Source organism: Desulfamplus magnetovallimortis (assembly GCF_900170035.1).
In the GTDB taxonomy this organism is placed as follows: domain Bacteria; phylum Desulfobacterota; class Desulfobacteria; order Desulfobacterales; family Desulfobacteraceae; genus Desulfamplus; species Desulfamplus magnetovallimortis.
The window spans coordinates 169,214-226,884 of sequence record NZ_LT828543.1; the positions used below are offsets into that span (position 1 = coordinate 169,214).

A 57,671-nucleotide genomic window follows, 5' to 3' on the forward strand; every position below is an offset into this window, starting at 1 on the left:
ATTATTTATCCTGAGCATCCTTTTCATCCTGGTTATCCTGATTCAGACAAATTCAATAACTACCGAAAAAGCAATCAAGTGTCGATTTTGAGAATGTATCTTTAAGTCTTAAAAAATGCCGGCTTACAGCCTGAAAAGGAAATATTGGTATGAATACAATTCTGGTTATTGATGACGATGATCAACTGCGAATAAGCTTTTGCAAGCTGCTTAGGGAAGAGCAATATGATGTTATTGGTGCTGCATCCGGTGAAGCTGGAATTGAGATCGTGCAGCAGAAGGTAATTGATCTTGTGATTCTGGACATGCGTCTTCCAGGCATGAATGGCATGGAAACTTTCATTAAGATCAAGGAGATAGACTCAAGGCTTCCAGTAATTATAGTCACAGCCTTTGGAACCACGGAAATCGCCATTGAAGCAACCAAAATGGGGGCCTACGACTATGTACTTAAACCCTTTGATGTCCCTGAAATGCTCACTCTTATAAAACAGGCCATAGAGGCTGGCTACTGCATGAGGGCACCTGTGGCAGTTGATGCGGAACCCGGCCTTGAAGCAGATGTTTCAGGGGATGCCATTATAGGCCAGAGTCGCCTGATGCAAAATGTCTATAAAGCCATTGGAATGGTTTCCAAGACAGATGCAACGGTTTTAATAAGGGGAGAGTCAGGAACAGGAAAGGAGCTTGTGGCACGGGCAGTATATCAACACGGAATTCGGGCAAATAAAGCCTTTCTTATTATCAACTGCGTTGCCATTCCTGAAAATCTTCTGGAAAGTGAGCTTTTCGGATATGAAAAGGGAGCTTTTACAGGTGCGTCCCAGCGCCATATAGGAAAGATCGAACAGGCCAATGGAGGAACTGTCTTTCTGGATGAGATAGGGGATATGCCCCTGAACATTCAGGCAAAAATTTTAAGGCTTTTACAGGAAAAGAACATTGAGCGCCTTGGAGGAGAAGAGACCATCCCTGTTGATGTCCGAATAATTGCCGCCACCAACAAGCATCTTGAACAGGCCATTGAAGATGGAAGTTTTCGGGAAGATCTCTATTTCAGGCTTAAAGTTGTCACAATTGAACTACCTCCGCTGCGGGAACGCAAAGAGGATATTGAAAATCTTGTGAACCACTACATTTCAAAATTTTCAATGGATTTAAAAATTGATAATCCGGGGATTCAGAAACAGGCCATGTCTCTTTTGAGCCGATATGAGTGGCCTGGCAATATAAGGGAGCTATCCAATATGGTTCATAAGCTGCTCATTTTTAACAGAGGGGCGCCGGTTTCGGCCTTTGATGTTGAACAGATTGTTAACCGGAAGGAAGATATCAGAAGGGAAAAAAGAGTTGAAATGTCTCTTCTTAATGAATGGGTACGCCAGCTACTCTCTGATCCTTCAGAGCCATACCGCTTTGATGATTTTATGGACACCCTTGCCCGCATTGTCATTTCAGAGGCTCTTGAGCTTACCAACGGCAACCGTTCCCAGGCAGCCAAAATTTTGGGTATATCAAGACCTACGCTCCATGCAAGGATTGAAAAATATCAGATTCATTGCAGGGCGCAGGTTGTATCATGAATAAGGATTTACCATGAAAATGACTATCATTTTTATATTGGGGGTGATTGATACGCAACCATGCCCGTTTACCATGAAAATGACTATCATTTATCAGTGGTTAGAGCTGGAAAACAGCCTCAACTTCCAGCGCAGCTCCAAGAGGAAGAGCTGCCACCTGAAAGGCGCTTCTGGCAGGAAAAGGTTCCTTAAAATATAGAGCATAAATTTTGTTCACGGCCTGAAAATCGGTAATATCTGAAAGAAAAACTGTTGTCTTCACAGCATTGTCAAGAGTTGTTCCGGCAGCTTCGGCAATGGCAGCAATATTTTTAAAGACCTGATGCGCATGGTCTTCAATTGAGCCTTCAGGAATCTTGCCGGTTGCAGGATCAATTGGAATCTGGCCGGATGTAAAAAGAAGGTTGTCGGTAATGACTCCCTGGGAATATGGGCCTATTGCTGCTGGTGCATTTGGGGTTGATACGTTTTTTTTTGACATTGTTTTCTCCTTCTCCTTTAATTTTTTTCATATTAACATCTCTATAACATACATGGCAGACACATCTGCCACAACGAAGCATGAAAGTCCTGAGAAGCCTTTAATCACGGGGACTTTCTTATAACGGCCATGGCAGGACCTTCTGCCTCAACGAAGCATGAAAGCCCCGCGCAACCAAAAACGGCGGGGACTTTAATATAAAAATATTTGGCATCCTTCATATCATGCAGAAAGTACTTTACACTTTCCGGAACAGGCTACCAGAAAAACCGGCATTGTGTTCAGGAAAATGTTAACTGGCAAATGAAAGATGCCAAATATTTATATTTTAAAATAAATATTTTTACTCCTTCCATTGTGGCGGACATCCGCCATCTACGTCATATAGCTATTTCCATTTTATCTCCTGCAAAAGCAACTATTGCATTTGCAAATTTATACTTAAAAATAATAAATCTCAAGCAGATGTTATATTTGTTTAAGTCGTTGGTAATTAATTCTGGGCATCCTAATTCAGACAGTATTAACAAGGCTCAAAAGATCATAGGTATCGATTTTTAGAATATAGACAAATGGGGCGTGAATCTGGCAAGAGCCATGGTAAAAAATGATATTGTTTCAGGCATGGATAAAAAAGTATTGGACAACAGGCTGCTGATGGGTGCTATATTAATTCAGCAGTGAGGATGTACGAGCTTCGGCAACCCGTCTTTTGGGCCTGTCTGAAAACCTTACAGATCTTGTAGTGTTCTTTCAAGGTTTGATTGTCGGTTAAAAAAAACCTTGAACCTTTGAACTTTCTTAAAAATAACCCGACACTTTAAACTTGAAGAACCAGTAGGCAAATTCAGGATATGATTCAAAAAAGAAGCTCCTCAAAAAAAACTGACAGAGAGCCATTGCTTGCCAGATCACCTGCAAGTTCAATATCGAGACAGCTTGCAATCAGCCTTGGATTGACAGTTGTCTCGGTTTTGCTTGTTGTATTTCTTGTCGGCTCTATATTCAGCTATAAATATCATCTCAATCAGTTGAATGAGAGAGGTAATGAGCTCATCAGGGATTTAGCGGGAATTTTTAGAAATCCGATGTGGAATCTGGACTTTGCAACTATAAAGCAGACAGGTGACCTTGCTTTCAGAAATGATCTGGTGGATGAGATAGTTATTGTTTTTTTTGATGCAAAAAGAGAAAATGTTATTTTTTCAAAAGATAAAAGTGAATCTTCATCCTGGCTGAACCTGAGTCAGGATATCACATTCAATGACAAAGCCATAGGCAATGTAAAAATTGGTGTCACCACCAACGCAATACGCAAAAGCCTGTACTCGTTTTTGAGTTATTTCAGCGTTGTGCTTTTTCTTATTTTTATATCAATTCTTCTTGCCACCCGATTTTTTATAAAAAGATACCTCAATGCCCCCCTTGATCAGCTCAATACCGTTTTATATTCATATTCTCGGGGAAATTACACAATTCCCCACAGTCCATTTACCAACAGGGAGTTTCAGAGGGTCGGAGCTGTACTCTATCACATGGGAGAGACCATCAGGCAACAGATTGAGAAGTTGAGCCAGGCAGATCGTCTTTTCAACAATATAAAAGAGATGATTTTCCGTATGCGTATTCCTGAAGGTTACTGTGAATATGTCAATCCTGCTGTGGAAGATGTGCTTGGGTATTCGGTTGAAGCTGTCAAAAGCACTCCGGATATTCTTGTCAAAATAATTCATCCTGATTTCAGGGAAGAGCTTTCAAAGGTGTGGAAAAACATCCTGGAAAACAAACTTGCTCCAAGCTATGTATATAAAATTCTGGATTCTGAGGGAAAAACAAGGTGGATACATCAATCCAATATTGCCATAAGAGATGACAATGGAAAAATTGTTGCTATTGAGGGATGCTGTACCAACATCACAGAGCAGAAAATTGCCCGTATGGAAAAAGCAAAACTTGAGGCACAGTTACGTCAGTCACAAAAAATGGAAGCCATCGGGCAGCTTGCAGGGGGCATTGCCCATGATTTCAATAATATTCTTGGCATGATCATGGGAAATCTGACCCTTGCAAAGTCAGATATTACAGAAGATCATCCTGCATTCCCCAGACTTGATGCCATTGGAATTGCCTCAAAACGCGCAAAGGATGTGGTGGCACAGATATTGAGTTTTGGCCGCAAAAAGGAGTTTAAGCATAAACCTGTAAAAGTGGATACTGTTCTTAATGAAGCTCTTGTGCTTTTAAGGGCAACTATTTCACGCAATATAACTATTGATTTGTATATGGAGAATCAACTGCCATTTATAAAAGGTGATGCCACTCAACTTCATCAGGTATTTATAAACATTGCAACCAATGCGGTACATGCCATGGAGGAGAAGGGAGGAGGAACACTTACCATTGAAGCTTCAAGAGCAAAAAATTTTAACAGTCCATTTTCCTCCAAAGATGACTCTGAAACAGCATGGCTTCAAATTTATACTCCACCTCCCATAAATAATCTTCCCGATGATGGATATATTAAGGTGATATTTACAGATACAGGCTGTGGTATTGATCCTGCCATTCGGGAAAATATACTTGACCCCTATTTTACAACCAAAGCCCCTGACAAGGGAACTGGCCTTGGGCTTTCCGTTGTTCACGGTATTGTAAAAAATATGGACGGCCATATAATCATCGAAAGTGCTCCTGGAAAAGGGACGCGGATCGCCATTTTTTTTCCGTCACTGTCCGTTATTCACCATGAAGATGAAAGTGTTTTCAAATCCCCACAAAAAGAGATCTCAAAACCTGAGGAAGTTATGGTTCTTTTTGTGGATGATGAAGAGATGTTGCAGGAGATGTGCTCCCATGCCCTTGAGCATTTTGGATATAAGGTAAAATCCCATATCTGTCCGGCTGATGCTCTGAAGGAGTTCAGGCAGAACCCATCTCAATTTAATATTATGCTCACGGATATGAATATGCCCCTACTTTCCGGAGAGGAATTGATTACAGAAGTGCTGGCAATCCAGCCGGAATTGCCTGTAATTGCATGCAGCGGGGATTCGACATCTTTTGATCTTGATAAAATTAAGGCAAAGGGCACAGTGACTTTTTTGGAAAAGCCCTATGACATATATCAACTGTCAGATGTCATTCAGGAGACTTTGAGGATCTCTATTAAATCAAAAAAATGAACAAAAGGATCTTGTTAATCTTGGGTATCCTGATTCAGACAGTGTTGACAAGGCTCTAAAGATTCTGCCCATACAAAAATGGGCGACAACATAATCAAGCTCAAACATTATGAATTACAACTTTAGAATCTGAAATAATCAAATCAGGCATAAAAAAGCCGGTAGGCTTATGTTGTTTTTTGCAACAGAGACGTTCGTTTTTGCAACATCCCATTCCTGCCTTTAATTAATGGCTGTTTTAAGCAATTACTTCAATTATCCTTTTTAATCACTTCCAGATATTCGTTGCATTCTGAAACAACCCATTCTCACTCTATCACCACACATTTCTGTTTTGCTCATTTTTTCAACAATCATTTAAATCATTATGTTTATAAAAATCAAACAGTTAAGGTGGTATTTATAGACATAAAACTAAAGATCAGTCTTACAGAATTTCATGCGGTACACTATTTGTAATGCAGATGTGCCCAGGAGGTAATCTTGTATGAATTCTGATTTGCTGGTTATTTTTGAAAATGAGCAGGTATTCCCCGATGCCCTTACCTATGCAAGGGAGCTTGCCCTTCGCATTGACGCAAGGGTTACCCTTCTCATGCTGGTCTCCATGTCCTTTGCAGGTTCCGGTATTCTGGGAGCAAAACGAAGTGCCCTTAAAAAGATTGAATCAAGGGCAGGTGCACTTCTGGCAAAATTTTCAGAACCATTCATAAGAGAGAGGATTGAAATTGCCAGTGCCCTTAAAATAGGAGAGCCGGCACAGGAACTTATAAAGTATCTGGCAGACAGGCCACCATTTAAGGCCATTCTCTGGGGCAGCGGTCAGGAGTTGCCATTTGTGGCAAAGGGAGGCAGCGGACACTGGCTCAGAAAAGTTACAGCAAGTCTTGAATGCCCTCTTCTGACAATAACAAGAAGAACTCCGCCACAATAATATTATTACAAAAAAAATGGAGAAATTATGGAACAACTGACTTCAGAAATGATGATGGTACTCATGATGATAGGAATAGCTGTTTTTCTTTTCATCGTTGAATGGGTAAGGGTGGATGTGGTTGCCATCCTGATGATGGTAGCACTTCCCCTTCTTCATCTGGTAACCCCGAAAGAGGCGTTTGTGGGGTTGAGCAGTAATGCTGTTGTATCTATCATTGCAGTTATTATTATCGGTGCCGGCCTTGACAAGACCGGAATGATCAACAAACTTGTCAAACCAGTACTTGTAATTGCAGGTACAAGTACATCAAGGGTCATTGTTGCAATATCATGCACAGTGGCAATTATCTCCAGCTTTATGCAGAATATTGGAGCAGCAGCCCTTTTTCTTCCTGCAATCCAGAGGATAAGCAAAATGCAGAAGATCCCATTGAGCCGACTTCTTATGCCTGTGGGATTCAGTGCCATTCTTGGCGGGACAATTACACTTGTGGGCTGTTCACCACTTATTCTTTTAAACGATCTTCTCATTCCCTTTGACCTTGAGCCATTCGGACTTTTTGATGTAACCCCCATAGGTCTTGCACTGGTTGCAAGCGGTATTGCCTGCTTTATTCTTCTGGGGCGATTTATTCTTCCACAGGGTGAAACAGGCGAATCAGACAATGTGGCTGTATGCACACTTGAGAACGAAGAAATTGAGGGCGATACCCATATTGATAATGATGATGATCATAATGATGGAAATATAAGGCTTGAGTCTGCCGAAAAACATTCAAGGGAAGGTAATGAGCTCAACAAACGTTATGAGCTTACAACCTCTGAAGATTTCATGGATTACAGGGATCCTGTTTTTGTTGATGATCTGAGGCGCAGATATCTTGTGAATGTTCTTGCACTTACTGAACCCCCTGATTTTAAAACCCTTTCTCCACCTCCGGAAGCGGAAATACGTGCCGGTGTAGATCTTGTTGTATGCGGCAAAAGAAAAGATGTCCTGAGAATGGCGGCTGCCGAGGAGATGCAATTAAAGGCTTGCATTGAATGTTACGACAAAGAGTTTGATTCAGCCACATCTGGTATTGTGGAAGCTGTTGTCTCGCCAAGATCACATTTTGTCGGTCAGACAATTGCAGCAATCCGCTTCAATGACAGATTCCGAGTTACACCACTTGAAATTCATCGCCAGGGCGAAATCTACAGAGCAGAAATTGACAATATCATGCTCCAGACAGGTGATGTAATAAGTTTTTATGGAACATGGAAAAGGCTTGAGTCCCTCCATAGAGAAGGTGGTCTTCTTTTCAGCATGCCTTCTGATATTGAAGATATGCGGCCTGAAAAAGCACTTTGGGCAGCCGGATGGCTTATTCTGGCACTGACCATGATAATGTTTTTTAAAATTCAGCTTTCAGTCTCCCTTATGACAGGTGCTCTAGGGATGGTTATAACCAGGGTTTTGAGTATTGACGAAGCATATCAATCAGTTGACTGGAGGACGATTTTTCTTCTGGCAGGTCTTATACCACTTGGGATTGCAACGGAAAAGACAGGCACTGCTGCATGGATTGCCGGCACAATCCTTTCCATTATAGGAGATGTTCCCCCCATTGTGCTTCTAACTGTCATCGGCATACTTTCCACAGTATTTACTCTTGTTATTTCCAATGTTGGTGCAACGGTTCTTCTTGTTCCCCTTGTTGTTAACATGGCACTTGCTTCAGGAGCAGACCCAAGAATGGCGGCACTTGTTGTGGGGCTTGCCACAAGCAACTCATTTATGTTGCCAACCCATCAGGTAAATGCCCTTTACATGGGGCCAGGCAGATATCGCACAATTGATTTTATAAAGGCAGGAAGCCTTGTAAGCGTAATTTTTCTGGTGGTTATGATTGCAATGATCAGCCTGATTTACGGAATTTAAATTTTGAACCCGAACTTTATAAGGAATTTAATATAAAATGGCCATTATAACTATTTCACGTGGGTCACATTCCATGGGCAAGGCAGTTGCTGAAAGGGTGGCTGAAAAGCTCGGCTACAGAATTATAAGCCGGGATCTGCTTCTTAAGACAAGTGACAAATTTCAGGTTCCCCAGCATACACTGCTCCAGGCTATACATGACGCCCCTGGTATTTTTGAAAGATATAAACATACCAAACAGATTTACATGGCATATATACGTTCTGCACTTGTGGAGATGGTTGCAGAAGGTGAAGTTGTCTATCACGGACTTGCAGGGCATCTTCTTCTAAAGGGTCTTGATCATGTTCTCAAGATCAGGATAACAGCAAACTTAGAGGGGCGTATTGCCAGAAAGGTGAAAGAAGAGGGCCTTACAGAGCAAAAAGCAAGATCCATTATTATGGATGATGATGAACAGAGAAGAAAGTGGACACGAAAAATATATGAAACAGACCCATGGGACAGCTCCCTTTACGATATGGTGATATGCATAGATAAGCTCTCCATTGAAAATGCCGTTGATTTTATATCTTCTGCTGCCTTGACAGAGCCATTCAGGAAAACCGAGGCAACACTTAAAAAATCCCAGGATCTCCTTATTGCATGCAATGTCAAGGCCGCCTTGGTGGAAGATTTTTCAGATGCCAATGTCACATGTGAATATGGCAATGCTCTTGTATATTCAACTGAAAAGGATGCCCATAATATAAAATTTAAAAAAATTCTGGATCGTCTGAGAAAAGAGAACTCCAGAATTTATAATCTTGAAGTTCATACAGGGGTTACGGCTCCCATAAATGCCGTCTAATAAGGAGGATATCATGCCAGTTCTACTTTTTGCTTCAGAAAACCAGGAACTTGAAAACGACATAGCGCATCAGACCGCAAATCAGCTTGGCTACAAGACACTTAACAGAGGTTCTCTTGCAGAGATTGCAAACAGACACTCCCTTGAACTACCCAAGCTTGAGGATGCCCTTCAAAATACACCCTCCATACTAAGGCGAATGCCCTCCAAGCTTTGGCATTACTACATTTCCTGTGTGGAAATGGAAGTGCTTGACCGGCTGCTTGATGACAATGTTGTCTGCTGGGGCCTTGGAGCGCATCTTTATGTTCTTGTTGTATCCCATGTTCTTAAGGTAAGGCTGATAGGAGGATATGGTCAACAGACAGATCCTGATATCAAGAGAGAGAAACTGAGAAAAAAGTGGTCACTTGCAGCATACAAGCGTGAAGAGGCAGATCCCAAACTCTACGATATTGTTATCAACCTTGATCAGATCAAGCCTGAAGAGGCAGTGGGTACAATTACATCTACAATTGATTATCCCCGCTTCAGACCCATGACCTACTCCAGAAACAATCTTATGGATAGGGCACTTGCAGCCAGGGTTAAAAATGCTCTTCTTAAAACATTGACAGATATCCATGTTCATGCCCAGAACGGCACAGTGGTGGTTACAACCACATCCCTTAAAAGGGAAAAAGAGAAAAAAATTGCAGCTATCAAGGAGGTCGCAGGTCAAGTTGAAGGTATTGGATATCTTGAAGTCCACTGGAATGTTGATCCTGTGAACGAAGCTGCAGTCAGCTCCAGATAATTCCTCAAAATCGACATCTTATTGCTTTTTTAGAAGTTATTGCAGTTGTCTGAACCAGGATAACCAGGATGAGTAGGATGCTCAGGATAGATAATCCTGCCTTATCTTTGTTAATCTTGGGACTCCTGATTCAGACATTGTTGACAAGGCTTACAAGATCATAGGTGTCGATTTTGAGTAATTCTTATAAACAGGCATGATTGATTACGTATCAATCACCCCCAAATATAAAAATGATAGTCATTTTCACGGTAAATTTAATTGTGATATTATCGTAAAAAGCAAAACCCAATAAAACCTGTTGGAGTCAAGGAGGCTGTAATGTCAAATGAACTTAAGATTCTGTTGCTGGATGATGAACACATTGTAGGGAAACGTCTTAAACCTGCCTTAGAAAAGATCGGATGCAGTGTTGAGGTTTTTCAGGATCCCTTAGAAGCAATAAAGAGGATTGAAGAGAAAGAGTTTGATATTGTTGTGACAGATATCTATATGGAAGGCATGGATGGTATGCAGGTACTTGAAAAGGTTCATGCAAAATGTCCAAAAACAAAAATAATAATGATCACAGGTTACGCCATGATCTCCCTTGCAAGGGATGCCATGGAAAAAGGTGCATTTGACTTTATTGCAAAGCCCTTTAAGCCGGATGATCTGAGGAAAATAATTGCAAAAGCTGCTGAAGCCCTTGGTTCTCCCATTGATTTCAGTGCATCCGGTAATTAATCAGTGCCGGTCTAATGCAGGGTAAACCTGGTCATTTCTCAAAACCGAGCCTTAACCGACCAGGTTTTGTTTTATTTACCTCCCACCCTGATGGGGAGACAACCATAAATGGATGGATTGAGATGGAAACGGAAAATCAGCAACGGGAAGAGAAAGGCACTGATGTTAAAAATCCTAAAACAGATAAAGAGTCTTCTGATTTTACAATGAAAAATCTTTACGGGCACATGGAAGATATCCAGAAAGCCCAGCAGACACTGATGGCACGATACCATTTCAGTGTGAGAAGGCAGATCTATATTGGCAATGTTGTTGTTTTTCTGTTTGCCGCCCTTATTGCCGTCATTCTCATTCTTAACAACGAACAGGTACAGACGCGATTGGAGTTTCTTGAATTTGTAAATGACTTTTCATCAGAAATCCAGCAGGCCAGACGTTATGAAAAAAACTATTTTCTCTATGGAACAAATCTTGACGATGCCATTGAAAATATTCATCTTGCAAACCTTATATTCACAAAGGAGTCAGAAACTTTTTCCGAACTTCAGGACCAGGTGACTCGTCAGGAGATACTTAAAAAAATCAATGCCTATGAAGCTCTTCTTGGAGAGTTGCTGCAAAACCAGAAGGCAGATGTGCCGCTACCAATGAATACTCCACATGCATCAAAGGAAATTGAAACACGTCTTAGGGGATATGGTCAGGATATTCTTGCATCTGCCCAGTCAATGATGACAGTTGAAAAACGTGCTCTTGAACGAGCTTTGAAGCGTTCCAGGGATATACACATCTACTCCATTATCGTGCTGCTTGTCATTCTTGCTCTCAACTCATATCTTCTGGTGGGGAGAATCTACTCCACCCTCAACAGGTTTGCAAGCTATGCCCAGAGGATAGCTTCTGGGGACTTCAGACCAATTTTGCCAAAAAGAAAATTCAGGGACGAGTTTACAGATCTTGCTGTTGCCATAAACGAGATGATAAAGGAGATTGACACAAGGGAGGCTGTTCTTATACAGACCCACAAAATGAGGGCTGTGGGAACACTTACAGCAGGGGTTGCACATGAGCTTAACAACCCTTTAAATAACATTATGCTCACCGTCCACATGCTGATGGAAGATTATCATGACATGCCGGATGATGAGCGTATGGAGATGCTTGAGGATGTAATAAAAGAGACAGACAGATCAAGAAAAATCATAAGAAATCTTCTTGATTTTGCAAGGGAAAGCTCATCTGCAATGGAGTCTGTGGATCTTGAGGAGCTTCTTAAGGGTACTGTCCATCTTCTTGAGAACCAGATACGCCTTTCAGGAATATCAATCGAGATTCAGTTTACCGATGATCTTCCCAGGATACATGGCGATGCCCAGAAACTTCAGCAGGTGTTTGTAAATCTTCTGCTCAATGCCATTGATGCATCATCCAAAGGACAGAAAATACAGGTTATGGGATGTCTTGGCGAGAAAGGTGACTCTGTAAAGGTAAATGTTGTTGATTACGGACATGGTATCCCCAAGCACATTCTATCATCTGTTTTTGATCCTTTTTTCACAACAAAACCCAAAGGTAGAGGGACAGGGCTTGGCCTTAGCGTCTCACAGGGTATTGTTGCAAAGCATGGAGGGACGATAAAAGCCAAAAGCGATAAAGGAAGCGGGTCATGTTTTACTGTGATTCTTCCGGTCATTACATTTCCGGAGTTTGAATCCTTTCATCTTTAAGAATCATATTTGCTTATAATGAACAACTATGAGCTTCTGAGCATTTTCAATAGTGTCTGAATCAGGATTACCCTGAATTACTCAAAATCGACATCTTATTGCTTTTTCAGAAGTTATTGCAGTTGTCTGAACCAGGATAACCAGGATGGATAGGATGCTCAGGATAGATAATCCTGCCTTATCTTGTTAATCTTGGGAATCCTGATTCAGACAGTGTTGAGCCCTCTTTCAAACTACCTAATAAAATCAAATAGTTCGCTTAAACTCAATCTGTATAACGGCCATGGCATACATATTTGCAGCAACGAAGCATGAAAGTCCTTTAGAGCCTTAAAAGACGGGGACTTTCTTATAACGGCCATGGCAGACACACCTTCCACAACGAAGCATGAAAGTCCTTAGAACCTTAAAAGACGGGGACTTTCTTATAAAAATTATGACTATCTTACATATGGATGCCAGCTTGAATCCTCAAACCACTTTTTATATATACGGTCAAACCTTCCATCACTTTTTATTTTTTTCAGAAAATCATTGAGAAACTTCATGAATTCAGGATCATTTTTCCTGATTGCCCATGCAATTGGTTCTTCTGTAAAAGGTTTATCAAGAAAAACAAGCTTCTCTTTTCCGTACATGGTCATGAACACTGCATTGTATGGAAAGTCATATACAAATGCATCAACATCTCCTTCAAGCACTGCCCTTGCTCCTTCTTCTTCAGTGTCATAAGAGATGTATTTGCATTGCGGGATATATTTCATAACGCTCTGTTCACCAGTGGTGCCTGGTTTGGATGCCACTTTAAAGGATGCAGAATTTAGATCCTTATATGAAAGAATCTTGCCCCTGTGCTTGATGTTGAGTAATACAGTCTGTCCAATGGTCATGAAGGGATCTGCAAAATCGACCTCTTTCTTTCTCTCTTCTGTAACTGACATGCCGCCAAAAATGATGTCAAACCTTCCAAGTTTTAAGGCAGGTATAATGCTTGGCCAGAATGTATCCACAAAAACAGGTTTTACACCAAGCTCCTTTGCCATCTCAATGCCCATGTCAATGTCAAATCCGATTATGTTGACATTACGGGTGCTTCCTCTTCTAACGCCGCCGTGACTTATCTGTTTCTGGCGGATGCCGCTTCTTTTATCAACCATCTCAAAGGGCATGAAACCTGTTTCCATGCCTATTTCAATTTTGCCACGCCTGAGAATACCTTCAAGGGTTGAATCTTCGGAAAGTTCTATATCTGAACTCCAGGCAACCGAAGCAGACAAAAAAATGGCCAGCATAAAAATGAAAGCTTCGGCAAATCTTTTTTGGGTCAACCCCAATTTTTTTGGGGATGACACTCCTTGCATGGTTAATTCAGGAATTTTGTGAGACATCGGTCACCTCCTATTTACCCATTGCAGTTGCAGTATCATCTGCTGTTATTTTATTTTTGCTATTCATATCGGAATTACTTTCAGGATTACCATCTTTTACAACCTCTTTAACCATCTTCTCTCTCTCCTCTGAAAGATGAATGGTAATGTTGAACCAGCCAAACAGCATGGATACAACTGGTGAAAGCCAACAAAAAAAGTTAAATGGCAGATAGGCTATGGTTGGCACTCCAAGTGTTGCTGTCATATAAGCGCCACCTGTGTTCCAGGGGACAAGATTTGCGGTGACTGTTGCACTGTCCTCAAGTGCCCGGGAAAGATTTTTGGGATGAAGCCCCATATCTTTATAGGCCTGGGAGTACATTTTTCCTGTCATGACAATTGACATGTACTGATCACACAGAATCAGGTTGGAGCTTATGGATGTTAAAATAGTCGCAGTAATCAGGGATCTGGCAGAATTTGCCTTTAAAAGAACCTTTGCCACAACAACCCTGAGCTGGTTGGTCTTCTCCATTATACCACCAAACATCATGGCACATATGACAATTGATATGGTATAAAGCATTGATTCAAAACCACCCTTGGAAAGCAGATTGTCTATGGCTGCCATGCCGGTATTACTTGTATATCCACTCCAGGAGACAGAGAGAATATCTCCAAATGAATTGCCCTGAAAGATGACTCCAAGTATGGCGGCAGTGACAATACCTGCTGCAATGCCGGGAAGTGCTGCAATTCTTTTATACGCAAGAAACATCACAACTGCCGGAGGAATAATCATAACAGGATTAATTGCAAACTGATTTGCAAGTCCTTCTGTAATCTGGCTTACAGCTTCAAGATTTGCATCTCCGCCACCGTATATGTAGTTCAGTACACACTCAATAATAAGGGTCAACCCCATTGTGACACCTGTTGTATAGGTCATGTGTTTAATATGGGTATAAAGATCTGTACCTACCATTGCAGGAGCAAGGTTTGTGGTGTCGGAAAGAGGTGACATCTTGTCTCCGAAATATGCACCGGAAAGAACAGCACCAGCAACAACGGGAAGAGGGAAGTTGAGGCCCTGACCAATACCTATAAGGGCGATTCCGATTGTTCCTGCTGTTCCCCATGAGGTACCTGTTGCAAGGGATGTTATGGCACAAATTATCACAGTTGCCGGAAGAAATATCTTGGGGCTTAAAATTTTCAGACCATAATATAAAAGTGTAGGCACAACTCCGCTCTGAATCCAGACTCCAATTAAAATTCCAATTACACCAAGTATAACAATGGCCTGGAGGGAATTTGTTATACCATTGAGCATTCCTGACTCAATCTCTTCCCATGAAAATCCGGCTTTAATGCCCATAATGGCAGCCACCATCACCCCCAGCAGGATGGGAACCTGTGCATCTGACTCATATTTGACAATGGCAAGGCTTATAAACAAAACCAGACCTAAGATTGAAATCATTGCTTCCCATACATAAGGATCCCTCTTCAAACGCTTGTTCATTGCAATATCTCCTTTTTAATATTAAATTTATAGCTTTCCAGAAAATTATTTTATTTTTTGGTCAAAAAAATTAATCCAGATAACAGATAGTTAGACATTTCCATTATCAATTTAATTATCTGGAGTACTATAGGAATGAACATTCATTAACTACGGGATTTATAATCTAAATAGTACATAAATACTGAAGCTTCAGATAAAATTTCCGCAGTTATTAAATTCTCGTTCCATCTTACCCATTAGCTTTTTTTTGCCTGGGCAGTTATGATTATCATTACCAGAAATGGTATTAAACAGACATGATTGACTACGTATCAATCACCCCCAAATATAAAAATGTTAGTCATTTTCACGATAAAGTTATTTAACTCGGATCATCATCACAGGGCATTTTGCCATTTTTGCCACCTTGTCAGCCACAGAACCAAACAGATGTGTCTGTATATTTCTGCCGCTACCCATTATTATCAGATCAATATTGTTCTGCTCCACATATTCGATAATCTCCTTATAATGGGTTCCTGATAAAACGCTTGCCTTTGCATCAGGATGGGAGGCTGTATATTTTTCCCTGAAAAGCCCAAGCTGCTTTTCAGCCATTTCAATGCGATCCTGTTCAAAATTACTTGCATGACGTTTTATATCAGTTTCTGAAGGTTGACTGATAAATGCATCTGCATAGAAATTCATTTTCCTGACAACATGTATCATATGAATTTCTGCAGAGTACTTTTCCGCCATTGACAAAACATAAGGAACCACAACAGGCGACATCTCTGTAAGGCTTACGGGAAAAAGGATACGGGTAAATTGTTCCATTTCTTCTCCTTTTTAAGATAAATAGTTTTCGTTCAAGGTTTGATTGCTGGGTATAACGTAAACAGTTATGGAATCTTAAACTGAATGTTGGGTAAAAATCCGGAAGGTCAAAGTTGCTATTATAAATTTGGATAGTCGTATAAAACAACCTGTTCCATCTAATGTCAAACCATTTAAACTCATATATGCATGATAAAAACTCATGCATAGGTGTAAAAAATTTTACATAGAAAATTTTTTGACTTTCAGCTAATTTGCCAACTTTTCATCAAAAAACTTGTCAAATTACAATCAATAATATATTGGTTTTAGATAGTTATATCAAAAAAAGAGCCTGACTCTCTTATACTTAAAAAACATTATTGGTCAAGTTAAACAACCATTCCTATAATGAGCATAATGAGAGATATTTTCACGGTAAATTTTTGAAAATATATCGCCAGCCAAAAATTCCATCAATAACAGACATATATACACAAATTCTGGAGGTATCTTAATGGGGCTGAAGATTAAAACTAAACTTATTCTAAGTGCGCTGGTCATGGCTGTGATTCTGATGACATCGTCAGCAGCTATTGTTTCTGTAATTGTAGGCAACCAGACAAAAGCAAGCATTTACGACAATCTTGACAGAGCAGTCAATCTCATCAAAGAGGAGTTGACAGCTCAGATAAATGCCATGCAGGAGAGTTGCAGAAAGACAGTTTTAAGCAATGACACTGCAAATGAAGTCAAATTCCTTTATGACTTTCCAGATAAAGGTTCAATTGTCACAACAAAAAGCACATTCGTCAGTTGTTCTGTTACACTTTTCCAGGCAGCATCATCAAATAATTACAGCAGCATGGCAACATATGACATTGATGGCAATTTAAAAACCTTTGTGCAGGCACATGGGGATGGAAACTTCTATGCCGGCTTTCACATGATTGAATCTGACGGTTCTGGAAGTTTTATGGGTGCTGAACTTCACTCAGATGAACGTCTTACAGATGACCGTTTTCTGGAGAACGCATCGTCACCTGATCTTGAGACAAAAATTGACTTAAATGATCGGGATCTCTCCCTTGAAGAGTCATCCTTTTTCCTGCAAAACGGTAAAATGGCAATCAAAATATTTACACCGCTTATGGGAAAAAAATACAATCCAGAGACAGACAGTGTGGAGCCGACTCCAGTGGGCACTCTTATCTCTTATTATCCAATGGATGATCTGTTTGCAGAAAGAATCAAAAAAATGACCTCACTTGACATTAACATCTACGTTAATGGCCAATTGACCGGAGGTACCCTAAAATCATATAATGCCTGTAGTAATCCTGAAATAAAATCGTCATTTAAACCAGGCAGTGACCTTATTGCCCAGGAAAGTTATACACATGAATTTGAACTTGACGGGAAAAAACATATCAATACAATGCTTCCTGTTTATGAAAAGACAAACCTTGTAGGTTCCATAGCTGTCATTCAATCTGCGGAGCTTATTGCATCAAATATAAAAAACATGCTTTTTCGACTTGGCATTGTAAATGGAATCTGTATTCTTCTTATTCTGCCAATTGTTTATATCTTCTCCCTTACCATCTCAAATCCCCTTAAAAATGTTGTAAACAGACTCAGGGATATTGCAGAGGGCGAAGGTGATCTTACCATGCGCCTTGAAAAAAGAAGCAGCGATGAATTTGGCGATCTTGCCCACTGGTTTAACATTTTTATTGAAAAACTTCAGGCTATAATTCTGCAAATCGCCAATAATGCAGGTGAATTGAACAGATCTTCCGAAGAGATGGCAAATCTTTCAGGAAAGATGTCTTCAAATTCAGAAGATATGGTTTCCAATCTAAATGAAACCACTGTGGCAGTTGAGGGGGTAAACAACAGTTTTCTTTCAGTTGCAGCAGCCATGGAGCAATCAAGCACAAATTTAAACATGATTGTTTCATCATCCGAGGAGATGGCTGTAACAATAAATGAGATTTCCCGAAAAACGGAAAATGCAACTTCCATTTCAAGGGATGCTGTATCAAAGGCAAGCGGAATGTCAGATAAAATAAAACAGCTTGGTGACGCTGCCCAGGAGATCGGCAAGGTAACAGATATAATCAACGAAATCTCTGAGCAGACAAATCTGCTTTCCCTTAATGCCACCATTGAAGCTGCCAGGGCAGGAGAAGCAGGAAAAGGCTTTACTGTGGTTGCAGGGGAGATAAAGGAGCTTGCAAAACAGACAGCAAAGGCCACAAAGGGGATAAAAGACCAGATAGAAGGGATTCAGAAATCAGCAGAAACCACTGCAAGGGATGTTGAAGGAATACTTTCGGTGATTCATGAGGTAAATAAAACCATAGCCTCCATTGGTTCAGATATTGAGGAGCAATCTTCAACCACACAGGGTATTACAGAAAATGTAGCACATGCCTCCCAGGGCGTTTCAGAGGTTAGTCAAAATGTTGCAAACAACTCCACAGTGGTTGGAAAAATAAACGGAAGTATCTCCAACATTGACAACCTTGCACATGGCATTGCAGAGAGCAGTTCTGATGTTGCAAATGGAGCACGCTCCCTTTTTATGCTTTCCGAAACCCTTGATGAACTGGTAAGAAAATTTAAAATAAAATGAGGGGATCTTTCATTGGTTGATTTACACTTTTTTGAACCAAGAATTTCCTGAATAAACTTAAAGTTGACACATATAATCTTCTCAAATTCGACACCTATAACCTATTGAGCCTTGTCAATACTGTCTGAATCAGATGTTGTCAAGAACTCATCAAAGATTGGAGACGATCTTCAACTTTTTAAGAATCCTGTGCGCAATCCCATAGGCATCATTGGGAGTCTTTCCTGTTACAGGGCGAGCAATTTTAAGTTGTTTTATATTTTTATATCCCTTTTTCTCAAGGACAGTTTCAACAGATTCCATCATCTGACAGAGGAAATTATATGTCTGGGTTGGAGTAACTGTTCCCTTGGGAAAGGGGATGTGCTCTTCCGGCAGTTTATTCAGTAAAAGGAAGAGATGATAGTTTTCGATGGTGATTTTAAGAACATTAGCAGGTTTTTTGCCATCAAAAGACTCCACGGCAAACTCTGTTTTCATGGCAGCGAGCTCAGAAAATTCCCTTTCAATCCATGCATCAACAAGTTGCTCTATTATAATGAGCATATGATAGATATCATTGGGCGTTACAATACGTTCCTCTCCGAAGCGACTTACAATGAGATTGAAAAGTTCAGCAATGGACTCAATGTTTCTGCCGGCATTTCGGCTCTTTTCAATCTGTTCAAGAGTATTATAGCTATAACTTACAACTTCATCCATACGCCTTGTAATCTGTTCAGAGTTATCATTTGCTTCATTCATGTGGTCATTCATGGAGACCATCATTCGTGTCTGCTCTTCCATGAGATCATGGATGGAGAGGGTTATACTGTTCATTTCCCTGACAACAGATTCAACAGTTTCAATGGATGAAACAGACATGGGAATCTTCTGAAGTATCTGATCCACGATTTCAGTTATGGCTTCTGACATGGATGCTGTCTGTTTTGCAAGATTTCCAACCTCTTTGGCAATTACTGCAAAACCCTTACCTGCTTCACCTGCTCTGGCTGCCTCCACATTTGCATTAAGTGCAAGGATGTGTGTCTGTGCCATTATCTCCTGTATGGTCTGGGTTGTCTTGGAAATATTGCTTGCCATTTGGCTTAAATCCGTGATGAGCTTTCTTGTGGAACGGGACTCTGTCAAAGCTGTCTCACTGATCTTGCGGCTATTTTTTACATTTTCTGCAATAACAAGGTTTTTTGAGGAGCTAAGAGTAATTGCATCTCCAAGTTTTAAAATAAGATCTGTCACTTCCCTTGAAAAAGATGCAACATTCTGTGCCTGTTTTGAAGTATCCTGTGCAATTTCCTGAACTTTAACCGAAGATGCCATAAGTGCCCCTGAAGCCATGGTAAGCTCTCCGGAGGTATTTTCAATCTGCTCTTCCACAACCTTTTCCCAACGTTTCTGGTTTCGCTCTCGGGTTATAAGCTCCCATGTCACCAGTATTCTCCTGTCAAGCGGATTATTCTGGTAAAGGGGCACAGCATATGAAGAAATAATTTCACTGCCGATATCAAGGACTGAATTAACAGGAAAGGATGGATTGTTTAAAAACAGGGCTTTTTGTTTATCAGGATTCAGATAGAAATCAAAATAGTTATATGCGGTAATCTGCTCAATTTTTTTAATTGGAAGCCAGTTGCATATTTTATTGAATATTGATACAAAGTGGTTATTATAAAAGAGGATCTCCCCACTTGGATTAATAACAAAAATTCCGGTATTTATATTGTCAAGAGTTGAATATTCCCGCAGAGTTTTTTTTCCGCTGGAAACAAAGTAAAACAGTGCAAAAAGGAGCAAAGAGAGTATGAAAAGGATAACAATCCTTGACAAAAATGCATCCTTTAGAAATGAAAATGCCGGAATGACGGTGGTGACCTCAAAAATCATCACAGCAAAAAAAGAGAAGAGGAGTATGTAAAGCGTATTCTTTAAGGTCATTTTTTTATGCTTGCTCTTATGGTAATTGTCAGGAATCCACTTATAATAATGGTTACAGGATTATTAATCAAGGCATCATTTTGTTTGCCATGCCAGTTTTTATTTTTTATTTGCAACCCAGAACCGATCAAAACCAGTTTTTTTCTTATTTGCAACCCTGAACCGATCAAAACCAGTTTTTTTTCTTATTTGCAACCCAGAGCCGATCAAAACCAATTTTTTTCTTATTTGTAACTCAGAACCGATCAAAACCAATTTTTTTTCTTATTTGCAATCCTCAAACGATCAAAACCAGCTTTTATTTTTATTTGCAACCCTGAACCGCTGAAATCATTAACAACAACCTTGGTCTTCCCAGATTTTTTACGGGGCCATCAACTTTTACAGGTGGTAATACCATGAATCCAAGTGGATACAGCACAAACAGGAATAAAATCAAGGAAGAAAAAAACGTGGAAGATGTGGAAAGAGAAAATGTTCTTCAAAAAATCTTCCACAATATTATGGATACCCTCTCTTCTCACATTGCAGTTATAGACAGTAACTGCATGATTGTGGCTGTAAACAAGGCATGGAAAAAATTTGGAGATGAAAACGGACATATATGTCCAAGAGCCTGTGTTGGACAAAACTATCTTGAAGTGTGTGAGAATGCTCAAGGCAAAGGGAGCCAGGAAGCATCAGAAGTTGGAAATGGACTTAAGGAAATCATGGCTGGCAACCTTAACACTTTTTCCATTGAATATCCATGTCACTCAGATAGAGAAAACCGTTGGTTCAGGGTGACAATAAAGAAATTATCTGCTGCTGGAAAAATGTGGGCAGTTATTGAACACCACAACATCTCAGAAATGAAACTTGCTGAACTTAATTTTAAAAACAGTGAAAATAAACTTAACGGTATTATCAAATCAATTCCTGACGTCATGTGCATGATGGACAAGGATCTTAATCTAATCTGGACAAATGGTGTTGCAAGAAAAATTTTCGGTGAGAATATTGATGGACAAAAATGCTTTAATTCCTATGGTGGGAAAAATAATCAGTGTGAAAAATGCATTGTTCAAAAAACATTTTCAGATAATGCCACCCACTCAAGTGAATATACCCACATGGATATAAATGGCAGGGAGAGGACTTTTTTCTGCACATCCAGTGTGGTAAGCTATGACAATGCTGGCAATCCTTCCGAAGTCATGGAGATCATGCATGATATTACGGATAAAAAGGAATCAGAAAAGCAGATCAAAAAACTCTCACTTGCAGTGGAATACAGCCCTGCAAGTGTTGTTATAACAGACATTAATGGAACTATAGAGTATGTTAATGCAAAATTCACACAGGTTACAGGATACTCATTTGAAGAGGCAATTGGACAAAATCCAAGGATACTCAGCTCAGGTCGTCAGACAAAAGCGTACTATTCCCACCTCTGGAAAACAATTCTTGGCGGCAAGGAGTGGAAAGGAGAGTTTGCCAATCACAAAAAAAATGGCTCTCTCTACTGTGAAGCTGCATCTATCTCTCCCATATTCAGTGAAAACGGTAAAATAATCAACTTTGTTGCAATAAAGGAAGATATCACTGCAAGAAAAAAAATGATAAAAAAGCTTAAAGAAGCCAGAGATAAGGCCGAATCTGCAACAAGAGCAAAAAGTGACTTTCTTGCAACAATGTCCCATGAGATCCGTACCCCCATGAACGCAATTCTGGGCATGAGCCATCTGCTCATGGAGTCAAACCTTAATGACACCCAACACAACTATATCTCCATTATCCAGTCTTCTGCCGATGCACTGCTTTCAATTATCAATGATATTCTGGATATTTCAAAAATTGAGGCTGGAAAAATTGATCTGGAAAAAATTGAGTTTCAATTCTGTACTATTATTGACAAAATATTTAATGTACTGAAATTCACAGCAAAGGAGAAGGGGCTGGAGCTTATATATGATTTTGACCATCCCATTCCACTTCTACTGTCCGGTGACCCAACAAGGGTGAGCCAGGTTATCATGAATCTTGTGAGCAACGCCCTTAAATATACTGAAAAGGGACATGTTATTGTCTCATCCACCATACAACCCCACGACAACAGCCACATTCTCCTTAAAATTTCAGTGAAAGATAGTGGTATTGGCATAACAGCCGAACAGATCAAAATGCTCTTCAGACCATTTACACAGGTTGACAGCTCAACAACAAGAAAATATGGTGGCACAGGATTAGGGCTTGCCATTGTAAAGCGTTTTGCCAACCTTATGGACGGAGATGTCGAGGTGCAAAGTATCCCTGGAAAATGCTCCACATTTTCAGTAACTATGAAGCTGGAAAAAAGCCCATGTTCAAAAATTCCATCCCTGCCGATGGAAAACCTTGCCGGTTTAAGGGCATTGATAGTGGAATCTGGAATTAATTCAGGAAAATCACTTCAAAAATCACTTTATGCCCTTGGCATTGACAGCACGCTTGTATCATCTTATGAAGAAACTCTGAATCTTATCAAAAAAGAGAGAGCCTCCCATCCGTGGAACCTGATTCTGTTTGACTACAAATTGTCAGAAGTAGCTGGCAGGAATTTTTTAATGTCGATATCTGGAGATAACTTCCCTGACAAAAAACATGAAAGTGCTTTTTTGATAATGCACGATATAAATGATGGAGATAAGGCAACAAAAAATAATCCCCTGTTTTCAGGCATCACAAATAAACACATTGATTTTCTGGAACGTCCTGTTACGCCATTAAATCTTGTTAGAAAGCTTCTTAGGGCAGTTGAAAGTAGAATTAATATCCAAAATGAACCAAAGATGGACAAAACATCACGAGCTTTTTCTTCATCTTTTAATAGAGATTTTGGAGGTGTCAGTGTATTGATTGTTGATGATGATTCCATCAATCGGGAAATTGTCTCTGTTCTGCTTCAAAAAACAGGGATAACTGTTTATCATGCACTTGATGGAGAATCTGCTGTTGCCATGGTAACCGAACACTGTTTTGATTTGATACTAATGGATATTGAAATGCCGATCATGGATGGCATTGAGGCAACTCTGAAAATTCGATGCCTTGACGTACCCTGGGCTTCAAGGGTACCTATTGTGGCTTTAACAGGTCATGTCATGATGGATATCAAACAAAAATGTATTGAATCAGGCATGAATGACCATCTCGCAAAACCACTAAAACCCAAAAAACTCAAGGAGATGCTTCTAAAATGGCTCCCCTCTTCCGAGGCTCTACTTCAATCATCTCCAAATACAAATAGTGAAAAGAGTGTGAACAATTTTCATGATAAAGGGATAGATAAACTTTTTCATCATAAAGAGGCGGGTAAAGACTCTTATGATGAAGGAGTGGGTAAAGATTTTCATGATGAATGGCTGGGTAAAGACGTTCATGATGAAGAGTTGGATAAAGATTTTCATGGTGAGGGGACGGAGAATCGTCTTCATGAAGAAAAAATGGTAAAATCAACTGGTCAGGAAGATCTTATCGTATTTAAAGATGGCCTTCGTTATCTTAATAACAATATGACACTCTATCGAAAAATGCTTGGCGTATTTGTTGAAAGTTTTAGCACAATGGACAAAGAGCTTTTTGAGATGCTTGACAAAAAAGACATAGAGGGTGCAAGACAACTGATGCACAAGATAAAATCAAGCTCTGCAATGATAGGTGCACGGAAACTTTCCCATGTTTCAGGGGAGCTTGAACAGTTTTTTTTAAAGAATAAAACCATAAAATCACATAAATCTTCATGGTCTGATTCAACGAGTTCCCCAGATCATAAAAAGAGTGAAAGATATTCTCACAATGAAACTAAATGGACAAAATCAATTCCCACCCCCGACCATGAAAACCATGGGGAGTTTTTGCGCAGCAACATCAACAACATTGATTCTGAAAAAAATATAATAACAAAAATTAATTATTTCAATGAACTATTACATAAGGTACTCCAGGCATCCAGACAACTGAAAGATTCCATTGATGAGCAACATGATATTGACAAAAGCAGGAAAACAGACATCATAAAAGAGTGTGCTCCTCGGGAGATCAAAAATAGAATTGAAACCCTTCTTGATTTTGTCCGCAAACATCAGCCGGGAGAATCACGCTCCATCCTGGCGGAAATAAAAAACAGCAATGATGATTTCCTGTTTCAAAAGGAGCTTGAACAAATTGAGATTATTATAGGACAATATCGTTTCAAGGATGCAGAAAAACTGATCATGATTCTGCTTGAAAGATGCCGGGAACAATAAGATGACAGAGATGAAAAAACATAAAATTCTTGTGGTTGATGACAGTAAGCCCAACATTGATCTGATTGTTGAGGTTCTTAACAATGAATATACAGTAAGTGTTGCCATGAACGGTAAGGATGCTGTGCAGCTTGTTGCTGAGAATCCTCCTGATCTTGTTCTACTTGATGTGATGATGCCGGGCATGGATGGTTATGAAGTTTGCAAAATACTTAAATCCAACAAAAAAACCAGAGAGATACCTGTAATTTTTCTTACTGCCCTTGACGAGGAGGATGATGAGGCATTAGGCCTTGATATGGGTGCTGTTGACTATATTACAAAACCATTTCGTCCCCGACTTCTGGAGAGAAGGGTAAAAAACCAGATGATTCTCAAGGATCACCGCGATAACCTTGAGGAGATGGTGAAACAGCGTACACGGCTTTTGAATCTGACCCAGGATGTCACCATCGAAAGCCTTGGAAACCTTGCGGAGTACAGAGATCAGGAGACAGGAGGACATATTAAACGCACAAAAAACTATGTCAATTGCCTGGCAACCGAGATCCGGAAACAGGGCAAATATCCAAAAAGCAATATAACCGATGGCTACATTGAACTTCTTACAAAATCTGCTCCTTTGCATGACATCGGAAAGGTTGGCGTTCCGGACAGCATTCTCATGAAACCAGGTCGTCTCACAAGTGAAGAGTTTGAAGAGATGAAAAAGCATACAATCTATGGCAGGGATATTATAGCAGCATCGGAAAGAAGCCTTGGTGAGGACTCTTTTTTGAGTGTAGCAAGGGAGATAGCATATACCCATCACGAAAAGTGGGATGGGTCAGGATATCCTGAAGGCACAAAAGGAGAAAATATCCCCATTTCAGGACGCATGATGGCCATAGCTGATGTATATGATGCCTTGATATCCAAACGGGTATATAAAGATCCCTTTTCCCATGAAAAAGCCATGAAAATTATCATTGAAGGAAACGGCACACATTTTGATCCTGTTATGGTTGAAATTTTTATTATCTGCCAAACCCGCTTCCGTGAGATTGCAATAGAATATGCTGATTTTGATGAAGAGAGGCAGACTCTTTCGTCATGATTCCCTAACCTGGGGCAAGCCAGAACCAAAAAAAGCACGTTGATCTGGCCGGTGGTAAAGGTTCCAATGCCTATATCAGAATTAATACTCAGCGTGCCTTGCATCACACCGTCCAGAAATAGTTTCCTGTAATATCTGGAATCAATTCATTTTTTTACCGTGAAAATGGCTATCATTTTTATATTTGGGAGTCGATTGATACGTAATCAATCATGCCTGTTTATCTCTTCAATTGACAACCCTGTAAACTCAGAAATTTTATCAATGGATTCACCTTTTTTAAGCATTCGGCTTACAACGGTTTTCAAACCCTTTTCAATCCCTATCTTTTCGCCCTTTTCAATTCCTATCTTTTCACCCTCTTCAATACCATCCATTTTTGCCGTTGTGATCATATCTCGCTCACGAACAAGATTTACTACATAACGTTCATAATCAGCCTTTTCTGATCTGCTCATATGGATATAGGATAGCTTCTCTTTTGCTTTATCAATATTTTTAGACTTAAAATCATCCCTTACCTGTTCATTTTTTATCATATATATCCATTCATCAATATATCGCTTTATAATATCCTGAAACTTATAAATCTGAATAAAATAGTACTCGGGAAAGATATCTTTATCCACAAACTTATACTTTGATTCCAATCCATCCATTACCTCAACCCTCTCTTTTATCTTCAATGGATTGCCGGTATTCATGCCGAGGAATCGTGTTGTGCCTTTATAGAGATAGTCATCTCCGGTGCCGAAGTTGAAATAGAGGATACTTATGGAGATTACCTTGCTGATATTTTTAAAATCTTCACCCAGTTTCATATTTTCAACAATAACCTTTGATGTGCCAAAGAGGAGCCGCTCCAGATAGTCCCTTTCACGGGTGTTTTGAATCTCAATGATGATTTTGCGTTTATGGCTATCCTCAACCATTAAATCCACGCGGTTAAATTTATCATCCTCCTGTTTCTGGTTCCCTTCACTTTCAAGGAGATTTAATATTTTGATGTTTTCATCTTCGAGCAATGCACAAAGGAATCCTTCAAGAACATCAAAGTTGGCTTTATCACGTAAGAGGCTCTTTATTGCCCAGTCAAACCTGATTACACGATTGCGGTCTGAAAAATCTGTCATATCAATATCCTCTTTGGTCTGTTCTCAAAATCGACATCTTATTGCTTTTTCAGAAGTTATTGCATTTGTCTGAATCAGGATAACCAGGATGGATAGGATGTTCAGGATAGACAATCCTGCCTTATCCTGTTAATCCTGGGAATCCTGGGAATCCTGATTCAGACTGTGTTGACAAGGCTTACAATATCATAGGTGTCGATTTTGAGTCTGTTTTGTATTTTTTATATGAAAGTCTCCGTAACAGCCTGTTTTAAAAACGACTTTCATCCCTTCGATTGTGGCGGTAATCCGCCATGTACGTTATAAGAAAGTCCCCGTATTTCAAGGTTTTTTCAGGGCTTTCATGCTTCGTTGTGGCAAGATGGTTTTGCCATGGCCGTTATATAAAGTCTCAATAAATAGCTGTTTTTAAAACGACTTTCATTTCTTCGATTGTGGCGGGCATCCGCCATGTACGTTATACCCATCCTATGGCAACGACATTAAGCATAATACCATCTATTTGATCCTGCCCGGACAGCTTTAAAAGAACATCTTCATCTTCAAGTGGTACAAAAATGGTTAGAGTCGTGGATTTATAATTTAATTTTTTAGCATATTTTACAGCCTGTTTTTTTGAGTGTTGCATCTCTGCTTGATCTTTAAAGCTCTTTACCTCAATAATACCTTTCTTGTTTTTGCATTTAAGGTGTAGATCAACCCTGCCATTGCCGGTTGGAAATTCAGGGCTTACGGTACAAAGCCTGCCAACCGCATTTTGCAGCCAAAAATAGAGATGAAAATGCCCCACATATTCTGTATATTGAAGGTCAGATCGTCTTGGTTGATCCTTCCATGGATTTATTCCCTTTGCCTTGAACCGTTTTAAATAATCTTTATATCTTTGAAGCAGTGCCGGAATATTAATGTATGATGAATCACCTCCTTCTTCTTCCTCAAAAACATCAGAGAGGGTATCTAAGGGATCAAGGGGCAAAATGGGCAGGCGTTCGCCAAAGAGGTCACCTGTAAGGGCATTGTAGAGTCTCATTTGGATAAAGGGGCTGGAAAAACGGCAGATTTCATTTTTTTTTCCGTGTGTATCATTGATTGTTTCAAAATCAATAATTCCATTTAAATAGGCATAACTGCACCACTCTGAATCAATGGTGAATGGTTGATCTGAATTTGTGAAAAGCTCAACTATCTTATCTTTATATTTGCCCTTTGCTTTTTTGATAAGGTTTAACACTGTATTGTTCCACTCTCTGTATAAAGCTGCTCTGTAAACATCCTCCCAGGCAGAGATATCAATATTTTTTTGAGTTTCTGTGTTATATTTTTCAGTTAAAAGTTCTCCAAACCAACAGACAAGACCGGGTTGCCCCCGTGTGGTATCATATACGGTTTGAACAACTTCCGGATCAATGATCTGTCCGCTCTCATTCTGGTATTGTTCAAAGAGTTCAACAACTTCATCAATGGTAAAGTTGGGCACATGGAGAGATCGTTGAATATTAAAAGGAGAACCCCTTAGGCTGTCAACTCCAAGAACTGCCCTAACTCCAATGAGTGCAAGGCCATGGAGATTGAAGTTCTCTTTATCAAGATAGATGTCCCGAAACATTGTCACAAATTTATCTATAACAAGGGGTGGAAGTTTATCAAATTCATCAATAAAAAGGATCAAGGGTTTTTCAAAAATATCTGAAAAAATATCTGCAAACTCCTCCCATGTTCCGGGCTTCTCAATGTCAACCTTGAAAAATCTTCTGAAAAGCAGTGGAACACGGGAAAAAAAATCTTCAGGCGGATCACTCTCCTCTAAGGATATACCCTGCATTGACATCGTAACAATGGCAAATTGATCAGGGTATTTTTCTTCAATCTCTTTTTTAACTTGCCGCATGAGCCATGTTTTACCACACTGCCTTGGTGCCCATATGGTGAAGAAATGCCCTCTCTCTTCTGGAACACCTATAAGTTGATTACTACATTTCTCTATTAATTTTTTTCGAGGAACACAGAAATGATGCCTGCAATCCACAGGGCCGTATGAAAAAAAAGTTCTCATGGTTTTTACCTGTTTTTCTCTTATTGTGATTTAAAAAATGCCATCACTTTGCATGGCCCGGTAATGGGTCCAGTGGTGTATGTGGTTCCGGCAAGTGTTCCATTGCATCCAAGAACGTAGTTGATCATATATCCTGAATCCGGTGTCACTGTAAAAGTTGCAGAGCCGCCGTGGCTTACATCCACAGTGGCAGGGGAACTGGTTCCGTTGGTGTGGGAGACAGTTCCGTTGGCCGTGGCATGACCTGTCACTGTGTAGGTTTTTGGGGTAAAGGTGGCATTAAGTGTGCAGTCTCCCGTGATCACTCCGGAGGTATAGGTATTGCCAGACCATGCTCCGGAGGGACAGTTACCGGTGAAATTGTTAAACAGGTAACCCCAGTCAGGTATTATGGTGAAGGTTGTTGTGTCATTATAATTAACTGTTCGGCTGGCGGGGCTTATGGTGCCACCTGTGCCGGCAGAGGCTGTGACTGTGTAGCTGTTCAGGGTAAATGTTGCAGTTACGGTGCAGTCTTCTGTTATGTTGCCGGTGGTATAAAAAGTGGAAATAGCTATGGGACCGGTTATGGTGGTGCCGCCGCAACCTGTAATCGTTGAAATTCTTGATCCTATGCCTGGTGTAATTGTAAGTGTAGTTGTATTGCTTGCGACTACAGTATGTGTATCTGGTGATACTGTTCCACTTCCTGACCAGTAGCGTGCTGTGCCTGTTACCGTGTATAACAAAGGAACTGATGAAGAATAGATTAATTGAAGATATGGTCTGGTAGTTTCCGAGTAATATCCTGAAACGGCGGAACAATTGTGATTATACCCTGTAACCATCTTATAACCAGACTCATTGGAATAGGCAATGGAGTCAGAAGCACCTTGTGCATATCCAGTTCTGCAAGTTTGAATCAGTAAACTGTCAGTCCCATTCCATATAAATGGCGATGATGAAAAATCGGCAGTATGCCAACCTATATAAGTCCCTGAATATGACATATTTGGCCCCACAAGGGTCAAACCTGAACTATCTTCAAAAGTTGCATCACTGCTGAGCTGTGTTTTTGTAGTATGCCCCATGTAAAGATCAAACAATACCTCGTTTGGAGTATTATCTGAAGTAACATACCATTGAATTCCAGTTATGTCAGATCCAGAAGGTACGCCTACATTGCTTAATTCTGTTGCTGTTATCAGTATCTGAACTTTGGCATTGGTAAAAGTTGTTGGGATTAATGGAAAGGTTTCACTTGCATTTGACCCACTATTTGTGCCGATTGTAACGGTTTGGCTATAGCTCCACTTAGCATATAGCGTAATTGATACGTTATCTGTATAACTTCCACCTTCAGCATAATCTGTGCCTGATCCGTCAGCAGCAGTATTCCAGCCATCAAAAGTATATCCTGTTTTAGCAAGAGTACCTGTGTTGGTCGCAAGGTTAAGGGCAATATCATGAAGCTTAGTCTGCTGACCTGGCACAGCACCGCTGGTTGCACCATTGGAATCGTAGGATATTCCGTATATATCTTGAGTCCATGCTGTAATACCACCAATGGTTAGAGAGTTAGAACCTTTAGAATCAGTAACCGTACTCCCTGAACTTTGATTCATTGTGTAATGAGATACAAGATTAGCATAATTTGGGTGCCCAATTGTTACAATTTGATCTTTCCATGATGATATTGTTGCTTCATCTAAAGCGGTACTCCAGATACGTAAATCTTTTATTGCACCATGAAAAAATTGATTATAAGTTCCAGTAATTAAATCCCCAACTCGCAATTCAGAATTAGAAGGAATTGATAATGTAGGAGAAACTGTCCTGCTTTGTTGAAAAACACCGTTGACATAGAATGTCTCTGTTGTTCCATTGTATGTTCCGGCCAGATGAATCCATGAATGTTGAGGCATAAGGTATGGTGTCGTCCAATCGTTACTTGCTCCCCAATGGTTGATTACCAAATATCCAGAAGAGTTGAATCCTACTTGAACACTATTATCGTTTATCCCATCCACTCCCCAACTGAAAACTTTTCTGTCCTGTCCTGTAGTTGTGGCTGCATTTACCCACATCTCCCATGAGTAAGCAGAGTTTCCAGAAGGGATACCTGTGGAAGAATTTTTAACGCCATAACCTGATGCTCCATTTAAATACAGGACGTAATCAGGAACAACCGCAGTCCACACCGCATAAAGCGTCATGTTTGAGGCTCCCATGACAAAGCTGTCACCAGACTGATATGTCATCCCGCTTCCGTCGGACGCTGTATTCCAACCTGCAAAATCGTACCCCGTCTTCACAAGGGTTCCTGTATTACCCAGAACGGTGATACTGTCGCCCTGTGCATAGCTGTTTCCATCTGCGGGAGGGGTGCCGCTATCCGCACCGTTGCCTTCATAGGTTACTGAATAAAAGATATCAACCCCGCCGGTGAGTTCTATTTCAAAATTGTCAATACCTCCTGTCCTGCTTCCATCAGCAGAAAAAAAGACATACAGTGCACTGGCACCTGCAATGTCGCTATTTGTCAAGGTCGTCGTATGTTCCGTATGCAGTGTTCCAATGTTACCATTGTCGTCTGAATTTTTAATCCGAAATGTCAAATCAAAATCATTACCGGTTTTGGCTTCAACAATAAGCTCGAAAAAATACCAGGTGGCAGGGGAATATGTCATATCACCACCTGTCCAGCTCAGAGCTGACCCGAGGGCATTGTTGAGCCAGTTCCCACCCCCTCCATGAAAGGAAATCCCCAGAAAATTTCCGGAACCAGGCATTCCCACAGAACCTGAAGCCGAATTGATGGTCTCTGTTGAAAAACCCAATGCCCCATAACCTGAATTGGCTGCCATTTTAAAGTAGGCGGACAGTGTATATACACCCCCTTCAGTGACATTGTAAGACTCTTTTGCAGTCCATATCTGATCAGAAGATGATGTAGAGACTAAGATTCCGCCTCCCCCTCCCAAGCCTGCTGTGGCATCCCAGACAAAGGGATCGCCGGATCCGTTCGTGCCTTCGGTAAAATTGTCCGTAAGAGAATTCGATGTTGAAAATTCTTGAAGTTTGGTCACCGTTACCGGTGCCGGTTCCCGATAGGCAACATACAATCCCACCCCTGGAGACAGACCGGAGGTTTCATCGCTGTTGTAATAGCTGCTGACGTAACCCGATAAAGCGGTCACCCCTGTGCTTCCCGAAACACTCCCAGTATAAAGAAGGGCTGTGCCTCCAGGACCCACGGTGGCTGAGCCACCGCTTACAATTATGTTTCCACCTGTAGCTGTACCTGCTCCACTTGCCTTTCCTGCATTTAGCATTATTGCAGCAGGGGACGTTGATGTATCATCGGTTGACATTGCTCCAGTAAGAGTTAAATCACCTGTGTCAACAACACCTGATGCAATATCAATGGTTCCTGTGGCTGAAATTGCTCCAAGTGAAAGGGCATTTGTATCCAAAACTGAAACATTTCCCGAAGATACTGGTATGCTTAAAACTCCAGTGAAATCGTTAAGCTCATGTAGCAGAGAGATATTATCTGTTGAGGTTGCGGTTATTGTTGTATTGCCACCACAGATAATTTGTCCTCCATCAGAGGTTGTTGTTCCAGATTGCCCAGCTACATTGCCAGATATTGAAGTAATGTTAATGTTGCCTGACCCATTTGTTTTAACACTGCTTCCTGCGTTGATATTTATTGCATTACTGCCTGTCCCTTTTGTTCCTGTTATTGTTGTGGTTCCGTTTTCACTTCTTACCTTACCTGCACCTGATAAATAACCACCAGTATCAGTGAACCACGTATCTCCAACAGCAATACCATCTGATCCCCCTTTACCAATACCTTTAATGGTTACTGTACCTGCTCCAGTTGTAGTGATATTACCTGAAAGATTAACACCTCTTGCATGAGATACACCTCCTGCTGTGCTACCTTTTCCTATTAAAGAAATATTTCCTCCACCTGCTGCAATATCACCATTAATAGCTACTCCTCTCATTATGGAATTATTTTCATCTACAATTAAGTTTGTACCTATTGCATAATCACTTAAAGGATCGATTCCTCCTCCTATAGTTACACTACCCCCATTGGTGGTTATGGAGCTGCCACGGGGAAGCCAGACTGCTCCCGTTTCAGAATCTAAAGTTGCCAGATAACGAGAATTAAGCACCACATTTAAAGCATTGCTTAAAGATGTGATAATACCCGGTATTCTTATTAGTCTATCTGCAGCAGCTATTTTATCAGTAAAAACAATATTACGGGAAGCCTTTAGAGTCAGGGTTGCCGTATCTCCCGCTGTTTTGCTTATAGTTCCGCTTAAATTAATATCTCCAGGCTCTCCCGCACCGCTTCCAGTGGTTATTACAACCGATGTGCCAGCATTAAGTTTATCTTCTATCTCTGAAATTGAAACTGTTGCACCAGTGGCGTATGGAGTCCAAGTATCAGTACCACCGTCTGACGACCATAAGCCTCCGCTGCTCGACGTACTGATTGTGGTGTTGTAGGTAGCAGGAGTTGGCACAGCCGCACCCCATCTTGAAAAACCATCTTGACCTGTTACTGTTATAGTGTTGTTAGCAGTGTCGATGGTTCCGCCTGAGATGCTCCAATTAGTTCCACCGTCTGGTGATTTCCACAATTTTAAATCTGCTTCTGTCAATCCATTGAGTTCTGAATCATTATAATTAAAAACAAGAGTGGCATTTAATCCTGTGTTGGTTGTCGGATTAATATCGTAATATCTTAAAATGCTTGGATTACCGCTGATGGTTTGGGCTGTGTGTGCTCTTGTTATGGTTGTGCTTCCCATGTTTGCACTTGTGGTTAGAACAGTACCAAGACCTGCTACATTCTCATCGGTTATATTGCTTAAATCTCTTGTGGTGGTTATATTTCCTGAACCTGAAGCATTGAGGTTGTAGCTTCCCTCAACAAGGGTTCCAGAACTTCCAAGTGTGATGCTCCTGCTTTGCATATCAATATCTTTACCAAGCAGAAAATTTCCATTAACTGAAAAGTCAGAGCTTAAAGTCGGCGTTGCATTGCTTGAAAAAAAGAGACTGTTTACAGTTGGGGTGCCCGAAATAACAACTTCATTGGCAAGGGAGCTTAACTTGTAAAGCCCTACATTGTCTGTTGATGCTGGAGCTGAATTTCTGCTCCAGTTGCCAGCCGTTGCCCAAGCATTATCTTCAGAGCCAATCCAAGTGTTAAATGCAGTTGAATCTACCCAATCAGTAGCTTGATCCATATTGGTAAGAGTGCCGTTATTGGCATTTGCGGTCATATCATAAAGCGTTGTCCCGTCAGATTGATCCATACGATAATAGGCAACTAAATTTGCGTCACTGCCATTTAGGGTGTTCATCATGTTTTCGCGGATTTGATCATCAGTTCGGGCAACATTCCAGATACGGACTTCGTCGATCTCACCATTAAAATAACGCGTTCCTGATTCAGCAAGAAAATCTTTTCCAATAATTACTGGATCGCTGTTTGCCGCAACAGTATAAGGTATGCCACTTAATGTCTGCTCTACCCCGTTTAAATATACTTTTTTTGTTCCACCACTATTAATTGCTGCAATATGGTGCCATTGGTCAAGAGTAAGAATTCCATTTGCGGTTGACATGTCATCAAAACGGATTCCGCTATAAGGAGAATCAAAAGTTAAACGTAAGGTATATCCATAAGATTCTTGAGTATGATATTTTCCTACAATGCCTCCAAGCAAATTGAAACTTCGTGGCTTTATCCATGCTTCAATCGTGTAATTACTCTCATTAGTGAAACTTAATTGTGCATTATGTGGAATATTTACATAATCATTTGATCCATCAAAATCCAAAGCCTTTCTTGGTCCTGCAAATGCCCCTGATGCTTTCCAGGTTGCACCGTTGGTAATTGTGCCTGGGTTGCTGTTGTCGCTGTTGTCAGTTAAAGTTATTCCGCTGCCATCGCTCATTTTGTAGTAGGCTTTTAGATTTGCATTAGGAGTTGTGATCTCTTTATACATATTTGCTTTGATTTCTGCTTCTGTGCGTGCTGTATTCCAAACACGGACTTCGTCCATCATTCCGTCTATAAATCGATTATCACCGATTTTGTTGTTGCCAATAAAAAAAGAACTGTTGGACGTAACAGTTCCACTTAATAAATTACTTGTATCAAGCACCCCATTTATATATAGCTTCATACCAGATGAAGTGTCATAAACACCTGCAATATGATACCATTTATTTGCTTCCAATGCTAAAGTTCCATTCAGTATCTGTGGTGATCCACCTATATTAATGACAAATTGTGCTTGATTCAGAGGTAAAGGTACTCCTCCATCTCCAAGTCGCAAATAAGCAAAATTTCCATCCTGTTCTGTTCCAATCAAGCTGATAACCCCCTGTCCAGGGTTATCAAAATTATTTAATTTCACCCAACACTCTAGTGTAAGAGTTGATCCACTGAGATCTATAGAGCCACAATCTACATAGTCATCTGTCCCATCAAAGTTTAGGGCGTAGTTAGTAGCATGAGCTACGCTTGCGAGTGTCAGCAAGGCCATTGATATTATTAAAATTCGTTTTGTCATTTTAGATTCTTCCTATAATAATAGTTCGAGAAATTTTTTTGTAACATTAAAAAAGAATCGACAAGTATTCTCCAAAATTGGAAAACTGTGTTTTACACAACATTGCAGTCCAACAAAGGAGATATCTGTGAGAATAATAAACCGTATTTTCTCCCAAATGTCCAACATAAGCAAACTCAGCATAAATTTTTACTGACACTTTTTTCAACTATAATGCTACGACAAGGTCGAATGAACTTTCGCAACATGGGGTGCTATAGCAATTTGAACGAAAAAATTTATTCGAAAAATGCCACCCTTCATATGACCTCAAAAGTACTTTACACTTTTTTGTGAGAGGTTACCTAAAAATGGGGATCTGCTTCATGAAAGTGTAAACCAGAAAATGAAACATGCCCGAAAAATTTTAGAAAATCATTCTATTTTAAACTTTTCAATCTAAAAAATACCCTTCAATATGAGGAACTCATTAACTACGGTGCTATCAGCTCTTAAAACTGTCCGAAGCATTGAAAATTAAGAGTTGACAGTGTCGATCAAAGCCGGTGTTGTCTCCAACCTCTGATCTCCCAGCATTACCTCTCCAGCATCAATCACAAGACCAACAGGAGGCATATCGGAAAAAGAGACAGACTGTTGATCGGTCGTTGCCGGCAGGGAGATAAGTGTTCCGTCTGTTCCTTCAAATGTGACTGTAGCTCCTGACCGGAATACTGTAAAAATAGTTGAAGGTGCTTCAATCGTTATAGTATTTGCCCCGGGAAAATTCATAACTTTCGCCCTTCCACCGCTTTCAATTACCAGGTTGTTGGCCTGGGCATTTCCGTACACGAAATAAACGGTGTCCGACAAAACGGTGACGGTAGATGTGTCCGTAATAACAAAATACTCGTCCGGATATTCAAAGCCTTCCCCCACTGTGATGACAACGGCTCCTGTCTTTGATTGACCTTCTGAATCAACAACCGTGCAGGTGGCAGTGTATGTTCCTGGATTTTCAAAGGTGTGTGACGGATTCTCATCGTCATCGCCTGTGGTACCGTCTCCGAATAACCAGGCATATTCAAAGGGAGGAGATCCAGACACCACGGTACATGAAAGAGTAGTGGATAATGGTGCCCTTCCATATGCGGGTTCTGCCCCGATGGAGAGAATCAGATCCTCTGCAGCGGCCTCGTTGCTCCCGCCGGCACGGACGGAAAGCACATAGTATGCCTCATTCTTGTCCGCTCCTGAGACATCCTGGCCGTTGTGCATATAGATAGCCATGGCACTCCCGGTATCTGTAAGCGTGGTCGTGGATGTCCAGTAATAGCTGCCGCAGATATCCGGAAAAATGTCGGCATCCACAGGCGGTGGGGATGGCCTGCTGTAGTCCACGATGGCCCTGAGCTCCTCTATGATCGGAAGCCTCCAGTCCCCAAATCCGGCAAGGACAAGATCCTCACAGTAAACGAGGGCGTCCTCCCAGGTCAAGCGCTCCTCCGCGTGGTACTGCTGAAACATCAAGCCGGTTTTCCGGTCGGATACCGTGACATCTCCGTTATCGACAAACCTGACCAAAGGTTCCACACCCGGCATATCCGATCGAACGGCACGAACAAAAATTCCGGAATTCGATTTTTCTATGTTATTGCCGTAGGCTGCGGAAAAATAGACACATATTGCATCTTCCCCGTTCAGGGAGAAGGCATTGGTCGTGGAAGACCAGTACCAGTAGGATTGGGTGCCGGGAAAATAGTCCGTGTTGACGGCTGGATCATTGCGCCCCTTGTCCGTCAGGGATGTCAGCTCATGCAGGGTGGGCAGACGCCAGTCAGAGTATCCGCCGAAATTTTCGGCATTGAGCGCGGAGATATAATCCTGGGTATCGGTGCCTTCCCCGGGTGTTCCGGCATTACCGCCGTTGGTTTCCGGGTTTTCGTCATACCAGGAGTATTTATTTCCCCGGTCATGAACTGTGCCGTCTTCGGTCTTCACCTCCCAGATGAGGCCTGTAACGTTATCCCTGACCATGGCCCAGGATGAAGCGGCATCATTCAAGGGATTTCCATCCGCATCCAGTTTGGTGTAGGATCGTGGATTGATGGAATAATCTGAATCCTCGCCAAAGGTGTCCGTGAAGGACTGGTTCTGTCCCGAATCCGGCACCGGCGTGAATACTCCTTCGGAGAACACGAAATCATCGGCGACCCAGTTGCAGTCCATGTTGCAGCCTTCGGCGGGTTCAATGCGGTAAGCCTGGATACCTGTCAGATCGCTGAACGCAGAGGTATCAACAAATTCAAGGGGTTCGGCCAGGCCGGAGTGATTATCCGGCAATTGATGACAAACAGACCCAAGAACAGAACCAGAGGTATCAATTGCATAAACGGTGATCTCCTCAGATCCTCCTCCGTATCCATAATATTCATTCCGTCCCGCCCAGAATCCTAAAAGTATCTTCGGCGTTGTAATGGTCAGGCCGTCTGTATCGTCATGATTGGTTATTGCAAAACTTCCGGAATGGGGTATGCCGAAAATCGGGCAGTCATCACAGATTTTGTAATCCTCCCCGAAAACTCCAAAGCCCGTGTCCCACACTATATCCCTGTAAATCGGGTTGTCGTTATTAAGGGTGTAAAGCGAATGGTTGGATGCCGGAGACAAAAGGAAGTCGTCAAAGGTAACGACAATGACACCTTCAGCTCGGGTTATTGTTGAAAAAAAGGCTGTAAAAACAAGGATTAACAGGAATAATAAAATGTTGATCTTTTTCATTCTTTTTCCTCCTTAAAAAATTGATGTTCTTTTACAGGCTCATTATACTCTTTAATCAAATAGACATTTTTATTAAGTATTTGCAAGGGGTTTTGTTTTTTTTATATGAAAGTCTCCGTAACAGCCTGTTTTAAAAACGACTTTCATCCCTTCGATTGTGGCGGTAATCCGCCATGTACGTTTATATGAAACTGTAGGGGGTAGAAATGGATTGTGCCCCTACAGTTTCATATAAGAAAGATGCTGATTTATCTTGTAAGAGATTCCCTGCTTCTGTATATTTTCATTTATGAAAATTTTAAAACCATATTACAAAAATCCTTCATCCGATAAAGGCGGAAATTTTACATCTGTAGATACATCTGTCACATCATCTTGGGGCACAATACTTTCCAGATATTTTCCTGCCGTTATAAGCGGTACCCTTTTGACCCTCGCTTTTCCCGAGGCAAATTTCTCATGGCTTGCATGGGTGGCATTTATCCCGCTCATCGTATCCTTAAGGAAAATGGGTGGAAAGCATGCCTTTTATGCTGGATTTATAATGGGCTTTGTCCATTTTATATCTCTTTTATACTGGATTGTTCCCACCATCAGCACCTATGGAGAACTTCCCTTTTTTCTTTCTCTGCCCATTCTTATACTTTTAACTCTCTATCTTGCTTTATATCCTGCGATTTTTTCCTTTGGTGTCAGTTGTTTTAAAAATCACTTGATGCCCCTTGCCGCATCTTCAATCTGGGTTTCCCTTGAATTTTTGAGATCATGGCTTTTTACAGGATTTCCATGGGGATTGACAGGATCTTCCCAATATATGAATCTTGAATTGATACAAATTGCAGATATTACATCCGTGTATGGAGTATCGTTTGTAATACTTATGACCAATGGTGTTTTGGCAATGACTATAGAGAGTTTTTTCGCAAAAGATTCTGTTTTGGTAATGACTCTTAAGAGTATTTTTGCCAAAGATTCTGTTTTGGTAAAGGCTGTTGAAAATAATTTTGTAAAAGATTGTGTTCCTGAAATAACTCCGGAGAGTATTTCTTCAAGGGTATGGAAAAGATCCTGGATGCCGCATTTTTTGTGGTACATTCTTCTTGTTGCTGTTTTGATTGTTGTTTTTACCTATGGAAAAATGAGAATTTCACAGGTTCAAGAGATTGCTGACCATGGAGAACATGTTACTATTTCTCTGATACAGGGAAATATTGAACAGCTTTTTAAATGGGATAATGCATATAAAAACAAAACTATTGAAAAATATTGTGACCTTTCAATGAAGGCTGCCACTATGAATGGTGCGGGCAAAAAACCTGATCTCATAGTCTGGCCAGAAACAGCTCTTCCTTTCTATTATATATGGAACAGAGAGTTCTCTGAAAAGGTGGATGAGTGTATTCAAAGAGCTGACACAACTTTTCTGGTGGGCAGCCCTGCATTTGAGGCTTTGGCAGAAGATGGATATGAGCTTTTTAACCGCTCTTACATGGTAAATCCAGGAGGGTTTGTTACAGGTCACTATGATAAAATTCATCTTGTTCCGTTCGGAGAGTATGTCCCGTTTGGAAAATACCTTTCATTTTTGGGTAAAATCATTGCCCAGGCAGGCAACTTCTCTCCAGGCAAGCCCCCTGCACGTCCCCTTGCCTTTAACGGCTCAAGTGCCGGAGTTTTGATATGCTTTGAGATTATATTTCCGTCTCTTTCAAGAAATATGGTCAAAAACGGTGCAAAGGTGCTTGTAAATACCACCAATGATGCCTGGTTTGGATATACATCAGCACCAAAGCAGCATTTTTCCATGGCTGTTTTCAGGGCAATTGAGAACAGAAGGGCAGTTGCAAGGGCTGCAAATACCGGTATCAGCGGATTTATTCAACCAACAGGTGCTGTTGTAGATGCCTCGGGGCTTTATGTGGATGCTGTATTGACAAGATCTGTTCCATCCATGACTCTACAGACAATATATTGCAGGTGGGGAAATTTTTTTGTAATTCTGTGTCTGGTTGCAACAGGGGCTATATCTGTGATAAATGTTAAAAAACAGAAGCCAGATAGACCCTCTACTGGTGCTAAAGATGATCAGAAAAAAAATTAATGATGCCGGAAAAGTGCTTCTGTTTCCCTTTAAGGCATTTGGTTTCATTGTTTTTGCCTTTAAAGTTGTAATATTTACTTTTTTGGTGCTTGACAGTCTGTTTGAATGGATAGTTTCAACAATATTGAAATAGTACACTATAACGGCCATGCAGGATAACCTCCGTAATCAAATGAATTATAGTGGTTTTTAAAATACTCAAAGCCGACACCTATGATCTTTTGAGCCTTGTCAACATTGTCTGAATCAGGATGTCCAAGATTAACAAGATAAGGCAGGATTATTTATCCTGAGCATCCTTTTCATCCTGGTTATCCTGATTCAGACAAATTCAATAACTGCTCAAAAAGCAATAAGGTGTCGATTTTGAGAAAATAGGCTGTTGTGGAAAATTTCATAAAAAAATAAAAAATGGAGAAAAATAAATGTCTATAGAATTAAAACAGAATATTGCAGAGTGTTATGAAAAAGCTGAACAGCTTAAGGAGTATCTTTGACCTCCCTGTAAAACAGAATCGCTTAAGAGAGCTTGAGAGTTTCATTGCAAGGGAGGATTTCTGGAATGATGCTGAAAAGGCAACAGAGCTTTTGAAGGAGAGAACCAGGATTTCTGACCTGATTGATGCCTGGAATGCCATACATGGAGAGATCGAAGATGCAGAGACCCTTCTTGAACTTGCAAGGGAGGAACGAGACAAAGATGCAGAGAGTGAAGTTGAAAGTCAGCTTGAAGCCCTTGAAAATCGTATAAAAAAATTTTCCATTGAAATAATGCTTGATGGGGAGGATGATGCCAGAAATGCTATTGTTTCCATTAATGCAGGTGCAGGCGGAACAGATTCCCAGGATTGGGCTGAAAGGCTATTTCGCATGTATTCCAGATGGATTGATAAAAAAAAGTACAAGTTTCAGCTCATTGATTATCAGCCAGGGGATGAGGCAGGTCTTAAAGGGGCAACATTCAGTGTCTCCGGAACCAACTGTTATGGATTTTTAAAGGTGGAATCTGGAGTTCATCGTTTAGTTCGTATCTCTCCTTTTAGTTCAACAGGAAAAAGACACACATCCTTTGCTTCGGTTTTTGTCTATCCTGAGATAAAAGATGATATTCATGTGGAAATAGATGAAAAGGATCTGCGTATTGATGTTTTTCGGGCAAGCGGTTCAGGCGGACAGCATGTCAATAAAACAAGCAGTGCTGTCAGGATTACCCACATGCCAAGCGGCGTGGTTGTCCAGTGTCAGCAGGAGCCTTCTCAGCACAGAAATAAGGAGATTGCCATGAAGGTGCTAATGTCCCGTCTTTATCAGATTGAAAAAGAGAAACAGAAGCAGAAGATGCAGAATCTTCATGATACCAAGGATGACATTGCCTGGGGCAGCCAGATACGCTCCTATGTCATGCATCCATACAGGATGGTCAAGGATCACCGTACCGACCATGAGATCGGTGATGTGGACAGGGTTATGGATGGAGATCTTGACCCTTTTATTGAGGGGGTTCTTCTTTCCGGAAAGATATGAATGTCAAATATGAATATTGATGATATAATAAAGGAGTTTTACACCCCAGGGACACCTCTTTATGATATTTTCATGGACCATGCTGAACTTGTCACCCGGAAAAGTCTTGCTGTTGCAGAAAGGGTAAAGCGTAATTCAGAAAGTTTAAAGCCAGCTCACCTCACCGGTAATGAAAAGGCGTCAGATTTTAATATATCCAAGGCAGTCTCTCCGGATATGCTTTTTATTGAAGAGGCTGCCATGCTTCATGATATAGGAATTTTCATGACACATTCGCCATCCATACACTGCATGGGAGAGCATCCTTATATCTGTCATGGTTTTTTGGGCAGAAAACTTCTTGAAAATATTGCTCCAGATGGTTCCTTGTCTCGCCATGCCCTTGTCTGTGAACGCCATACCGGCGCAGGTATTACAGCGGAAAATATAAAGAGCAATGCCTTGCCTCTTCCATGTCGTGATATGGTGCCTGAGACAATTGAGGAGCAGATTATCTGTTTTGCAGACAAATTTTATTCAAAAAAACCGGAACAGGCAGGAGTGGAAAAGAAAGCTGAGCAAATTGTAGAAGAATTGTTATGTTTGGATCATTCCCATGGAAAACGTTTTCTTGGATGGCTGGAACAGTTTTCAGAAAGCAAATCATAAGGTGACAAAGTATGGAATTTACTCAAACTGCTAAAAATAGACTTTTATTTGATATTGACCAATTATCATCAACATACATAATTGAGTTAGATAATTTTATACAGTACCTTAAATTTAAACAATTAAATGATAGTCAGTTAAGGAATGAGCCTGGAAAAAAATGCCCTGAATCATCCTTTCCATTGATAGATAAGGAAGTGGGAGATGAGACAGGATGTGGGCATGTTATTAGTGACCGGTTTTTAAGTGAGAAATTTAAAATGCCTCCTGAACAGGATCCTCTCCTTTGTGCAATGGGCAGTGTTGATGTTCCTCCATTTTCTGATATTGTTGACGATATAATTTATGGAGAAAGATGAAAGCTATATTTGTTGATACATGGGGATGGATCAATATATTTAATCGTAAGGAATCTTATCATAATTCTGTCATCAATATTTACCACGAAGTCCGTAAGGAACAAGGTCATATTATTACAACAGATTATGTTTTAGACGAGCTTTATACATTATTTTTCAAACGTTTGTCTCTTGAAATAGCCCATAAAGCCTTTCAAACCATTTCTGAAACGATTGAAAAAGGATATGTAAAATTATTGTGGATTAAGCCGGAGCGGTTTGACGCTGCCAGTAGATTGCGAATCAAGTTTTACGACAAACCAGATATTTCTTTTACGGATTTGACATCCATGAGTGTTATGAAAGAGGTAGGAATTTCTGAAATATTAACTGGAGATGCCCATTTTACACATGTTGGAATGGGATTTACTCTATTACCTTAGTCCTTGAGCTATCATTTTTTACATAAAAATTAATATTTTTTAGGCATAATATAAATTCTTGAGAAAGGGAGATGGAACAGATGACTATAAAAATCGGAATCAACGGTTTTGGACGTATTGGAAGAAATATTTTCAGGGCAATCAAAAAAGACAGTACATTTTCAGATATTGAAGTTGTTGCCATTAACGATCTAACAGATAACGCCACCCTTGCTCATCTGCTTAAGTACGATTCTGTAATGGGAACCTTTGAAGGTGAAATTATTGGCGATGAGTCAGGCATTACAATGGATGGAAGGCACATTGCCGTATCAGCACACCGTTCTCCTAAAGATATTCCTTGGGGTGACCTTGGAGTTGATTATGTGGCAGAGTGTACAGGTATCTTCAGGGATGGAGAGTCAGCAAGGGGACACATTGATGCCGGAGCCGTAAAAGTCATTATATCAGCACCTGCCAAAGGAGATGTCAAAACCTTTGTAATGGGTGTAAATGAAGAGGAGTATGACCCCACAATTCACCATGTTGTCTCCAATGCATCATGCACCACCAACTGCCTTGCACCTGTGGCACGTGTCATTATGGATAATTTTGGTATCAAGCGCGGATTGATGACAACGGTTCATGCATATACAGGAGATCAGAGGCTTCTGGATTTCCCCCACAGTGACCTGAGACGTGCAAGGGCTGCAGGACTTTCCATGATTCCCACCAAGACAGGAGCTGCTGCTGCTGTATCCCTTGTGATTCCGGAGCTTAAAGGAAAATTTGACGGCCTTGCCGTTCGTGTTCCCACCCCCAATGTTTCCCTTGTGGATGCTGTTATGGAAGTTGAAAAAGAGACAAGTGTGGGTGAAGTCAATCAGGCCTTAAAAGATGCTGCCAACCGCTATCTTGGCTATTGCGAGCTTCCGCTTGTCTCCATTGATTTCCAGGGAGATCCCCACTCATCAGTTGTGGATGCCCAGTCCACAAAGGTGATTGGCACCTCGGTCAAGGTGATGAGCTGGTATGACAATGAATGGGGTTACTCCAACAGAATGTTGGATCTAATTCTTCATATGGAATCATCCAAAGCTCTCTAATCATAATTTTTTTCATATTTTTCCATAATCCCGTTCATAGTATTTGCTTAGGACGGGATTATTTTTATTCTCAAAGTGGACACATATAAACTCTTGAGCCTTTTCAATACTGTCTGAATCAAGATGCCCAGGATTAACAGGATATGAATCAAGATGCACAAGATTAACTGGATATGAATCAAGATGCACAAGATTAACTGGATAAGGCAGGATTATCTATCTTGAACATCTTTTTTATCCTGGTTATCCTGATTCAGTCAAATTCCGGAACTGCAAAAAATCAATAAGATGTCAATTTTGAGTTTATTATCTTTTCTGAAAATGGCAGGGTAGTTATTACCTTTTCCTAAGTAAACGGACATGGCTGCGACTCAGCCACCCCCGAATATGAAAATTTGTATCCATTTTCACGGTAAAAGGTTTTGATTAACTCACCCAAACTCCCCCTCTCCAGAATGAAGAGGGCGCTGGGGGTGATATGAAAGGGTAAGTTGTTAAAAATCAATTCCTAAGCGGGAGGATTTACTGACTTATGGAAACATCCGTACCTGAACCGATTGAATCAGATGCATTAAAGGCAAATCTTCGTGAAACTGCCCAGCAGGTTGTCATCAAACAGGAATATCAACTCCTTCTTGAAGTTGTCTCCAGGTATCGGGGCATCCACAACAATCTTGAAAAACTCCTTTTTGAGCTTTGTCACTCCTTCCGGAACTGGTCTTTAATCCTTCCCCAGATCAGAAGCTTTCTTCTTAAAAACTGCCATATTTACAATAAAAATGAAAAAGCTTCACAAGCCTTCAGGCTGTTTGCATCAATTTTTCTGCAGGCCATAAAGGAGTCTGAAAAAAGCGATCTAATCCTTTCCCAGGCACTTGAAGCCCTTTTTGCATGGCTTGACAAGCTGATCTCCCTTTCAAGTAGCAGTGATAAAGTTTTGAGCAGGTATGAAGCAGTGCTTAATGAGCTTTTTGTGGAGCTTGGCAGGCTTGATGTGGAAGATAAGGGCAGCCGTGCAATGATGCAGATGGTTCAGGGACATCACTCCATGAGAAAAGTGATATCCCGCATCCTTGCCCTGGAATCGGATATAAATTATATACCGGTCAATTCACTTATGGCTTCTGTGCTTGCAAAAACATATCAATACTGGCTGAAAGAGGAGGATCCTTGTCTGTGGATTAGGCAGCAGTCCGATGTGGCCATCAAGGTTCCTGAGAATCTTTTTGACTCAATCAGCCATAAAGCTATGACGGATAATCTAAAAAGCCTTGAAGCCATAAAAATTGATGGAGATGCTGAAGATGCTTTAAAAAGTGGGATAGAAGCATTGAAAGCTCTGCTATTATTACCTGCACATGTGGATATTGTAAGGCAGTATAAAGCAATACCTGAACAGTTGACGCTTCAGATATCTCAATTGCCGGATGATAGTGGCTCTGAAAGCAGCCCAGATTATAGAAAACATCTTGCTGAGAACGTAAAGCTTCGTTTTATGTTCAAAATCATGGATACCGGAGGGCTTCACCTTATCCATGAAGATACCTTGAGGGAGATAAACCACAGCCTGGTGAAACTCATTCGCCAGCAGCGTTTTGAAGATATTGAGAATTTTCTTCTAACCACATTCAAGCTTCTCAAGGCAAATGTAAAAAGGTATCCCCATACATCACTTAACTGCATCCAGGTTCTTGGGGATGAGGTGTTCAAACGTGAAAACAGCCGCATGGTGGAAACCTTTTTATGGGAGGCTGTAAGGTTTGGATTTCAACAAGCATCAGTTGCAGGGGTGGATGAGGAGTGGCAGCCCATCACAAACCCTGCCCATCTCACAAACATAAGGGTATGGCTTCATCTCATAACCCAGGAGCCTAAATGGTGTGCAACCCTTTTTTCAGCCCTGATTATCAATATTAAACTTGCAGGTACGTGTGTAAAGGATACTGATCTTTTCCAGAGGGATATTACCAATCTTCTGAATCACCCCATTGAACCTGTATATAATCTTGTCAAGCAGTTTACAAAACTTATGCCTGTCTTTTTCAACCAGATAGGAGCAGAAGGTGAGCTGCGTTATGTTTCAACAGAGCTTGATGAGGTTCATAAAAGAAAAGATCGCCTGATTCACTTTTTGAGAAAACAGGCACATGTGGAGAGTTCAAATCTGGTGGTGGAGTTCATGCAGGAGATCTTCACGTTTTGGCTGACTAAAAAAAAGGAGCCTCTTTCCGGATATGTACCACAAGAGACTTTTGATGAGATAGAGGTTACAGGCCCTTTTATTGATGAAGTCCATGAAATTGCCCTTAAAATGAAAAGGGAACTCAATATTTGTTCAATGGACGATACTCTTGCATTAAGCAGAAAACGTTTAAAGCAGTTCTTTGAAGCACAAAAAAGCATATCCATTGAGGAGCGTCTCAGGTTTGATCGTATCCTCCATATGTATCGTCTTGTGCATCAGAAATATCACTTAAGTTTTCAGGATCTCAAATCAGAGTTTGCACAGGCTGAAAGGGATGGCTTTACTGGCATGATGGAACTTATGGATATGCTTGAAACAGGTTCTACTGAAACATGCCTTGATGCACTTCTTACACAGCTTGAGAATCTGAAGGATGTTATTCTGTCTGAAGAAAAATATACTGCCAGGGAGTCCATTCACCATAAACGCCACATTGCAGTTGATATCCCATCCATGTACGGAAGTTACCAGGAGCGAAAGTTTGACAGCCTGAGCCTAACATTCCGACTTGAAAATCTTGCTGTAACCTATCTTGAAAAACTTCCCGAACGTGTAAATCTCTCTTTTATCACCCAGGCTACATTTTTCCGAATTGCAGCATCTTTGAAGCGTTATCTAAGGGCTTTGGCCATTGATGGAATAAACTCACGGCGACTTAATACATACATGTCCCTTCTGGACAGTTCCCTTAAAATCAGGCGTTTTTCATATACCCAGTACATGGATATTTTCAGGGGGTTTTCAGAAGGGGTCAAAGATGTGATCTATGCGTATTACACAAATATCCATCAGAACAATCTCTCCATTATAATCCCAAGGATTGGCGGAGCCAATCTTGTGCCCAGATATAAAAGTGCATGGGATGAAGATGACATGCTCAATACAACCCACTCTCTTTCTGAAGCTTTTTTCAGGGATCTCATAGCTTCAACATTTGGCCTTCAGCATCTGGACACATTTATTACTAAGATAATTCAGACACTGGAGCAGCAAAAAAGCCTTTTGAACCAGAATCTTCTGGATCTTTTGATGACGTATAATCCTGAAAAGAGCATCTCAATGCTCCATGACTATAATCCTTACACACACGATCTTATTCATCTTAGCAACAAGGGTTTTAACCTTGTAACCATGACAAGGGATAATCTGCCTGTGCCGCCTGCTTTCATCATTACAACGGAAATATTCAGGTGCAGGGAAGTTGTTTATGCCTTTTCAAAGGCAAAAGAGGAGTTCATGGGCAGAATAAGGGAGGCTTTAAACCGAATACAGGGGATAACAGGCAAGCTTTTTGGTTTTACGGAAAATGAATTTGCTGAAAATCCGCTGCTTTTATCGGTGAGAAGCGGCTCTGCCCTTTCAATGCCTGGAATGATGGCAACCATTCATAATGTGGGACTTAATGAAGAGATAATAGAAGAGTATGTTGCAAATCATGGTAATGCTTACCTTGCATGGGATAACTACCGCCGTTTCATTCAATCCTGGGCCATGATTTCAGGTAAGGTCAATCGGGAAGATTTTCAGAAACTCATGGATGCTGCCAAGGAGATGCATAATGTTAAGCTCAAATGGGAGTTTTCACCTGATCAGATGCGCACCCTTGCCCTTTCCTATTATGATCTTGTGCATGAGAAAGGGCTTGAGATTCCCTATGACCCATGGCTTCAGCTTGTAGGAGCAATTGAAATGGTGTTGGATTCATGGGAAAACAGCAAGGCCACTGATTACCGGAAAGTTATGGATCTTTCCGATGCATGGGGGACAGCAGTTATTGTCCAGACAATGGTATATGGTAACATCAGCCGCAATTCAGGTTCAGGGGTTTTTTTTACATCTCACCCCTACCGCAAGGTGCAAAGGGTTGCTTTGTGGGGTGACTATGCCTATGGAGACCAGGGGGAGGATATTGTATCCGGTCTTGTTACAAGTTATCCAATTTCGATTGAGCAGGCTGAAATTGATGGTAGATCCCGTGAAAAAAGCCTTGAAATCAGATTTCCCAAGATATACGATAGGCTCCTCTCCATTGCACGGGAGCTGGTATATCATAAAAAATGGAATCCCCAGGAGATGGAGTTTACATTTGAAGGGCCTGAGCCTGATGATCTTTATCTTCTTCAGACAAGGGACATGATCACCATAAAAAAGAAAGAACAGTTTGACGTCTTTATTGAAACAGAATATCTTTACAGTGCATTTCTTGGTAAGGGTATTGGTGTTTCAGGTTCAGCCCTTTCCGGTATTGCTGTTTTTTCTGAAGAAAATATAAAGTCTTTGAAAAAAAGTTTTGCCAGAGGAGAGATACAACCTTCTCCTTTGATACTCATACGCCAGGATACAGTTCCCGAGGATATCAAGGTTATCAATATGGCAGAGGCACTTCTTACATCCAGGGGTGGGCAGACATCCCATGCTTCTGTTGTTGCAGTAAGGCTCGAAAAGACATGTGTTGTGGGGTGCAGGGATATGAAAGTCTATGAGTCAAGGCAATATTGCGACATTGGAGATCACAGGATTGCTTTTGGGGATGCTGTTTCCATTGATGGCAGAAATGGACGGATATTTAAAGGAAGGCATGGAATAAAAAATGAAAAACATATTCTGCCGATTTAACTAATGCATCTTCAAGTTTAAACTGTAGGGTATTTTTTGAGGATGATTACTTGAAATTGTGCGACCTGTGCAAGTGTTTTTTCCTGCATGCCATTCTCCCCCTCTCCATTTATGGAGAGGGGGCCGGGGGGTGAGGTTTCGGGGCAATAAAAACAGTCGATTTTTTGATGTGCGGCATGTACTTGCACAGGTGGAAATTGTGCATTAATTGACATCCTTCATATCAACTCAAAATTAGTTTACACTTTTCGAAAAATTATGAACCATGATTAAAGGATTTAAGGATTAACACGATTAAAAAGCAAGGTAATCCCTTAATCATTAAAATCATGGTTCAAAAAAAGTGTAACCCGACAAATGAAAGATGTCCAAAAATAATATAAAAGCAGGTGAATTGAGAGATAAATGTCTGAATATTTATCGTTTTATGCAGGGGAAAAAGCTTTTTCCGTTATAAGGGAGCGTGGTCTTACACAGGATATGGTCAATGTGGTGTCAGGGGCTGCCGGAGGACCTAAATGGCTTATTATGGGAGCCTTGGACAGATTTCTTTTTGGTGAATGGTTCCAAAAAAGATCAGAACCACTCTTTCTTGCAGGCTCTTCTGCCGGTGCATGGCGTTTTGCCGCAGTATCCCAGAAAAAACCTGTCAAAGCTATAAAAAGACTTACACATGCCTATGTGAATCAATGGTATCCTGCAAGGCCGTCAATGGAAAGGGTTGATTCTGAATGCAAAAAGATAATTGACTCATTTATTGATAAGAGTGCATTGACAGAAATATTTAATCATCCTTTCTGCCGCCCTGCCTTTTTTTCAGTTCATTCAAAATGGCCGGTGCAAAGCGATAACAAGGTAATACTATCTGCCGGCATGGCAGGTGCAGCCATTGTTAATCTTTTTGACAGAAACCTTTTAAAACATTTTTTCACAAGAACGCTTTTTTACCATCCTTCCGACACTCCTCCATTTTACAATATGAATGATATGCCAATGCAAAGGGTTGCTTTAACTTCTGATAATTTTAAAAAAGCTCTTTTGTCATCTGGTTCCATACCCTTGCTCATGCCGGGTGTGGGAGGGATTTCAGGTGCTGTTGATGGTATATACAGAGATGGAGGTGTAATAGATTATCATCTTGACATTCCGTTTTCAGGCTACCTTAAATCGGATCAAATATTCAGGAGAGCTAAGAATAATCCAGTGTCCAGGGAGTTGATTCATAATGAAGAGCATGGGCAACTCTTATCAGATCTCTCAAGATTAAATAAAATTTCCGCTTCAGAACAAGTGGTTCTTTTTCCTCATTATACAGATCGTGTTGTTCCTGGTTGGTTGGATAAAGGATTGCCCTGGCGCAAACCTCACAGGGAATATTTCAGCAATGTTTTGATGATTGTCCCTTCCAGAAAATTCTTGAATATGCTGCCTGGTAAAAAAATTCCTGACAGAGGTGATTTTTCACTGTTTAAGGGGAAAAACAGGAAGCGGATTGAGCAGTGGAACATAGCCCTTAAATACTCTGAAATACTTGGAGAGGAGCTGTGCCGGATTTTTAATTCAGGGACGCTTCGCTCCATTATAAATCCTCTTGGATTAATATAACCGTTTGAATCAGGATTCCCAGGGTTAAACGGGCATGATTGCGTATCAATCGCCCCAAGTATAAAAATGATAGTCATTTTCATGGTAACAAAGATAAGGCAGGATTATCTATCCTGAACATCCTATCCATCCTGGTTATCCTGGTTATCCTGGTTCAGACAACTGCAATAACTTATGAAAAAACAATAAGATGTCGATTTTGAGACGTTATAATAAATCTATTATGATACGAAAATAAAGATTATTAAAATGAACTATTCAACAAAAAGCCTTGAACATCGATTGGTAATTTACGTAAGTATTGGCCTGATGACTTTTTCATTGCTGATTGGAATATTTAGTTACTGGTATGCCTATAATCAACAGCTTGAAACCAATCAGAATCTTCAGAATCAGCTTGTACAAACGGTTCGTGCACAGGCAGAGATCGCTGTTTTTGTCAGCAATGACAAGATTGCCGAAGAGATTTTAAATGGATTGAGCAGAAGCCCGGTGATCAAGGGAGTAAGGATTCAATCCACCGATGATTCTTTCAGCCGCGAGGTATTGAATATATTTAATGAAGAGAATGGAAATATTGAAGGGAATGGACACATCGGAGAGAACGGGCACAGTGGAGAAAATGGACGCATTGAAAGAAATGGGTACATTGAAGAGAATGCACCCTCCAAAGAGAATATTCTAAATAGAGATAACAGTAAAATTGAGCTTGATTTTACGAAAGGAAATGTTTTTCCTCTTTTTTCACCAGTTGACAAAGAGGAGCGTATTGGTTCTTTAATTGTTGTGCCTGATATTAAACATATACGAGATGAGGCAACTAAAGCATCTTTTGTGCAGGCGGGAATAATGTTGTTGCAGCTTCTTATTGCCACCATTCTTATTGCCTGGGTCTCCCGCAGGGCTATAACAACGCCGGTTGCGCGTCTTGCCGAAGCAGTTATGAAAATAGAGCCTGGAAAAAGCTCTCCTCTGGAGATAAGTAAAGAGCATATACATGATGAAATAGGAATGCTTTCAAGTAGCGTCAATTATCTTATGTCTGCTGTGGAACTCGCTCTTTCAGAGAGTGCTTCTGCAAGAAAAGCTGCCGAGGCTGCAACCCTTGCAAAAAGCGAATTTCTGGCCAATATGAGCCATGAAATAAGAACCCCCATGAATGCCATTATTGGATTTTCCTCCCTTGCCCTTGGCACTTCTCTTAATGCAAAGCAAAAGGATTATCTTGAAAAAATATCTCTCTCTTCCAGATCCTTGCTTGGCATCATTAATGATATCCTTGATTTTTCCAAGATAGAGGCCAATAAACTTGAAATTGAAAATGTTGAATTTAAACCGAATGATATTTTCAATAACATCATCTCCATGGTATCAGTAAAGGCATCTGAAAAGGGAATTGAACTTATCAGCAATATTTCCCCTGATGTTCCTGATCTGCTTGTGGGAGATCCCCTTCGTTTGGGGCAGGTATTGATAAACCTTGCAAACAATGCCGTTAAATTTACAGAAAAAGGTTATATTCTCGTTAATGCTACCCTGGTGAATAAAACACCAGGAAGCTGCTTTATTGACTTTTCTGTTTCAGATACAGGAATAGGTCTAACAAGTGAGCAGACAGTTAACCTTTTCAAATCTTTTTCACAGGTTGATTCTTCAATAACAAGAAAATTTGGCGGTACTGGTCTTGGACTTGCAATTTCCAAAGCTATTGTGGAGATGATGGGCGGTACTATTTCAGTCAAAAGCCGACCTGGTGAAGGCAGCACTTTCTCCTTTAGGTTGTCTATGGGTATAAGCCGGAATTCAGAAGTTACAAAAAAGGTTTTTCCCATTCCCAATAACCTCGAAGGGCTTAATATATTGATTGTTGACGATAATCCCATGGCACTTGATGTATTGAAGGAGCAGCTTGATTCATTACATTTCAGAACCACGGCTGTTGAGTCAGGTCAAAAAGCCCTTAATATTCTTCAAAAAGCATCATCTCCATATGATCTGGTGATAATGGACTGGAATATGCCCGGAATGGATGGCATTGAAACGTCCAAGAGAATAAAGGAGGAACTTCAACTTGAATCAATTCCCCTTATTATAATGCTTACTGCCTTTGCAAGGGAAGATATAATGCAGCAGGCTGAAAAGGTAGGAATCAATGCATTTTTGATGAAACCTGTTAATCAATCGCTTCTTTATGATTCTATAATGCAGGTATTTGGCAATGAAAAGCTAATGCCTAAGTGCTTGAACAGCACAAAAAATACATGTGAAGATTCATACAATAGCTGCAAAGAGATACGTGGTGCAAAAATCCTCCTTGTTGAAGATAATTACATAAATCAGCAGGTGGCAACTGAAATTCTTAAAAATGCAGGGCTTGTTGTTGAAGTTGCATGTAACGGTGTCGAAGCAATTGAAGCCATTGAGAAAAAACACTATGATCTTGTACTTATGGATATTCAGATGCCTGTAATGGGAGGATATGAGGCCACATTCAGAATCAGGCAAAACAAGCGTTTTAATAAACTGCCCATTGTTGCCATGACTGCACATGCCATGAGTGGTTCAAGGCAGATGTGCATTGATGCAGGAATGAATGACTATGTTACCAAACCTATTGATAATAATCATCTTTTTTCTGTGCTTGTTAAATGGATTCCTAAAATTGACAACAGTTTGCTTCAAGACACTATGCCGGAAGATATTCTGAAACAGGAACAAGACATAGATAATGCTTTACTGAAGGAGATTTCAGACACAGACCCTAACAGCGAAATTAATGACGATGGTAATTCAGAAAAAACGGATGTTTTTTATATTCCGGAATATATGAAAGAGATTCCAGGTGTTGATCTGAAACAGGCAATGAAACGATTGAACGGCAATATTAGCCTGTTTTGTGATTTGATTTTCGACTTTGTCAAAAGTAGCGACTCTGCCATTGAGCAAACAAGGGGCTTTCTGGATAAGAATGATCTTGAGTCAGCCCATCATATTATTCATACACTTAAAGGAAGTGCAGGCAATTTATCAGCCTTGAAAATACATAAAGCAGCAGAAGCACTTGACTCGGCATTAATCAATAATGCCGGTCAATATGAAGAGCTGCTCTCAAGACTTGATAATCACATAAAATCTCTTTCAAGGCATGTTTCAGAGTGGGAAAAGGAAAAAAGAACAGATAATGTTGAAAAAAATGAACCTGTTAATATTGAAGATATCGAAAAGACAATAAGGGAACTTGCAATTTTTCTTGGCAGAAATGAAACTGCTGCCTTAACTGTTTTTGAAAATTTCAGGATGATGGTCGATGATTCAGAGTTTGAGCAAACTCTGAAGGATATGGAAAACCATATTAATAATTTTGACTTTGAATCAGCACTGCCGCTTTTGCAGGATATTGCCCGACAACTGAAGATACAGTTAACAGAATAGACTACTAACGTATATGGCTGGTCACAGCCACAATCGAAAAATTGAAAGTGTTTACATATCAGTATGTTATGGAAGATTGCTGATAAAAATCTATAATATACCGTCTCAAAATCGACATCTTGTTGCTTTTTCAGAAGTTTTTGCATTTGTCTGAATCAGGATAACCAGGATGGATAGGATGTTCAGGATAGATAATCCTGCCTTATCTTTGTTAATCCTGGGAATCCTGATTCAGAAAGTATTGACAAGGCTTACAAGATCATAGGTGTCAACTTTGAGTACCGTATAGGTTTGGATTCAAAGCAGTGAAAAGCTTCTAAGTACATTGGCAAGTTTTTCATCTGTATGGGCAAGCTCTTTAAGTGCTTTTAGAAGCCTTGGTACCACAGGCCCAGATGGGTTACGAAGCTCCAGATGCTGTTCCAGTTCTGCATGTAAGGTTGAAAGGTTTTCTGTTGTCTGGTTTACTGTTAAAATTGCATCAGCAATCTGATCCAGTTTCCTTTTTAGTGGAAGGGTGGATTTTTTACGATCCCAGATCATATATCCGATTAATCCGCCTATGAGAGCCATTGTTGAAGCGTAGAGGGTAAGCATGGTATTGTGCATATTATCAAATCTTTTGTTCATGTCTTCAAATCTTTTGTTCATGTCCTCAAATCTTAGGTTGATGTCCTCGAATCTTCGGTTGATATCCTCAAATCTTTGGTTGATGTCATCAAATCTTCGGTTGATATCCTCAAATCTTTTATCAACTGATTCAAATCGTTTATTAAAGTTGGCATTCATCTCTTCAAAGCGTTTATTAAAGTTGGCATTCATCTCTTCAAAACGCTTGTTAAAGTTAATAATCATGTCATCCATTCGCTTGTTCAATGCCTGCTGGCCATGCTTTACTTCTGTGAGAGCCTCAACAATTTCACGATCCGTAATTCTTGGAGCCACTTCAAAGGCAGCAGTGGTATTTGCATGACAAAGCGTGAGAATTAACATAAAAGAGATTGAGTTCAGCAGTTTTTTGACAATATCATCCATTTTTTTGTCTCCTTTCTCAAATATCTTAATGATGTGTTGAGATTAACATATAAAGGATGTTTTAAAAAGAATTCGCACTGATATTTTTAATGTTTATTTTTTGCACCCTTTTCAATGTTTGATTATCAAATGTATCGGGTAAGTTCATGCGACATCGCTACTTTTTTTCAATATCCACCTGACATTTTTGGTTCTGGCTTATCCAGGTTAGGAAAAATATAATGGCAAAAAAAACACTTGCAACCTATCAAAGTGAGAATGCTTTGCCAGCCATTTTGATACTTTCTGCAATTTTCCTGTGTAATTATCACAGTTATCTGCTTTTTCACAGTTTTGCAGAACTGTTCAGTATCGTGATTGCCTGCGGTACTTTCATGATTGCCTGGAATATGAAGGAGTTTGTTATTAATAACTTTATCATATTTCTTGGAACAGCTTATATTTTCATTGCTGTTTTCGACATGCTTCATATGCTTGCCTACAAAGGTATGGGGGTGTTTCAGGTAAGCAGTGCCAATCTATCTGTTCAGGTCTGGATTGCGGCACGATATATGGAGAGCTTAAGCCTGCTTGCAGCAACCTTTTTTATAAAAAGAAAACTTAACACCAATATTTTGTTTTTGGCTTACTTGCTGTGCAGTATCATTTTGCTTGGGGCAATTTTTTACTGGGATTTTTTTCCGGACTGTTTTGTTGAGGATATGGGTTTAACCTCTTTCAAAAAATACAGTGAATATCTCATATCGTTTATACTTTTTGTTTCGCTGTATCTTTTTCATAAGCTGCGCCATGAATTTGATGTTGTATTTATCAAGTATATCTCCTGGGCAGTTATTGTAACTATTGTTGCTGAGATAATGTTTACAATCTATATTGATGTCTATGGAATGTTTAATCTTATAGGACATTTGCTTAAAATAATATCTTTTTATCTTGTTTACAAGGCAATTACCCATACAGGATTAAAAAATTTTTATAATCGAATGTTTATGGAGATAAGTGAAAAGGAAAACCGTTACCGGCAGTTGCTTCAGACAACCAGGGATGGTTTCTGGATACTTGATGAATCAGGGAAAGTTGTGGATGTAAATGAGGCATATTGCCGTATGTCAGGATATACAAAGGATGAACTTTTGCAGTTGAGTATAAATGATCTTGACGCACAGGAAAAATCTGAAGAGACTCTGAAAAGAACAGAGCGTATCATTGAAAAGGGATCCGATCTTTTTGAGGCCAGGCATAAAAGAAAAGACGGATCTGTTTTTGATGTCGAAGTGTCGGTGACATATTTTAATAGAAAGCGTCATAGCTTTGTCTGTTTTTCCAGGGATATTACCGAAAGCAAAATGGCAATCAAGGAGAGGGAGAGGCTGCAATCCCAGTTGATACAGGCACAGAAAATGGAATCTGTGGGGCGACTTGCTGGGGGTGTTGCCCACGATTTCAATAATATGCTGGGGGTAATCCTTGGTCATACAGAGATGATGAAGGAGCAGGCAGGCCAGGCTCATCCATTTTTTGAAGGGCTTGTGGAAATCGAAAAGGCTGCTACGCGTTCTGCTGATCTTACCAGACAGTTGCTTGCTTTTGCCCGTAAACAGACCATCTCTCCTAAGGTGCTTGACCTTAATGAAACCATTGAAAATATACTGACAATGCTCAGGCGACTTATTGGTGAAGATATTGATCTTGAATGGCATCCCCATGAAAAACTCTGGATGGTCAACATAGATCCATCCCAGATTGATCAGATACTTGCAAATCTTTGTGTCAATGCAAGGGATGCTATATCAGATACAGGTAAGGTGACTATTGAAACTGGCACTGTTGTTTTTGATGAAGACTATTGCTCCCATCACAGAGGCTTTATACCAGGTGAATATGTACTTATGGCCTTAAGTGATAATGGCTGCGGCATGCAACAGGAGACCTTGACCAGAATTTTTGAACCTTTTTTTACAACAAAAGGTTTGGGTAAAGGGACAGGTCTTGGGCTTGCAACTGTTTACGGCATTGTAAAACAGAACGAAGGATTTATAAATGTTTATAGTGAGCCTGGAGAAGGGACAATTTTCAAAATTTATCTGCCAAGGCACATTGGAAAGCCATCAATTAAGGATAGCAGAGTCATTGAATCACCGGAAAAGGGTAATGAAACAATTTTGCTTGTTGAAGATGACCCATCTATTCTGAAGATAACTTTAATGATGTTACAGCGTCTG

General features: G+C 40.4%; 33 protein-coding genes (1 of these 33 cut by a window edge). 23 read left to right on the forward strand and 10 right to left on the reverse strand.

Annotation, left to right across the window (positions count from 1 at the left end):
- Positions 1 to 149 precede the first annotated feature (149 nt).
- Positions 150 to 1,583: a sigma-54-dependent transcriptional regulator gene (locus MTBBW1_RS09355; protein ID WP_080802434.1), complete on the forward strand. Its 1,434-nt coding sequence runs from the start codon at positions 150 to 152 to the stop codon at positions 1,581 to 1,583.
- Between the two features lie 100 nt (positions 1,584 to 1,683).
- Here MTBBW1_RS09355 and MTBBW1_RS09360 read toward each other — a convergent pair whose 3' ends face one another.
- Positions 1,684 to 2,064 (reverse strand): RidA family protein, encoded by a 381-nt coding sequence (locus MTBBW1_RS09360; protein WP_080802437.1) that lies wholly within the window; start codon positions 2,062 to 2,064, stop codon positions 1,684 to 1,686.
- Positions 2,065 to 2,367: 303 nt separating this feature from the next.
- Between MTBBW1_RS09360 and MTBBW1_RS09365 the strand changes: the two genes are divergently transcribed.
- The 8 genes from MTBBW1_RS09365 to MTBBW1_RS09400 all read left to right on the forward strand — a co-directional run bounded on the left by MTBBW1_RS09365 (position 2,368) and on the right by MTBBW1_RS09400 (position 12,205).
- Positions 2,368 to 2,625, forward strand: a complete 258-nt coding sequence (locus MTBBW1_RS09365; RefSeq protein ID WP_080802439.1) for a hypothetical protein — start codon at positions 2,368 to 2,370, stop codon at positions 2,623 to 2,625.
- Between the two features lie 293 nt (positions 2,626 to 2,918).
- Entirely contained in the window at positions 2,919 to 5,246 is a 2,328-nt protein-coding gene (locus tag MTBBW1_RS09370) for a hybrid sensor histidine kinase/response regulator (RefSeq protein WP_080802442.1), read from the forward strand.
- A gap of 487 nt (positions 5,247 to 5,733) precedes the next feature.
- Positions 5,734 to 6,180 (forward strand): universal stress protein, encoded by a 447-nt coding sequence (locus MTBBW1_RS09375; protein WP_080802443.1) that lies wholly within the window; start codon positions 5,734 to 5,736, stop codon positions 6,178 to 6,180.
- Between the two features lie 27 nt (positions 6,181 to 6,207).
- Entirely contained in the window at positions 6,208 to 8,106 is a 1,899-nt protein-coding gene (locus MTBBW1_RS09380; protein WP_080802446.1) for an SLC13 family permease, read from the forward strand.
- Between the two features lie 37 nt (positions 8,107 to 8,143).
- Complete coding sequence (locus MTBBW1_RS09385; RefSeq protein WP_080802448.1) at positions 8,144 to 8,956, forward strand: cytidylate kinase-like family protein; 813 nt, start codon at positions 8,144 to 8,146, stop codon at positions 8,954 to 8,956.
- Positions 8,957 to 8,969: 13 nt separating this feature from the next.
- Complete coding sequence (locus MTBBW1_RS09390; RefSeq protein WP_080802449.1) at positions 8,970 to 9,752, forward strand: hypothetical protein; 783 nt, start codon at positions 8,970 to 8,972, stop codon at positions 9,750 to 9,752.
- A gap of 321 nt (positions 9,753 to 10,073) precedes the next feature.
- Positions 10,074 to 10,478: a response regulator gene (locus MTBBW1_RS09395; protein ID WP_080802452.1), complete on the forward strand. Its 405-nt coding sequence runs from the start codon at positions 10,074 to 10,076 to the stop codon at positions 10,476 to 10,478.
- Between the two features lie 122 nt (positions 10,479 to 10,600).
- Positions 10,601 to 12,205 carry a sensor histidine kinase gene (locus tag MTBBW1_RS09400; protein WP_080802827.1) on the forward strand — a complete coding sequence of 535 codons (1,605 nt, stop codon included), beginning with the start codon at positions 10,601 to 10,603 and terminating at the stop codon, positions 12,203 to 12,205.
- Between the two features lie 440 nt (positions 12,206 to 12,645).
- Here MTBBW1_RS09400 and MTBBW1_RS09405 read toward each other — a convergent pair whose 3' ends face one another.
- The 3 genes from MTBBW1_RS09405 to MTBBW1_RS09415 all read right to left on the reverse strand — a co-directional run bounded on the left by MTBBW1_RS09405 (position 12,646) and on the right by MTBBW1_RS09415 (position 15,919).
- Positions 12,646 to 13,593 carry a transporter substrate-binding domain-containing protein gene (locus tag MTBBW1_RS09405; RefSeq protein ID WP_245809319.1) on the reverse strand — a complete coding sequence of 316 codons (948 nt, stop codon included), beginning with the start codon at positions 13,591 to 13,593 and terminating at the stop codon, positions 12,646 to 12,648.
- Positions 13,594 to 13,603: 10 nt separating this feature from the next.
- On the reverse strand, positions 13,604 to 15,100 hold the full coding sequence (gene nhaC, locus MTBBW1_RS09410) for a Na+/H+ antiporter NhaC (protein WP_080802454.1): 1,497 nt from the start codon (positions 15,098 to 15,100) through the stop codon (positions 13,604 to 13,606).
- A 360-nt stretch (positions 15,101 to 15,460) separates the two neighbouring features.
- Positions 15,461 to 15,919 carry a universal stress protein gene (locus tag MTBBW1_RS09415; RefSeq protein WP_080802457.1) on the reverse strand — a complete coding sequence of 153 codons (459 nt, stop codon included), beginning with the start codon at positions 15,917 to 15,919 and terminating at the stop codon, positions 15,461 to 15,463.
- A 496-nt stretch (positions 15,920 to 16,415) separates the two neighbouring features.
- On the opposite strand from MTBBW1_RS09415, the gene MTBBW1_RS09420 reads away from it, so the two are divergent.
- Entirely contained in the window at positions 16,416 to 18,539 is a 2,124-nt protein-coding gene (locus MTBBW1_RS09420) for a methyl-accepting chemotaxis protein (RefSeq protein WP_080802460.1), read from the forward strand.
- 150 nt (positions 18,540 to 18,689) lie between these two features.
- Here the strand turns inward: MTBBW1_RS09420 and MTBBW1_RS09425 are convergent, their stop codons facing one another.
- Positions 18,690 to 20,474 carry a methyl-accepting chemotaxis protein gene (locus MTBBW1_RS09425; protein WP_080802465.1) on the reverse strand — a complete coding sequence of 595 codons (1,785 nt, stop codon included), beginning with the start codon at positions 20,472 to 20,474 and terminating at the stop codon, positions 18,690 to 18,692.
- Positions 20,475 to 20,872: 398 nt separating this feature from the next.
- Between MTBBW1_RS09425 and MTBBW1_RS09430 the strand changes: the two genes are divergently transcribed.
- Both MTBBW1_RS09430 and MTBBW1_RS09435 read left to right on the forward strand, forming a co-directional pair.
- Positions 20,873 to 24,742, forward strand: coding sequence for a PAS domain S-box protein (locus MTBBW1_RS09430; protein ID WP_080802468.1), 3,870 nt, complete (start codon positions 20,873 to 20,875; stop codon positions 24,740 to 24,742).
- Between the two features lie 10 nt (positions 24,743 to 24,752).
- Positions 24,753 to 25,838: a response regulator gene (locus MTBBW1_RS09435; protein ID WP_245809320.1), complete on the forward strand. Its 1,086-nt coding sequence runs from the start codon at positions 24,753 to 24,755 to the stop codon at positions 25,836 to 25,838.
- A gap of 206 nt (positions 25,839 to 26,044) precedes the next feature.
- Here the strand turns inward: MTBBW1_RS09435 and MTBBW1_RS09440 are convergent, their stop codons facing one another.
- The 4 genes from MTBBW1_RS09440 to MTBBW1_RS09455 form a co-directional block, all read right to left on the reverse strand.
- Positions 26,045 to 26,971, reverse strand: a complete 927-nt coding sequence (locus tag MTBBW1_RS09440) for a PD-(D/E)XK nuclease family transposase (protein ID WP_080802474.1) — start codon at positions 26,969 to 26,971, stop codon at positions 26,045 to 26,047.
- Between the two features lie 457 nt (positions 26,972 to 27,428).
- Positions 27,429 to 29,024 (reverse strand): AAA-like domain-containing protein, encoded by a 1,596-nt coding sequence (locus MTBBW1_RS09445; protein ID WP_080802475.1) that lies wholly within the window; start codon positions 29,022 to 29,024, stop codon positions 27,429 to 27,431.
- Between the two features lie 20 nt (positions 29,025 to 29,044).
- A complete protein-coding gene (locus MTBBW1_RS09450) occupies positions 29,045 to 35,617 on the reverse strand; it encodes a LamG-like jellyroll fold domain-containing protein (RefSeq protein WP_080802478.1) in 6,573 nt (2,190 codons plus the stop codon).
- Between the two features lie 516 nt (positions 35,618 to 36,133).
- Complete coding sequence (locus MTBBW1_RS09455; protein ID WP_080802481.1) at positions 36,134 to 38,377, reverse strand: Lcl domain-containing protein; 2,244 nt, start codon at positions 38,375 to 38,377, stop codon at positions 36,134 to 36,136.
- 289 nt (positions 38,378 to 38,666) lie between these two features.
- Between MTBBW1_RS09455 and lnt the strand changes: the two genes are divergently transcribed.
- The 10 genes from lnt to MTBBW1_RS09500 all read left to right on the forward strand — a co-directional run bounded on the left by lnt (position 38,667) and on the right by MTBBW1_RS09500 (position 54,414).
- Complete coding sequence (gene lnt / locus MTBBW1_RS09460) at positions 38,667 to 40,478, forward strand: apolipoprotein N-acyltransferase (RefSeq protein WP_080802484.1); 1,812 nt, start codon at positions 38,667 to 38,669, stop codon at positions 40,476 to 40,478.
- The gene (locus MTBBW1_RS28285; protein ID WP_186441185.1) at positions 40,459 to 40,611 is read left to right on the forward strand and encodes a hypothetical protein; all 153 of its coding nucleotides are present in this window, start codon (positions 40,459 to 40,461) and stop codon (positions 40,609 to 40,611) included. The genes lnt and MTBBW1_RS28285 overlap by 20 nt, the downstream gene beginning before the upstream one ends.
- 292 nt (positions 40,612 to 40,903) lie before the next feature.
- A protein-coding gene (gene prfB, locus MTBBW1_RS09465) for a peptide chain release factor 2 (protein ID WP_342743889.1) occupies positions 40,904 to 42,002 on the forward strand; the annotation gives its coding sequence in 2 pieces (ribosomal slippage) (positions 40,904 to 40,936 and positions 40,938 to 42,002; 1,098 coding nt in all).
- Positions 42,003 to 42,650 (forward strand): phosphohydrolase, encoded by a 648-nt coding sequence (locus MTBBW1_RS09470; protein WP_245809322.1) that lies wholly within the window; start codon positions 42,003 to 42,005, stop codon positions 42,648 to 42,650.
- Between the two features lie 11 nt (positions 42,651 to 42,661).
- Positions 42,662 to 43,009: a hypothetical protein gene (locus MTBBW1_RS09475; RefSeq protein ID WP_080802488.1), complete on the forward strand. Its 348-nt coding sequence runs from the start codon at positions 42,662 to 42,664 to the stop codon at positions 43,007 to 43,009.
- Positions 43,006 to 43,431: a type II toxin-antitoxin system VapC family toxin gene (locus tag MTBBW1_RS09480; protein WP_080802491.1), complete on the forward strand. Its 426-nt coding sequence runs from the start codon at positions 43,006 to 43,008 to the stop codon at positions 43,429 to 43,431. The genes MTBBW1_RS09475 and MTBBW1_RS09480 overlap by 4 nt, the downstream gene beginning before the upstream one ends.
- 80 nt (positions 43,432 to 43,511) lie before the next feature.
- Positions 43,512 to 44,516: a type I glyceraldehyde-3-phosphate dehydrogenase gene (gene gap, locus MTBBW1_RS09485; RefSeq protein ID WP_080802494.1), complete on the forward strand. Its 1,005-nt coding sequence runs from the start codon at positions 43,512 to 43,514 to the stop codon at positions 44,514 to 44,516.
- Positions 44,517 to 45,048: 532 nt separating this feature from the next.
- Positions 45,049 to 49,377 carry a PEP/pyruvate-binding domain-containing protein gene (locus MTBBW1_RS09490; protein WP_080802496.1) on the forward strand — a complete coding sequence of 1,443 codons (4,329 nt, stop codon included), beginning with the start codon at positions 45,049 to 45,051 and terminating at the stop codon, positions 49,375 to 49,377.
- Between the two features lie 405 nt (positions 49,378 to 49,782).
- Entirely contained in the window at positions 49,783 to 50,982 is a 1,200-nt protein-coding gene (locus MTBBW1_RS09495) for a hypothetical protein (protein WP_080802500.1), read from the forward strand.
- Between the two features lie 249 nt (positions 50,983 to 51,231).
- Complete coding sequence (locus tag MTBBW1_RS09500; protein WP_080802502.1) at positions 51,232 to 54,414, forward strand: hybrid sensor histidine kinase/response regulator; 3,183 nt, start codon at positions 51,232 to 51,234, stop codon at positions 54,412 to 54,414.
- Positions 54,415 to 54,711: 297 nt separating this feature from the next.
- On the opposite strand, the gene MTBBW1_RS09505 is transcribed toward MTBBW1_RS09500, so the two are convergent.
- Entirely contained in the window at positions 54,712 to 55,449 is a 738-nt protein-coding gene (locus MTBBW1_RS09505) for a hypothetical protein (RefSeq protein WP_080802505.1), read from the reverse strand.
- A 221-nt stretch (positions 55,450 to 55,670) separates the two neighbouring features.
- Here MTBBW1_RS09505 and MTBBW1_RS09510 point away from each other — a divergent pair, with 221 nt between their 5' ends.
- Positions 55,671 to 57,671 carry the 5' portion of an MASE3 domain-containing protein gene (locus MTBBW1_RS09510; protein ID WP_080802508.1) on the forward strand. It continues 294 nt past the right edge of the window, so the window shows 2,001 of its 2,295 coding nt (coding positions 1-2,001); it begins with the start codon at positions 55,671 to 55,673; its stop codon lies beyond the right edge, outside the window.

Coding starts and splice junctions, on each gene's coding strand:
- MTBBW1_RS09470 (WP_245809322.1), top strand. CDS start 42,003: ATGTCAAATATGAATATTGATGATATAATAAAGGAGTTTTACACCCCA.
- lnt (WP_080802484.1), top strand. CDS start 38,667: ATGAAAATTTTAAAACCATATTACAAAAATCCTTCATCCGATAAAGGC.
- MTBBW1_RS09435 (WP_245809320.1), top strand. CDS start 24,753: ATGAAAAAACATAAAATTCTTGTGGTTGATGACAGTAAGCCCAACATT.
- MTBBW1_RS09380 (WP_080802446.1), top strand. CDS start 6,208: ATGGAACAACTGACTTCAGAAATGATGATGGTACTCATGATGATAGGA.
- MTBBW1_RS09390 (WP_080802449.1), top strand. CDS start 8,970: ATGCCAGTTCTACTTTTTGCTTCAGAAAACCAGGAACTTGAAAACGAC.
- MTBBW1_RS09420 (WP_080802460.1), top strand. CDS start 16,416: ATGGGGCTGAAGATTAAAACTAAACTTATTCTAAGTGCGCTGGTCATG.
- MTBBW1_RS09400 (WP_080802827.1), top strand. CDS start 10,601: ATGGAAACGGAAAATCAGCAACGGGAAGAGAAAGGCACTGATGTTAAA.
- MTBBW1_RS09415 (WP_080802457.1), bottom strand. CDS start 15,919: ATGGAACAATTTACCCGTATCCTTTTTCCCGTAAGCCTTACAGAGATG.
- MTBBW1_RS09430 (WP_080802468.1), top strand. CDS start 20,873: ATGAATCCAAGTGGATACAGCACAAACAGGAATAAAATCAAGGAAGAA.
- MTBBW1_RS09475 (WP_080802488.1), top strand. CDS start 42,662: ATGGAATTTACTCAAACTGCTAAAAATAGACTTTTATTTGATATTGAC.
- MTBBW1_RS09395 (WP_080802452.1), top strand. CDS start 10,074: ATGTCAAATGAACTTAAGATTCTGTTGCTGGATGATGAACACATTGTA.
- MTBBW1_RS28285 (WP_186441185.1), top strand. CDS start 40,459: ATGATCAGAAAAAAAATTAATGATGCCGGAAAAGTGCTTCTGTTTCCC.
- MTBBW1_RS09355 (WP_080802434.1), top strand. CDS start 150: ATGAATACAATTCTGGTTATTGATGACGATGATCAACTGCGAATAAGC.
- MTBBW1_RS09365 (WP_080802439.1), top strand. CDS start 2,368: ATGAAAGATGCCAAATATTTATATTTTAAAATAAATATTTTTACTCCT.
- MTBBW1_RS09405 (WP_245809319.1), bottom strand. CDS start 13,593: ATGTCTCACAAAATTCCTGAATTAACCATGCAAGGAGTGTCATCCCCA.
- MTBBW1_RS09375 (WP_080802443.1), top strand. CDS start 5,734: ATGAATTCTGATTTGCTGGTTATTTTTGAAAATGAGCAGGTATTCCCC.
- MTBBW1_RS09370 (WP_080802442.1), top strand. CDS start 2,919: ATGATTCAAAAAAGAAGCTCCTCAAAAAAAACTGACAGAGAGCCATTG.
- MTBBW1_RS09445 (WP_080802475.1), bottom strand. CDS start 29,024: ATGAGAACTTTTTTTTCATACGGCCCTGTGGATTGCAGGCATCATTTC.
- MTBBW1_RS09495 (WP_080802500.1), top strand. CDS start 49,783: ATGTCTGAATATTTATCGTTTTATGCAGGGGAAAAAGCTTTTTCCGTT.
- MTBBW1_RS09450 (WP_080802478.1), bottom strand. CDS start 35,617: ATGACAAAACGAATTTTAATAATATCAATGGCCTTGCTGACACTCGCA.
- MTBBW1_RS09425 (WP_080802465.1), bottom strand. CDS start 20,474: ATGACCTTAAAGAATACGCTTTACATACTCCTCTTCTCTTTTTTTGCT.
- MTBBW1_RS09480 (WP_080802491.1), top strand. CDS start 43,006: ATGAAAGCTATATTTGTTGATACATGGGGATGGATCAATATATTTAAT.
- MTBBW1_RS09500 (WP_080802502.1), top strand. CDS start 51,232: ATGAACTATTCAACAAAAAGCCTTGAACATCGATTGGTAATTTACGTA.
- MTBBW1_RS09360 (WP_080802437.1), bottom strand. CDS start 2,064: ATGTCAAAAAAAAACGTATCAACCCCAAATGCACCAGCAGCAATAGGC.
- MTBBW1_RS09385 (WP_080802448.1), top strand. CDS start 8,144: ATGGCCATTATAACTATTTCACGTGGGTCACATTCCATGGGCAAGGCA.
- gap (WP_080802494.1), top strand. CDS start 43,512: ATGACTATAAAAATCGGAATCAACGGTTTTGGACGTATTGGAAGAAAT.
- MTBBW1_RS09440 (WP_080802474.1), bottom strand. CDS start 26,971: ATGACAGATTTTTCAGACCGCAATCGTGTAATCAGGTTTGACTGGGCA.
- nhaC (WP_080802454.1), bottom strand. CDS start 15,100: ATGAACAAGCGTTTGAAGAGGGATCCTTATGTATGGGAAGCAATGATT.
- MTBBW1_RS09505 (WP_080802505.1), bottom strand. CDS start 55,449: ATGGATGATATTGTCAAAAAACTGCTGAACTCAATCTCTTTTATGTTA.
- MTBBW1_RS09490 (WP_080802496.1), top strand. CDS start 45,049: ATGGAAACATCCGTACCTGAACCGATTGAATCAGATGCATTAAAGGCA.
- MTBBW1_RS09455 (WP_080802481.1), bottom strand. CDS start 38,377: ATGAAAAAGATCAACATTTTATTATTCCTGTTAATCCTTGTTTTTACA.